The organism is Enterococcus sp. (assembly GCF_032555305.1).
Taxonomy (GTDB): Bacteria; Bacillota; Bacilli; order Lactobacillales; family Enterococcaceae; genus Enterococcus_A.
The window spans coordinates 230,687-274,784 of sequence record NZ_JAWGOQ010000003.1; the positions used below are offsets into that span (position 1 = coordinate 230,687).

Annotated in this window: 39 protein-coding genes and 1 tRNA gene (1 of these 40 only partly in view); 9 read left to right on the plus strand and 31 right to left on the minus strand. The window is 39.5% G+C overall.

The window, feature by feature from the left end:
* On the plus strand, nt 1-125 hold the 3' portion of the coding sequence (locus tag E6139_RS04090) for a response regulator (protein ID WP_316401790.1). Its footprint begins 1,444 nt before the window's first position; only the last 125 of its 1,569 coding nucleotides appear in the window; the start codon falls outside the window, past its left edge; it ends in the stop codon at nt 123-125.
* A 49-nt stretch (nt 126-174) separates the two neighbouring features.
* Here the strand turns inward: E6139_RS04090 and E6139_RS04095 are convergent, their stop codons facing one another.
* From E6139_RS04095 to E6139_RS04135, 9 genes are all read right to left on the minus strand, one after another.
* On the minus strand, nt 175-1,176 hold the full coding sequence (locus E6139_RS04095) for a DUF6933 domain-containing protein (protein WP_316401791.1): 1,002 nt from the start codon (nt 1,174-1,176) through the stop codon (nt 175-177).
* A gap of 376 nt (nt 1,177-1,552) precedes the next feature.
* On the minus strand, nt 1,553-3,409 hold the full coding sequence (locus E6139_RS04100) for an ATP-dependent nuclease (RefSeq protein WP_316401792.1): 1,857 nt from the start codon (nt 3,407-3,409) through the stop codon (nt 1,553-1,555).
* The gene (locus E6139_RS04105; RefSeq protein ID WP_316401793.1) at nt 3,409-4,989 is read right to left on the minus strand and encodes a DUF2130 domain-containing protein; all 1,581 of its coding nucleotides are present in this window, start codon (nt 4,987-4,989) and stop codon (nt 3,409-3,411) included. Before E6139_RS04105 ends, E6139_RS04100 begins: the two co-directional genes overlap by 1 nt.
* A 194-nt stretch (nt 4,990-5,183) precedes the next feature.
* On the minus strand, nt 5,184-5,450 hold the full coding sequence (locus tag E6139_RS04110) for a type B 50S ribosomal protein L31 (protein ID WP_010744532.1): 267 nt from the start codon (nt 5,448-5,450) through the stop codon (nt 5,184-5,186).
* A 99-nt stretch (nt 5,451-5,549) separates the two neighbouring features.
* Complete coding sequence (gene rho / locus E6139_RS04115) at nt 5,550-6,845, minus strand: transcription termination factor Rho (protein WP_316401794.1); 1,296 nt, start codon at nt 6,843-6,845, stop codon at nt 5,550-5,552.
* Nucleotides 6,845-8,116 (minus strand): UDP-N-acetylglucosamine 1-carboxyvinyltransferase, encoded by a 1,272-nt coding sequence (locus E6139_RS04120; RefSeq protein WP_316401795.1) that lies wholly within the window; start codon nt 8,114-8,116, stop codon nt 6,845-6,847. Before E6139_RS04120 ends, rho begins: the two co-directional genes overlap by 1 nt.
* A 345-nt stretch (nt 8,117-8,461) precedes the next feature.
* A complete protein-coding gene (locus E6139_RS04125) occupies nt 8,462-9,331 on the minus strand; it encodes a class II fructose-bisphosphate aldolase (protein WP_048718717.1) in 870 nt (289 codons plus the stop codon).
* Between the two features lie 181 nt (nt 9,332-9,512).
* Nucleotides 9,513-11,123 (minus strand): CTP synthase, encoded by a 1,611-nt coding sequence (locus E6139_RS04130; protein WP_316401796.1) that lies wholly within the window; start codon nt 11,121-11,123, stop codon nt 9,513-9,515.
* A 187-nt stretch (nt 11,124-11,310) separates the two neighbouring features.
* Nucleotides 11,311-11,760 (minus strand): YueI family protein, encoded by a 450-nt coding sequence (locus tag E6139_RS04135; RefSeq protein WP_316401797.1) that lies wholly within the window; start codon nt 11,758-11,760, stop codon nt 11,311-11,313.
* 284 nt (nt 11,761-12,044) lie between these two features.
* Here E6139_RS04135 and E6139_RS04140 point away from each other — a divergent pair, with 284 nt between their 5' ends.
* A complete protein-coding gene (locus E6139_RS04140) occupies nt 12,045-13,664 on the plus strand; it encodes a SulP family inorganic anion transporter (protein WP_316401798.1) in 1,620 nt (539 codons plus the stop codon).
* A gap of 61 nt (nt 13,665-13,725) precedes the next feature.
* Here the strand turns inward: E6139_RS04140 and eno are convergent, their stop codons facing one another.
* From eno to rpoN, 6 genes are all read right to left on the minus strand, one after another.
* Nucleotides 13,726-15,039 (minus strand): phosphopyruvate hydratase, encoded by a 1,314-nt coding sequence (gene eno, locus E6139_RS04145; protein WP_010744523.1) that lies wholly within the window; start codon nt 15,037-15,039, stop codon nt 13,726-13,728.
* 113 nt (nt 15,040-15,152) lie between these two features.
* A complete protein-coding gene (gene tpiA / locus E6139_RS04150) occupies nt 15,153-15,908 on the minus strand; it encodes a triose-phosphate isomerase (protein WP_010744522.1) in 756 nt (251 codons plus the stop codon).
* A gap of 187 nt (nt 15,909-16,095) precedes the next feature.
* Nucleotides 16,096-17,286: a phosphoglycerate kinase gene (locus E6139_RS04155; protein WP_316401799.1), complete on the minus strand. Its 1,191-nt coding sequence runs from the start codon at nt 17,284-17,286 to the stop codon at nt 16,096-16,098.
* A gap of 156 nt (nt 17,287-17,442) precedes the next feature.
* Nucleotides 17,443-18,444 (minus strand): type I glyceraldehyde-3-phosphate dehydrogenase, encoded by a 1,002-nt coding sequence (gap, locus tag E6139_RS04160; RefSeq protein ID WP_316401800.1) that lies wholly within the window; start codon nt 18,442-18,444, stop codon nt 17,443-17,445.
* Between the two features lie 35 nt (nt 18,445-18,479).
* On the minus strand, nt 18,480-19,523 hold the full coding sequence (locus E6139_RS04165) for a sugar-binding transcriptional regulator (RefSeq protein WP_316401801.1): 1,044 nt from the start codon (nt 19,521-19,523) through the stop codon (nt 18,480-18,482).
* Nucleotides 19,524-19,699: 176 nt separating this feature from the next.
* Complete coding sequence (gene rpoN, locus E6139_RS04170; protein WP_316401802.1) at nt 19,700-21,004, minus strand: RNA polymerase factor sigma-54; 1,305 nt, start codon at nt 21,002-21,004, stop codon at nt 19,700-19,702.
* A gap of 65 nt (nt 21,005-21,069) precedes the next feature.
* Between rpoN and E6139_RS04175 the strand changes: the two genes are divergently transcribed.
* A tRNA-Arg gene (locus tag E6139_RS04175) sits at nt 21,070-21,141 on the plus strand.
* A gap of 198 nt (nt 21,142-21,339) precedes the next feature.
* On the opposite strand, the gene E6139_RS04180 is transcribed toward E6139_RS04175, so the two are convergent.
* The 3 genes from E6139_RS04180 to E6139_RS04190 all read right to left on the minus strand — a co-directional run bounded on the left by E6139_RS04180 (nt 21,340) and on the right by E6139_RS04190 (nt 23,842).
* Entirely contained in the window at nt 21,340-22,599 is a 1,260-nt protein-coding gene (locus E6139_RS04180) for a cytochrome P450 (protein ID WP_316401803.1), read from the minus strand.
* Nucleotides 22,600-22,719: 120 nt separating this feature from the next.
* Nucleotides 22,720-23,334, minus strand: a complete 615-nt coding sequence (gene rpoE / locus E6139_RS04185) for a DNA-directed RNA polymerase subunit delta (RefSeq protein ID WP_316401804.1) — start codon at nt 23,332-23,334, stop codon at nt 22,720-22,722.
* A 73-nt stretch (nt 23,335-23,407) separates the two neighbouring features.
* The gene (locus tag E6139_RS04190; RefSeq protein WP_316401805.1) at nt 23,408-23,842 is read right to left on the minus strand and encodes a DUF1934 domain-containing protein; all 435 of its coding nucleotides are present in this window, start codon (nt 23,840-23,842) and stop codon (nt 23,408-23,410) included.
* A 302-nt stretch (nt 23,843-24,144) separates the two neighbouring features.
* Here E6139_RS04190 and E6139_RS04195 point away from each other — a divergent pair, with 302 nt between their 5' ends.
* A complete protein-coding gene (locus tag E6139_RS04195; RefSeq protein WP_316401806.1) occupies nt 24,145-24,954 on the plus strand; it encodes a lipoate--protein ligase family protein in 810 nt (269 codons plus the stop codon).
* Nucleotides 24,944-26,293, plus strand: a complete 1,350-nt coding sequence (locus E6139_RS04200; RefSeq protein ID WP_316401807.1) for an HD domain-containing protein — start codon at nt 24,944-24,946, stop codon at nt 26,291-26,293. Before E6139_RS04195 ends, E6139_RS04200 begins: the two co-directional genes overlap by 11 nt.
* 17 nt (nt 26,294-26,310) lie before the next feature.
* On the opposite strand, the gene E6139_RS04205 is transcribed toward E6139_RS04200, so the two are convergent.
* Nucleotides 26,311-26,757: an NUDIX hydrolase gene (locus E6139_RS04205; RefSeq protein WP_316401808.1), complete on the minus strand. Its 447-nt coding sequence runs from the start codon at nt 26,755-26,757 to the stop codon at nt 26,311-26,313.
* Nucleotides 26,758-26,894: 137 nt separating this feature from the next.
* On the opposite strand from E6139_RS04205, the gene E6139_RS04210 reads away from it, so the two are divergent.
* A complete protein-coding gene (locus E6139_RS04210; RefSeq protein ID WP_316401810.1) occupies nt 26,895-27,263 on the plus strand; it encodes a VOC family protein in 369 nt (122 codons plus the stop codon).
* A 39-nt stretch (nt 27,264-27,302) separates the two neighbouring features.
* On the opposite strand, the gene E6139_RS04215 is transcribed toward E6139_RS04210, so the two are convergent.
* Nucleotides 27,303-28,259, minus strand: coding sequence for an AraC family transcriptional regulator (locus E6139_RS04215; protein ID WP_316401811.1), 957 nt, complete (start codon nt 28,257-28,259; stop codon nt 27,303-27,305).
* A gap of 165 nt (nt 28,260-28,424) precedes the next feature.
* Between E6139_RS04215 and E6139_RS04220 the strand changes: the two genes are divergently transcribed.
* A complete protein-coding gene (locus E6139_RS04220) occupies nt 28,425-30,428 on the plus strand; it encodes an FAD-dependent oxidoreductase (protein ID WP_316401812.1) in 2,004 nt (667 codons plus the stop codon).
* Between the two features lie 47 nt (nt 30,429-30,475).
* Here E6139_RS04220 and E6139_RS04225 read toward each other — a convergent pair whose 3' ends face one another.
* From E6139_RS04225 to E6139_RS04270, 10 genes are all read right to left on the minus strand, one after another.
* Nucleotides 30,476-31,834, minus strand: a complete 1,359-nt coding sequence (locus E6139_RS04225; RefSeq protein WP_316401813.1) for a TrkH family potassium uptake protein — start codon at nt 31,832-31,834, stop codon at nt 30,476-30,478.
* A 33-nt stretch (nt 31,835-31,867) separates the two neighbouring features.
* Nucleotides 31,868-32,500: a V-type ATP synthase subunit D gene (locus E6139_RS04230; RefSeq protein ID WP_316401814.1), complete on the minus strand. Its 633-nt coding sequence runs from the start codon at nt 32,498-32,500 to the stop codon at nt 31,868-31,870.
* A gap of 4 nt (nt 32,501-32,504) precedes the next feature.
* On the minus strand, nt 32,505-33,881 hold the full coding sequence (locus E6139_RS04235; protein ID WP_316401815.1) for a V-type ATP synthase subunit B: 1,377 nt from the start codon (nt 33,879-33,881) through the stop codon (nt 32,505-32,507).
* A complete protein-coding gene (locus E6139_RS04240; RefSeq protein ID WP_316401816.1) occupies nt 33,874-35,655 on the minus strand; it encodes a V-type ATP synthase subunit A in 1,782 nt (593 codons plus the stop codon). The genes E6139_RS04235 and E6139_RS04240 overlap by 8 nt, the downstream gene beginning before the upstream one ends.
* 13 nt (nt 35,656-35,668) lie before the next feature.
* Entirely contained in the window at nt 35,669-35,980 is a 312-nt protein-coding gene (locus tag E6139_RS04245; protein ID WP_316401817.1) for a V-type ATP synthase subunit F, read from the minus strand.
* On the minus strand, nt 35,970-36,965 hold the full coding sequence (locus E6139_RS04250; protein WP_316401818.1) for a V-type ATPase subunit: 996 nt from the start codon (nt 36,963-36,965) through the stop codon (nt 35,970-35,972). The genes E6139_RS04245 and E6139_RS04250 overlap by 11 nt, the downstream gene beginning before the upstream one ends.
* A 47-nt stretch (nt 36,966-37,012) precedes the next feature.
* A complete protein-coding gene (locus E6139_RS04255; RefSeq protein WP_316401819.1) occupies nt 37,013-37,606 on the minus strand; it encodes a hypothetical protein in 594 nt (197 codons plus the stop codon).
* Nucleotides 37,607-37,758: 152 nt separating this feature from the next.
* Nucleotides 37,759-38,229 carry a V-type ATP synthase subunit K gene (locus E6139_RS04260; protein WP_316401820.1) on the minus strand — a complete coding sequence of 157 codons (471 nt, stop codon included), beginning with the start codon at nt 38,227-38,229 and terminating at the stop codon, nt 37,759-37,761.
* An 18-nt stretch (nt 38,230-38,247) separates the two neighbouring features.
* The gene (locus E6139_RS04265; protein WP_316401821.1) at nt 38,248-40,209 is read right to left on the minus strand and encodes a V-type ATP synthase subunit I; all 1,962 of its coding nucleotides are present in this window, start codon (nt 40,207-40,209) and stop codon (nt 38,248-38,250) included.
* On the minus strand, nt 40,196-40,519 hold the full coding sequence (locus E6139_RS04270; RefSeq protein WP_316401822.1) for a hypothetical protein: 324 nt from the start codon (nt 40,517-40,519) through the stop codon (nt 40,196-40,198). The genes E6139_RS04265 and E6139_RS04270 overlap by 14 nt, the downstream gene beginning before the upstream one ends.
* 315 nt (nt 40,520-40,834) lie before the next feature.
* On the opposite strand from E6139_RS04270, the gene E6139_RS04275 reads away from it, so the two are divergent.
* Nucleotides 40,835-41,560, plus strand: a complete 726-nt coding sequence (locus E6139_RS04275; RefSeq protein WP_316401823.1) for a gamma-glutamyl-gamma-aminobutyrate hydrolase family protein — start codon at nt 40,835-40,837, stop codon at nt 41,558-41,560.
* 147 nt (nt 41,561-41,707) lie between these two features.
* On the opposite strand, the gene E6139_RS04280 is transcribed toward E6139_RS04275, so the two are convergent.
* Nucleotides 41,708-43,156 carry an alanine/glycine:cation symporter family protein gene (locus E6139_RS04280; RefSeq protein WP_316401824.1) on the minus strand — a complete coding sequence of 483 codons (1,449 nt, stop codon included), beginning with the start codon at nt 43,154-43,156 and terminating at the stop codon, nt 41,708-41,710.
* 714 nt (nt 43,157-43,870) lie between these two features.
* On the opposite strand from E6139_RS04280, the gene E6139_RS04285 reads away from it, so the two are divergent.
* Nucleotides 43,871-44,083 (plus strand): hypothetical protein, encoded by a 213-nt coding sequence (locus E6139_RS04285; RefSeq protein WP_316401828.1) that lies wholly within the window; start codon nt 43,871-43,873, stop codon nt 44,081-44,083.
* Nucleotides 44,084-44,098: the final 15 nt, after the last annotated feature.

The window sequence follows — 44,098 nt, forward strand, 5'->3', positions numbered from 1 at the left end:
CAGATCTGCTGATCACAGCAATCGCCTTTGAGATCGGCTATAATGATCCAAATTATTTCAGCTACCTCTTTAAGAAAAAAGTCGGTATCTCGCCGAAAGCTTTTCGCACGGAGCAAAATAAATAAGCACAAGAAGAATTCGCCTTTCTTCTTGTGCTTATTTCCTAGTCATCAATTAATACCAATCATCCATCATTTCCAGTGTCATAATGCCGTCATCCACGCCCATTTCGATCTGCTCTCGAATCTCCGGCATATCCGCTGCCTTCACTTCGCCTGCTGCAATCAAAAACTGATAGAACTTTTTCATTGATGAACCAGCCTTTTTGACCGCGCTCTCACTGATCCACACATTTTTACGTGCTCCCCAGCTGAAAAAGTCGCTAATGACCTCAAAAGAAGAAACGGCTATATCAAAGCCATAAAAAATCAAATAACCACTAAGATAATCTTCAATATTTGCCAGATGTTTATTGACGGTTTTCTTGGTCTGCTTCTCATGCTGTTCAAGATATTGTTGAAACGCAATTAAAATCAAGCGATTATTCGCTAATGCCGCATCAAATTCCTTATCAGAAAAATCGCCAGTCTTGTAATTGATCAAACTTTTCCAATTTTTCTCGACTACATACTTTTCCTCTGCGTCTTCTTGAGAAACATCGTGGAGCAAAAGCGGATCTTTGAAAACTGCTTGCAATTTATCCGAAGGGCGCTCTTCTTTGAAAAAATAATCCGCCATAGCCAAGCTAAGCTTCACATCAACCAGCGTATCCAAATTAAAGCGTTCATGATATTCCATGGATGCGATCATATTATTGATGATTCCCGTAATCACACGATTATATCCTGCGCCTATTTCGATCTCACCGGCTAAATCGAAATATTCAGTGATTTTCTCCTGAGGAATTCCTGCTGCTTGAAAAACATCTGTAATAGCATTCGGAATAATTTCCTTCAGCTGCTTTTTCGTTTTAGCATCAATGCCAATCAACACAATTGGAAAATACGTCAAGTCATTGACTAGCAATAAAACTTTCTTTCTTTTAACATTAAAGTAATTCGCATGCCAAGAAAAAAATGGATTTTTATCAGAAAAACTTCTTGCCAATTTTTTATCAGCAGCTTGTGGTAACTGATTAAATAATGGCAATGCCTTTTTGGATGGATTGATGATCATTAGAGCACCTCGCTTAAATTGTTTTGTTCATTCTCAAAACTCAGTAATAGTATAGCAAAAATCGTTGATAGATGTATTTTTTGCTAATCAATGATTTTTAGACATAAAAAACGAGTTTCCCATAATAGGAAGCTCGTTAAAGTCGGATTGAACAGAATTTTTATTTTTCCTCTACGTTGGCGTCTTTGAGACCGTATTGTGTATTTCCTGAAAATCTGGTTTTACCTAACTTGATCCAAACCGCTTTAAATCAACATTTTAGATAAAAGTAAAACTTGTTCGAGAAGGTCAAAAGTATTGTCAAAAAATACTCGCCGGTATTCCAAATTGACAGTACATTGTAATAATGTAAGCCTCATTTCGATATAGTCAAATTCTATGATATTGAAAACAATCCATTTATGATTTCTTTCCACTTATCGCTTATATTATTATAGTCATTCTTCCAATTCTCCTGAATAAATTTGTAAGCCTTATACGGCTTATCTTTTGAAGATATGCTATATCCCAAAACATCTTCAATACAATTTTCTAAACTGATTAATCTAGAATCATCATTTAACGCTGTTTTAATAGGTTCGTTCATAACGACAGCACCAGGTGTGTTTAGGTCTAAGTCATGCATGACAAACGGAACAATTCCCATAGCTTTTAAGTATTTCACTAAAGATATAATGCTAGCTTTACCTCTTGCTCTAATAATCTGCCAATTGCACATTACATTTTTTTTCATATCTTCAGGCAATAATGGAATAGTTTCCCTTAAAACTATTTCTTCGGTATCTCCTTCAACAATTAAAACATTTCTTGCAAAAAATATTCTAGCTAAGTAATCATCCATTTTCAGAATAAGTTTAACATAATCTTTCTCGTCATTTTGCAAACTAGTGAAAGCTTCTTGAATGTTAAAAGCTCGATTGTGTATAACATCGCAATAAGCAAGTTCTTCAGTGTTAGTTTCTAGTTCTACTTTTTCTACATACAGATAGTTTAGTAGCTGACCTGTTCTTTTTCCTAAATCTATCATATACGGTGAATGCGTAGAACAAACAATTTGATTATTTCCAGTATTAGCTAGTTCATATATTGTATCCCTCATTTGAGTTGCTGCATTAGGATGTAAATAAATTTCGGGCTCTTCAAAGCAAATAATTAAGGGTCTTTCATAAGAATTTTTTTTCATATCTCTTAGCGCTTTGTATCTGAGAAGAGCAAATACTGTTGACCTAATTACCCCAGTTCCTTGCATTTCAACTGGTGTTGGGATATTACTAATCATTGACACTGAGAATGTTGGTTTAATTGCACTATTTGCATCAGAGAGTTTGGCTTTAGCGTTTAAGCCTACACCAGAAAAAACACCAGATAATGTTTGATTCAAATCAACCATCATTTTCCCAAATTCTGTCTCTGAATTTTCAGGATCTAGCTCATCCGCTAACTTATCAAGTAATATTTGGGCTTGTTTGTAATTCTCAGATTCATTTCTAACATCCGCAAAGAGTTCAACTAATATATTTTGAAATGCTCCTTTTGTTTCCTTGAGATCCTCTGCTCCATCATGAGCCGGAATATAAAGGACCTTAGGCAATCTCGAAATGACAATAGGCGCAATACCTCCTGGATTTTCATCCCAGATTTCCTCAGTCGAATAATCATAAAAATCAAATTGATTTTCAAAAAAGTCTATAAAATCCTGCAACTTTTTTGCAGGCATCGGTTTTGATCTGATTTCATTTTCAAAATCAGTATTGATCAAATAACTTTCTTGAAAACCGGCGTCAATGAAATCATCAATTTTTTTTATATTTTTTATGTCTTCTTTTTTTTTCTTTGTTATAGATTTCATCTCAATTTTTCTTACTAGACCAGGTTTGAATGTCTTTCTGTAGAATATTGAATTGCCAACTGTCTCGTTACCATCAGAGTCTTTATCCTTGTATTTAAAAATTCGCCCTCTAAATCCTCGCCAAGTGAAGGCTTCTGGAGGTAATTCTCTGAACTCAGCCGTCAAAACAACTTCACCACATGAATCAATTCCCGTCTCATGTACAAATTGAAAAAAAGATTCCTCAGAGAGTTTGTTAGTATCGGTTAAAAGGAGTTCAATTGCCTTTAATATTGTACTTTTGCCGGTATTGTTTTCTCCAATAAGAAAACTCGCATTGGAGAAATGAATCTCTGAATCCTTATGTCTTCTGAATCCTTGTATTTTTAGTTTGTGCAATCGCATTAATAATCATCCCTTTCTAGTTGTTCAAATTTCTGTTTCATAGTCGGATTCTTCTTTACAAGCTTTTTTACCGTTAAATCCTCAGCTTTGCTATTTGCAATTCTCAGATTGTTTTCAGAAGATACAAGAGCAGACTTTGTTTTCTCTAAATGCTTGATTGTTTTATCAATTTCTTCAATCGCAGTTTTAAATTTTCTACTGGCTAAATCATAGTTTCTAGAAAAATTTGTTTTAAACAAATTCAAGTCATCTTCAAACTTAGTGATATCGATATTCTGCTCTCGCATCAATGCTACTTCTTGTTTGTATTGTAGAGAATTGAGAGCAGCATTTCTCAATAGAGTGATGATAGGAACAAAGAACTGAGGACGAATTACATACATTTTTTCATATTCATATGAAACATCAACAATTCCAGAATTGTAAAGTTCATTCTCTGATTCCAATAGAGTCACTAGAATTGCATACTCGCACTTCTTCTCCTTCCGATCTTTATCTAATTCTTTAAAGAAGTTCTCGTTTTTCTTCTTAGTTGCAGTTTCATCGCCTTCATTCTTCATTTCAAACATGATTGATATGACTTCATTATTGTTCTCATCAAACTCACGATAGATATAGTCTCCCTTACTACCAGAACTTACGTCATTATCTTTGCTAAATTGTGCATTCTTAAAGGCACTCATTCTCATTTTATTAAATTCTGTTTCACAATGCTGTTCAAGGCTTTCTCCAAGCAACTTGGTAGATTGCTTAGCTTTAAAATCCTTGTAAAAAGCGATTGCTTCATCTTTTTGTTTCAATTCGATTTCATATTTATTCTTAATAGAATTTTTCTCAAGTTCTGTTTCTTTTTCTTGCATTTGTAATTTTGATTTAAGAATGTTGATCTCTTTCTCATTTTCAGAATTGGCTTCTGCCAGTTTTAATTTATTTTCATTTTGAAGCGCATTCATTTTCGAGCTTAATTCTAATAGCTCTTTTTCCTTTTCGGACAGTGCCTGTTTCATTTCGTGTTCTTTTTCTTTAGTTATGGATTGTGATTTTGCTTCAAGCTCCACAATCTTCTTTTCTTGTTCGGTTAATTTTTCTTTCATCACAGACTCGATTTTTGAAATGGCAAGCATTTTTTCTTGTTCATTAGAGTCAATCTTTGCTTGAAGTTCGACCAACTCCTTCTCTTTTTCTACCAAAGCTTGTTTAATTTCATGTTGTTTCTCACTCTCCATTGAATCTGATTTAGCTTTCAATTTCTCAATTTCAGTATCTTTTTGAGTTAGCATTTCCTTCATATTGCCTTCTGCCACGGTTAACGCCAACTTTTTATCCTGTTCACCTGACTGGATTTTGGATTGAAGTTCTGCCAATTCTTTTTCTTTTTTTGAAAGTTCCTTTTCAAAAGAATGCTTTACTTTTTCCTTAGCTAAAGCTAAGTTACTCTCATGTTTTTCCTTTACTTGATTTAACTTCTCTTCAACTTCCTCGCTGAACTCTTTTGTCCTTACCTGATTTAAGATATCAGCATAGCTTGTCTCATCTACAGTAAAAACATTTTTACATTTTGGACACTTTATTTCATGCATTTTCAACCCCTCCTAATTTATAAATAATTATGAAAGTAATTTTATTCATTATATTAAAATTTTATCATGAAACTCACATTCATAAAAGAACAATTGAAATTTTAAAAATGAATTTCCTCAATTATAAAGATTGATCACAAAAAAACGAGCTTCCCATAATAGGAAGCTCGTTAAAGTCTGCTTGAACAGAATTTTTATTTTTCCTCTGCGTTGGCGTCTTTGAGACCGTATTTCTTGTTGAAACGATCGACACGTCCATCTGCTTGAGTGAATTTTTGACGTCCAGTGTAGAATGGATGAGAGTCTGAAGTAACTTCGACACGGATTACAGGGTAAGTGTTTCCGTCTTCCCATTCAACTGTTTCTTGTGAAGTTTTAGTTGAACCTGACAAGAATTTGAAACCTGTAGTTGAGTCCATAAACACAACTGGATGATATTCTGGATGAATTCCTTGTTTCATAGTTTTTTTCGCTCCTTTGCCCTGAATCATTTGCTGGTTCAGAGTTATTTTTGCAATTTGCAACATGAATATACTATCATGAATGATTCGACAATGCAATTATCTTTTCAGATTTCTTCGTGGTGTTTTCCCACCGAATGAAACATCCTTGAAAGCTTTGAAAACACCATCGTTATTCTTCGTCTTTTTCAGGAAGTTCACGAATTGTGAGGTATATTCCAACGAATCTCCAGTCATATTATTACGAAGCTTGAAAATTTCTTCCAGACGAGATGGAGCCATCAATAATTCTTCTTTACGCGTACCAGATTTCTTAATGTCTATTGCAGGGAAAATCCGGCGTTCAGACAATTCACGCGACAATTGTAATTCCAAGTTCCCTGTTCCTTTGAACTCTTCATAGATTACATCATCCATCCGACTGCCTGTATCGACTAATGCTGTCGCTAAAATCGTCAAGCTGCCGCCTTCTTCGATATTCCGAGCCGCACCAAAGAATTTCTTCGGTTTGTATAATGCAGCTGGATCAATCCCGCCGCTCAATGTTCGACCACTTGGCGGAACAACTAAATTATAGGCGCGAGCCAACCGGGTGATACTGTCCATTAGGATCACGACATCACGCTTGTCCTCGACTAGACGCATCGCCCGTTCCAAGACCAATTCAGATACACGTGTATGATTTTGTGGTTGTTGATCAAACGTTGAATAGACCACATCGCCCTTCACGCTGCGTTCCAAATCTGTCACTTCTTCAGGGCGTTCGTCGATCAGTAAGACAATCAATTCAACATCAGGATAATTATCAGTAATGCCATTGGCAACTTCTTTAAGGATTGTTGTTTTTCCGGCTTTTGGCGGAGCTACGATCAGACCGCGCTGGCCAAAACCGATAGGTGAGAAGATATCGATCATTCGGGTAGATAAACGACCAGGTGTTGTTTCTAAGACTAATTGTTTCTCAGGGTAAAGAGCAGTCAATGCTGGGAAATGCGGACGTTCTTTGGCTTCTTCTGGATCCTTGCCATTGACGCTTTCCACATGCATCAAGCCATAATAACGCTCTGATTCTTTTGGTGGGCGAGCTTTTCCTGCTACTTTATCACCGTTTCGTAAGCCAAAACGACGAATCTGTGAGGAAGAAATATAGATATCCTCGGCACTTGATCCATAATTGATTGGCCGTAAAAAGCCGTAGCCGTCTTGCCCGACGATATCCAAGACTCCTTCCATGTAAAAGAAGCCTTGTTTCTCTGCCTGCGCCCGAATCACAGCCAATGATAATTCTTTTTTGTTCATCTGGCCGTAATAAGGAATTTTAAAATCCTTTGCATAGGTATAGATTTCTTTCAGCGTCTTGTTTTCAAGTTCCGCCATTGTTAAATAATCGCTCATTATTCCGCCTCTTCCTCGTCGATCATTTCGATAGTAGCACCAAGAGCCGTCAGTTTCTCAATAATATGATCGTATCCACGTAAAATGTATTCCACGTTAAAAATAGTTGTTTTTCCTTCAGCCATCAATCCAGCGATAACTAAACAAGCCCCAGCGCGTAAATCAGAAGCCACTACTTCTGCACCGTGTAATTTGTTCGAGCCATTTAATATGATTAGGTTGCCTTCCACGCGGGCATCAGCGCCCATGCGGACTAATTCAGGAATATGATTCACTCGTTTTGAATAGATCGTATCAATAATTTCAGCCGTTCCTTGGGCTTTTAATAATAACGGTGTGATCGGTTGCTGCAAATCTGTCGCAAAGCCTGGATATGGTGATGTAGTAACATCCACTGTCTTCAAGTTCTTAGACGGCAGCACTTCAATACTGTCCTCTGAGATATTCATTTCCACACCGATTTCTTCCAATTTCGCAATAAAACTTTCAATATGTTCATAGATTACGTTATGAACGGTCACGCCTTCGCCCATCGCAGCTGCTAGAGCCAAATAAGTCCCCGCTTCGATTCTATCAGGGATGATCGAGTGGACACAGCCATGTAACTCTTCCACACCTTCGATCCGAATCTCATCGGTACCAGCCCCACGGATCTTCGCTCCCATATTGTTTAGCAAGGTTGCAACGTCAATAATTTCTGGTTCACGGGCAGCATTTTCAATAATCGTTTTGCCCTTAGCCTTAACAGCAGCGAACATCACGTTAATAGTCGCACCAATAGAAACCACATCCATAAAGATGCGATCCCCCTTTAATCCGTCTTCATCTGTTCGTAAATAAATCACGCCATGCTCATTTGAAACTTCTGCACCTAAACTCTCAAATCCCTTGATGTGTAAGTCAATTGGACGAGGGCCTAAGAAACATCCGCCGGGTAAGCCAACAACTGCTTCACCAAATTTTCCTAATAAAGATCCCATGAAATAGTAAGAAGCACGTAATGAATTGATTTTACCGCTTGGCATTGGGATCGATACGACTTTACTTGGATCAATCACCATGCGATTATCTTCAAAAGACACTTTTGCTCCCATGATCTCTAGAATCTCAATCAATGAATGCACGTCTTGAATGTCTGGAACACCTTCTAAAGTAACTGGCGAATCCGCCATGATAGCTGCTGGAATTAATGCGACTGCACTATTTTTCGCGCCGCTGATTGTAATATTACCTGATAATGGCTTTCCGCCATGAATTTCGATTTTTCTCATTTATTTTCACCTAATTAATTATTTTGAAGTTTATAGACCATTATCCATTCTAGCATATTATTGCCTGCATAAAAAGGAAGCTTTCTCAAATCTCACAAGAAAATAAGCAGGTTTTTCACGTTCAAATTGGATTTCATTATCTGGCCGCTAATTTTGGTCTAGAACTTTCTTACTTAGCTGAAAATATTAGTATTTTTAAAATTTTTGAAACTAGAATTTCTGAATAGATCCAATATAAATCATTTTTTTCATGTTATTCATTGAAAAGATAATTTCGTAATTATTCTATATTTTTATGCGCAAAAAAAGTCTCGAAGCGAATGCTCCGAGACTATGAGAAACAAATTAAGCTTTGTTTGCTGAACCGAACCAGTCGATATGTTCTTCAGCATCTTTAACGATTGCAGCAACACCTGGTGCCAACAATTTACGAGGGTCAAAGCCTTTTCCTTCTTTATCTTTGCCAGCTTCGATGTATTCACGAGTTGCTTTAGCAAATGATAATTGGAATTCAGTGTTAACGTTGACTTTAGAAACACCCATAGAAATTGCTTTTTGGATTTGTTCTTGAGGAATACCTGATCCACCGTGTAATACTAGAGGAACATCAGAACCTACAGCATCAGCGATAGCTTGTAAGTGGTCAAATGCAAGACCTTTCCAGTTTTCAGGGTATACGCCGTGAATGTTACCGATACCGCATGCTAAGTAATCGATACCTGTAGCAACCATTTGTACACATTCGTCGATGTCGGCTAATTCGCCAGCACCGATGATTCCGTCTTCTTCACCACCGATTGAACCAACTTCACACTCAACAGAGATACCTTTAGCATGAGCTTTTTCAACAACGTCTTTAGCCAATTTCAAGTTTTCTTCAAATGGAAGATGAGAACCATCAAACATGATTGAAGTATAGCCAACTTCGATACATTCTAAAGCAGCTTCGTAGTCACCATGGTCTAAGTGGATCGCAACTGGTACTGTGATACCCATTGAGTCAACCAAATCAGTGATGATATCTTTAGCAACTTTGTATCCGCCCATGTATTTTGCAGCGCCCATTGAAGTTTGGATAAGAACTGGTGCTTTTTTAGCTTCCGCAGCTTTTAGAATAGCTTGAGTCCATTCTAAGTTGTTTGTGTTGAATCCACCAACTGCATATCCGCCTTTACGTGCAGCTTTTAAGAATTCTGCTCCTGATACTACTGGCATAAAAAATTCCTCCTAAGGTTTTTTACTATTTGGTTAAGCCGTGCTTAACTAACGTGTTAATTCTATCAAAGTTTTTCCATCTTTGCTACTCCAAACCTTCCGATAAAACCTTTACATTTCAAGTTTTTTGCTTTTTTTGTAAAAAAAACTGAAAGGCGTCTATGCCTTTCAGTCAAAACTACTATTTTGCTTCTTTACTTTCCAATGATGCGCCAACGAAGGCTTTGATCAATGGTTGAGGACGATTTGGACGAGAGATCAATTCTGGGTGGAATTGACAGCCCACGAAAAATTTGTTTTCCGGAATCTCAACGATCTCAACTAAACGATTGTCAGGAGATACGCCAGAGAATACCAATCCTTTATCTTCAAACAACTGACGGTATTGGTTATTGAACTCATAACGATGACGATGACGTTCTTGGATCACATCGCCATTTCCATATGCAGCGGCTGTCTTGCTGCCTTTTTTCAACTTACATGGATATAGACCAAGACGCAATGTTCCGCCTAAGTTTTCAACATTCTCTTGATCTGCCATCAAGTCGATAATGTTGTTTGCTGTATCTGGAACAGTTTCTGCTGAATTCGCATCTTCAAGACCAGCCACGTTGCGAGCAAATTCCACACAGGCCATTTGCATTCCAAGGCAGATACCTAAGAATGGCACGTCATTTTCACGGGCATAGCGAATCGCTTCGATTTTCCCTTCTATTCCGCGATCGCCGAATCCACCAGGTACTAAGATACCATCAGCATCGCCTAACACTTCTGCGACATTTTCACGGGTAACATCTTGTGATTGAATCCAAGCAATCTCGATATCTGAATCAAAAGCAAAACCAGAATGCTTCAATGCTTCTACCACAGAGATATAAGCATCAGGTAATTCCACATATTTCCCAACTAATGCGATTTTAACCTTCTTCTTAAGATTCAGGACTTTTTCTTCCAATGCACGCCATTCTGTCATGTCCGCTACTGGAGCATCAATTTTTAGATGATCACAAACGATTTGATCCATGCCTTGCGCTTGTAACGCTAACGGAATGGAATAAAGTGTTTCTACGTCACGAGATTCGATAACTGCTTCTGGAGCCACGTCACAGAATTGCGCTAGTTTATTTTTTGTACTTTGAGAAACAGGCTGTTCTGTGCGAACGACTAAGATATTCGGTTGAATCCCTAAACCACGCAACTCTTTCACACTATGCTGTGTTGGCTTCGTCTTCATTTCGCCAGCAGCCTTCAAGAATGGTATCAACGTCGTGTGGATATACATCACGTTGTCTGCACCGACCTCTGCTTTCATTTGACGCAAAGCTTCTAGGAATGGTAATGATTCAATATCACCAACCGTACCGCCAACTTCAGTGATGATCACGTCTGAATCCGTCATCTTAGCAGCACGCATAATCTTTGATTTAATCTCATTTGTGATATGCGGGATAACTTGGACGGTCGCTCCTAAGTATTCACCCTTACGTTCTTTTCGAATAACCTCTGAATAGATTTTTCCTGTCGTTACGTTGGAGTATTGATTCAAGTTGATGTCGATAAAACGTTCATAGTGACCCAAGTCTAAATCCGTTTCAGCACCATCATCTGTCACAAAAACTTCTCCGTGTTGATAAGGACTCATCGTACCTGGATCGACATTGATATATGGATCGAATTTTTGAATAGTTACTTTCAATCCCCGATTTTTAAGCAAACGACCTAATGATGCTGCCACGATCCCCTTGCCAATTGATGAAACTACGCCGCCAGTTACAAAAATATACTTTGTCATAAATGAAAAAACTCCTTCATACTAATTTGCAGGAAACGTCTAGAAAAAACAAAGAAAGCTCCCTATCCGATTGAATAGGGAGCTTTGAATTCACTAAACACTGACCCTTACTAAAAGGGTGCCCAAGCAGTATAATACCGACACTTTGGAAAAATGTCAACTGTAATTATTAGTTGCTTACTTTTCTTTAATCAAATAATCTGCCAAAAAAGCTTTTCTTTTCCTTTGGCGCCTCTTGATCTGCATTTTTTTCTTGTGAGTACTTTTCTTCAATATCGATGATCTCTTCATTTACTGCATGATCAGTTACCAACAGCAAACCAATACTATCCTCTGAATCAATCGTTGCGTCATTTACAATGGTAAAATCAACAGAATTTTTTGACGCCAAGGCAATGAAATCTCTTTGGGCTTGTTCATCAACTGAACCATTGATCAGCAATTTCCCTTCAGGATATTTTTGAATTTCTGTTAGCAAGTGTTCCCGGTCCTGTCGATTTCTCATTTCGCGCATAGTCATACTTACAAAGCAACGTTCGCGGAATGTTCCTAAATACTTGCGCTGTTCATCCGGATTGATTCGTGCTGCACCAAATCGTCCCTTATCTAAATGTTGCTGTAATTCATCTTTTGCCAAAAAAATTCACTTCCTCATCAGATACTTTTAACCAAGTATATCAAAAGAGTGCTCAAAATGCTCAACTCTGATCATCCAGTAAAAAATTTATTAAAAATTCCAACTGAGCAGATCAATTCAAGTAACGATGAAAGAAATGAATAATTTTCAGAAACGCATAATAAAACTATTGTAATTTTATTCCCGCTCTTTTATAGTTAAAGTTGGTTTTAAAAAATGATAAATTTTTTTATAAAAGCCCGTTTTTACGGGCTTTTGTCGTATTTTCTAAAAAGGAGTGCTTTATGATCAAGCGTTATAAGAATTTGTTACAACAGGAATTTATGCATTACTCTAAAGAAAAACTGCAAAAGGATCTGCTGGCCGGGTTGACAGTCGCGGCTGTCGCTTTGCCTTTAGCATTAGCTTTTGGAGTCTCTAGCGGAGCGGATGCTGCCGCTGGAATGATTACAGCTATTATTGCGGGTGTCGTTATCGGAAGCCTTTCAGGCGGGTTCTACCAAATTTCTGGACCAACTGGAGCAATGGCTGCGATCTTAACTGGAATTATCGCAACACAGGGTCTGGCAGGTGTTCTAGTTGCGACATTTATCGCAGGGATTTTCTTACTGATCGCCGGACTTTTCAAACTTGGGAATCTCACCTCATTCATTCCGGCGCCAGTTATTACCGGTTTTACTTCCGGTATTGCTATCATTATTGCTTTAGGACAAATCGATAATTTTTTTGGAACCACCTCAGTTGGCGAAAATGCTTTAGCAAAACTGCTTAGTTATCGATCCGGCTTCACCCCGAACTTACCCACTCTTTTATTAGGACTGGCTGTTTTACTACTTTTGATTTTCTATCCTAAAAAGTGGAGTCAAATTTTACCAGCTTCACTAGTTGCTATTATTTTGGCGACATTTGTCACAATTATTTTCAAACTGCCTGTTGCTAAAGTTGGGAAAATTCCTACTTCATTAGTAACAAGCGAACGACTCCAGTTAGCAACACTTAACCTTTCTTTAGTAAAGCAATTATTGCTGCCTGCGATTAGTATTGCCATGCTAGGAATGATTGAGAGTTTGCTTTGCGGGGCTTCTGCTGGACGAATGACTGGAAAAGACCTTGATAGTAATCAGGAATTAATCGCACAGGGGATCGGTAATATAATCTTGCCGTTCTTTGGTGGAATCCCGGCAACAGCCGCGATCGCTCGAACAAGCGTAGCGATTAAGTCCGGTGCACAAACTCGATTAGCTGGCATCTTCCATGCGCTCTTCCTATTTTTATCGATGATCCTATTTGCACCGATCATGTCCCAAATTCCGATGGCTGCACTTGCCAGCGTTCTTCTGGTTACTAGTTGGCGAATGCACGAATGGAAAACAATCAAAACAATGATCCGACAGAAAAAAAGAACAGCGATCCTACTGTTCTTCGTTACCATGCTTAGTACGATCATTTTTGATTTAAGCATTGCCATCGTGATCGGCGTCATATGCGGCTGCATCTTCTTCATTGCCAAAAGTTCGAAAATTTCTATTATTACAGAAGAGATTGATTGGCAGCGGATGGAACTGCCTCGTTCTGCTGCTGGTGCTGAATGGGCAGTCATCTATATTACCGGCCCATTATTCTTTATGTCAGCTAACCAACTAAAAAAAGAACTAGATAAAGTCGTTGATAAAGAAGGACTCATCTTTTCACTTCGAGGAGTACCAAGCATTGATGTAACAGCATTAGATACTTTTGCAGATTATTTTTCTATCGCGGCGCTAAATGAACAAAAACTCGTTTTTACTTCTATGCAGCCTGATGTAGAAAAGCAATTTCAACAGCTATGGGACAATCAAGTTCATTGTCCGATTCAACATCCAACAGTTGCCCATGCGTTACACGCCCTGCATCAGGGATACTAAATCCTTTCCATATAAAAAGAGAGCTGTGAGGAAAAATCCTCACAGCTCTCTTTTTTGTTAATTATTTACCGATGAATGGGTTGTTTTTTAAGTTGTAGAAAGATTTAATTCCTTTGTATTCTGCAACATCACCCAATTGGTCTTCGATACGTAATAATTGATTGTATTTAGCAATACGGTCAGTACGTGAAAGAGAACCAGTTTTGATTTGACCAGCGTTAGTTGCAACAGCGATATCAGAGATTGTAGAATCTTCTGTTTCACCAGAACGGTGAGATACAACTGCAGTGTAGCCAGCTTCTTTAGCCATTTCGATAGCGTTGAATGTTTCTGTTAAAGTACCGATTTGGTTAACTTTGATAAGGATAGAGTTAGCAACACCTAAATCAATAGCTTTCGCTAATTTTTCAGTGTTTGTAACGAACAAGTCGTCACCAACTAATTGAACTTTATCGCCTAAAGCTTCAGTTAATTTCTTAGTACCTTCCCAGTCATTTTCGTCTAGGCCATCTTCGATTGAGATGATTGGGTATTTAGCAACCAATTCTTCGTAGAATGCGATCATTTCTTCAGTTGTTTTTTCGCCTTCGCCTGAATCAGCTAAAACGTAAACACCTTTTTCTTTATCGTAGAATTCTGAAGAAGCAGCATCCATAGCAAGAACGATGTCTTTACCAGGTACATAGCCAGCTTTTTCGATAGCTTCGATAATTACTTCGAAACCTTCTTCGTTAGAACCAAGGTTAGGAGCGAATCCACCTTCGTCACCAACTGAAGTAGCAAGACCTTTAGCTTTTAAGATTGAAGCCAAAGCGTGGAATACTTCTGCACCATAACGTAAAGCTTCTTTGAATGTAGGAGCGCCAACAGGCATGATCATAAATTCTTGGAAGTCAATAGAGTTATCAGCATGTGATCCACCATTGATGATATTCATCATAGGAGTAGGCAAAACTTTTGTATTGAATCCGCCAAGGTAGTTGTACAATGGGATTTCTAAGAAGTCAGCAGCTGCACGAGCAACGGCGATAGAAACACCAAGAATAGCGTTCGCACCTAATTTACCTTTGTTAGGAGTGCCATCTAATTCGATCATAGCAGCATCAATAGCAGCTTGGTCACGTACGTCGTAGCCGATGATTGCTTCAGCGATAATGTTGTTTACATTATCAACTGCTTTAGTAACACCTTTACCGCCGTAACGAGCTTTGTCGCCATCACGTAATTCAACGGCTTCGTATTCACCAGTTGAAGCACCTGAAGGAACCATACCGCGGCCGAATGCGCCGTCTTCTGTATAAACTTCTACTTCGATTGTTGGGTTACCACGTGAGTCTAGGACTTCGCGTGCGTAAACGTCTGAGATAATTGACATGTTTTGTCTCTCCTTTAAAATTTGTTTTTATTAAAGGGCTAAAAACCCTTATAACCAATATTAGTGAAAATCGTCGGCAGTTGCAAACAAAAGCCGTAATTTTCTATAAAAAATTATTTTGCGCCTTCTAATAAAGCTAAGAATGAGTCAGCCTTCAAGCTAGCTCCGCCGACTAAAGCGCCGTCAACGTTTTCTTTTGCCATGTATTCAGCAATGTTTTCTGGTTTCACAGAACCGCCGTATTGGATACGAACAGCTTCAGAAACTTCTTTACCATAAATACCTTCAACTGTTGAACGAACAACGCCGCAGATTTCGTCAGCGATTTGTGCGTCAGCAGATTTACCAGTACCGATAGCCCAGATTGGTTCATAAGCAATAACCATGCTTGAAACTTGTTCAGCAGAAAGATCAGCTAAACCAGCTTTGATTTGTCCTTCGATCCATTCAGCTGTTTTGCCAGCTTCATATGTTTCTAAAGACTCACCACAGCAAAGGATTGGCAACATGCCGTTAGCGAAGATTGCTTTGGCTTTTTTGTTAATTTCTTCGTCTGTTTCATGGAAATATTCACGGCGTTCTGAATGGCCGATGATTACATAGTCCACACCAAGATCAGCTAAAGCAGCAGGTGAAGTTTCACCAGTGAATGCTCCAGCATTTTCCCAGTAGCAGTTTTGAGCAGAGATTTTTAAGTCAGTGCCTTTTGCTGCTTCAACTAATTCTTGTAAGAATAAAGCAGGTGATCCAATCACTGAATCTACTTTATCGTTAGCAGGAATATTGTTTTTTACTGCTTCAGCAAAATCTTTTGCTTCAGATGCAGTTAAGTTCATTTTCCAGTTACCAGCAATAATTGGTTTACGCATTTAGAAAACTCCTTTTTCGTATTAAGGTGTTAATTTTTTTCAAAAATTAATTTGATTCTCAAGCCGTATACCATCCAACTAAACAGATCAACACTGTTCAATAAAGTTCCATCATGTAAATTCTTAACACATTGTGAAACTGCAAAAAGTTGGACCGGCATCCTTTTTCGTATTAGGGTGTTAATTTTTATTTATCGTTGATTGCTGCTAGTCCAGGTAATTCTTTACCTTCTAGTAATTCAAGACTTGCGCCGCCACCAGTTGAGATGTGAGTGAATTTGTCAGCAAAGCCAAGTTGTTCAGCTGCCGCTGCAGAATCCCCACCACCGATGATTGTTGTAGCATCTTTCAAGTTCGCGATTGCTTCACAAACACCGATTGTTCCGCGAGCGAAGTTGCTCATTTCGAACACACCCATAGGTCCGTTCCATACAACTGTTTTCGCGCCTTCTAATGTTTGAGCGAACAAAGCGATTGATTCTGGTCCAATGTCAAGACCCATTTGTCCAGCTGGAACATCACCAGTATGTTCTTCAGTAGGAACGTCGTTTGAGAATTCAGCCGCTGTAATTGAGTCAACTGGTAAAACTAACTTGTCGCCAGCTGCTTCGATCAATTCTTTTGCTAAGTCAACTTTGTCAGCTTCTACTAATGAGTTGCCGATTTCCATGCCTTTAGCTTTGTAGAAGGTATACGTCATTCCGCCGCCAATCAAGATCTTGTCAGCTTTAGGAATCAAGTTTTTGATTACGCCGATTTTGTCAGAAACTTTCGCGCCGCCTAAGATCGCGATCATAGGGCGTTTAGGTTCTTCAACAGCTTCGCCGATGAATTTGATTTCTTTTTCCATTAAGAATCCAGCAACAGTTGGAATTCCAGTAGAAGCGATACCTACGTTAGAAGCGTGCGCACGGTGAGCAGTACCAAATGCATCATTGACGAATACATCGCCTAATGAAGCCCAGTATTTACCAAGTTCAGCGTCATTGCCGCTTTCTTTTTTGCCATCGATATCTTCATAACGAGTATTTTCAAAGACAACTACGTCGCCGTCTTTCATGTCTGCGATTGCAGCTTCTAATTCAGAACCGCGAGTCTCAGGTACGAACGTTACGTTTTTACCTAATAATTCGCTTAAACGTTCAGCTACAGGTTTTAATGATTTGCCTGCTTTGTCTTCTTCTGTTTTCACACGACCTAGGTGAGAGAACAAAATAGCTTTGCCGCCTTGTTCTAAAATGTAGTTGATTGTTGGTAACGCCGCTTTGATACGAGTGTCATCAGTAATCACGCCATCTTTAACAGGAACGTTGAAGTCCACACGAACTAAAACTTTCTTGTCTTTCAAGTCAAGATCTTTAACTGTCATTTTTGCCATGAAAGAAAACCTCCAAATTGTTTTTTTAAATCTTTTCTATTATACAACTCTTTTTAGGAAAAGAGCTAACGATAGACATAAGCTTACTAAAAAAACGGAGAAGCGCGTTGCTTCCCCGCCTTGTTTCAGACAATGTGTTTTCGTTTAAAATAAATCTTAAAGTTTAGCGAAGTATTCTAAAGTACGAACTAATTGAGCAGTGTATGACATTTCGTTATCATACCAAGCAACAGTTTTAACTAATTGTTGTTCGCCAACTGTCATTACTTTAGTTTGAGTTTCGTCAAATAATGAACCGTAAGTCATACCTACGATATCTGAAGAAACGATTTCGTCAGTGTTGTAACCGAATGATTCGTTAGATGCTGCTTTCATCGCTGCATTTACTTCATCAACAGTAACTTTTTTGTTAAGAACAGTAACTAATTCAGTTAATGAACCAGTTGCAACAGGAACACGTTGAGCAGCTCCGTCTAATTTACCGTTCAAGTCAGGAATAACTAAACCGATAGCTTTAGCAGCACCAGTTGAGTTAGGCACGATGTTTGCTGCAGCAGCACGCGCACGACGGAAGTCGCCTTTAGGGTGAGGTCCATCAAGAGTCATTTGGTCACCAGTGTAAGCGTGGATAGTTGTCATTAAGCCTTCAACAACGCCAAATTCGTCATTCAAAGTTTTAGCCATAGGAGCTAGACAGTTAGTAGTACATGAAGCACCAGAGATAACTGTTTCGTCACCAGTTAAAGTTTCGTGGTTAGTGTTGTAAACGATTGTTGGAACATCGTTACCACCAGGAGCTGAGATAACAACACGTTTAGCACCAGCTGTTAAATGTTTTTCAGCAGCAGATTTTGAAGTGAAGAATCCAGTACATTCTAATACGATATCTACTCCTAGTTCTCCCCAAGGTAATTCTTCAGGGTTGCGGTTAGCAAGAACTTTAACTTCTTTGCCGTTCACGTTGAATGAACCTTCGTGAACTTCAACAGTTCCGTTAAAGCGACCTTGAGTTGTATCATATTTTAACAAGTGAGCCAACATTTTAGCGTCTGTTAAGTCGTTGATAGCTACAACTTCCAATCCTTCTACATCTTGGATACGGCGGAATGCTAAGCGTCCGATACGTCCAAATCCGTTAATTCCAACTTTTACTGTCATTTAAGATTTCCTCCTTATGGAATCAAAAAATATATTTATTTTAAAGGGGATGTCCCTTTTAAAATCTCATTTGCGGCGGCTTCATCGGTGATGAGCCACGTTTGTTTTGGAGCATTTTTCATATACGCTGTAATGGCTTTGACTTTGCTTTTACCACCAGCGACTGCTAGAATCGTCGGCATCTTCTGAATATCCTCTAAGGATAATCCGATTCGCGGTACCTTATGAACGATCTCTCCATTCTCGTCAAAAAAGTACCCAAAAGATTCTGCAACAGCATTTTTTTGTTTCAGACGAATGATCTCATCTTCTGACATTTTTCGCCTTGCTGCCATGTGTACGGCTCGACCAATACTGTGAACAACACAATTGGCTTCTTTGATCATCGCCAGGACGGTTCTAATCGAAGGTTCTTTCAGCAGTGTATGGTACGCTTCCTCACTTAACTGTTCCGGCACATATAATGCACGATGTTCGCCGTGGGCATTTGCTGCCATCAAGGCGCTCACTGAATTAGCTTGAATCGATACGGCTTCACCGATACCGCCCCTAGCTGGAACAAAAAGATTATGGCGTTTTGCTGTTTCCAATGGACTGACATGTCTGGCAACTTCTGCCATTGTCGTACCGCCCATCACTGCAATAATGTTTCGGCCATCTGGTAATTGACGCTGCAAAGCCTCATCAACTAACTCGCCAAATTCACCGATTACTTTTTCCTGCTCATCACTGTTTCCAGAAACGATCAAGCAACGTTCGATTTTGAAAATTGAAGCGAGCTGCTTTTCTAACTGATCCATGCCGGTAAACTGTTCCATCAAAAGTTCCAGATGCTGCAACAGTCCCTCGCCCTTTTCAGTTAATAACATACCGCTCTTCGTTGCATCAATCAAACGCTGATCTCTAAGATAATCTGTCTCACCACGTAAAACTCGTTCGGTAAGACCCAATGAATCAGCTAAGTTTCTTCGACCGATCGGCTGCATCCAAAAAATATTCTGCATGATACGATATCTTTTTTTTACAACCTCTAACACATCAGGGGCGATTGCTTCAAGTACTCTTAGTTCACTTAACAAAGGAATTCCTCCGTTGGACTTAAGTAGTCCCTCATAGACTTTTAGCGACCCATGAATATTAAAAAAAATGCAAGAAAGTCAAATCAATCATTTGATATTTGCTAATTTCTTACATGACAAAGTGTAACAGTTTTGTCCCATCTGCGCAAGGAAAAAGCCAAGTTTTTTTACTTGGCTTAATCAAAACGTTTTCTTTTCGATGAGCTGGGAATATTTAAAGCATCACGGTACTTTGCGACCGTTCTTCGAGAAATTTTTTGCTCTTTTTCAGCTAACAGTTCAACGATTTTTTGATCAGATAATGGTTTGCGTTTATCTTCTTTTTCAACTAAAGACGTGATAAGTTGTTTAACTTCATCGGCTGAGGTATCTTCGTCGTTAACTTTATTGACAAAAAAACTGCGTAATTCAAAGACACCAAAATCCGTCTCAATATATTTTCCATTAACTGCACGGCTGATCGTTGATTCATGGACGTCCAATTGTTTCGCCACGTCTTTCAGCATCAATGGCTTCAAAGCACCTTGTTTTTCTTCAAAAAAATGTACTTGCTGCTGTACGATAATCTTACCGACTTCTAGAATTGTATCTTTTCGCTGCCCTAGGGTTTTGTTTAACCACTCGAACTGCTGCAGCTTTTCTTTCAAATAAACTTTTGTTTCCTCATCAGCCTGCTGCTTCAAACGATTAAAATAATTCTCCTGGAAGTTTAGTCTCAGTTGACCCCTTTTATTCGACAGTACAACTAATTCTCCTTCTCTTCTAACTAATGTCAAATCTGGAATAATGAAATTCGAGTCTTGTCCGCCAAAGCTTGCGCCTGGGAATGGATTCAAGGTTCGAATATAATCCAAAATCTGTTGAACCTGAGCTAGACTGATTTGATATTCCTTCGCGATCTGTTCAAATTTTCTTTTGGCAATCGCGTCGAAAGACTCTTCTAATAGAAGATAAGCTAATTCTGGGGCATAATCATCTTGTTCTGTCTGCAGCATCAAACACTCCTGCAGGTTTCTCGCACCTACCCCTGGCGGATCCAACTGCTGCAAAAGCGTCAAAGCATCCAGATATTGAATATCTGTCGCCTTCAGCTCTTCTTTGATCTCTTCTTCATCGACTCTTAAATAACCATTTACATCGACATACTCTACTAAGACAAGCATAATCTCACGAATGAACGTATCTCGATAGTTTAAGTGAATTTGATTGATTAGATGTTCAAACAACGAAACAGGATGATCAGCAATCTGAATGAATGACTCTTCTTTGGCCGCTCCGCTATTGTGCATCTGCATCAAGTCGCTTTGAATTTTTGGAGCCACTACATCAAATAGCGGATTCTCTAAAGAGACCGTTTCAACGTAGTCCTTCAACTCCTCAGTATTGAATTGTAATATTTGAATCGCCTGCTGCAACTCCTGAGTCATCGCCAGTTTTTGAGTTTGCTGCTGCTTTTGCGAATAACCTTGCTGAAACTTCATATACTTTCCCCTTGTTTTTTTAAAATAATATGCTAAACTAATATTCGTGCTTATGACCAATACACGCGCCCTTAGTGTAGTGGATATCACGTAAGATTCCGGTTCTTGAGACGGGGGTTCGATTCCCTCAGGGCGCATTATTTCGACACTTCTCAATTTGAGGAGTGTTTTTTCTTTAAGCGAACTAAAAAAATCGAACTCCATAACAGCTATTATACTTTTTTAGCTGGCACTTATCAATTTTGATTCAGTCAAAGGAGATTAGCAGCTATCAATAAAAGAAAAAAAACGCTCCTAACAGGAACAAATCCTGATAAAAGCGGTTCTCAATCTGATTAATTCTTAATTAATATTGCCTTGCTCTTCGGATAGGTTGGAAATTGATTCATTGGAATTGTCCAATCCTGTTCTGGCACAGAAAACTGATACTTATTCACCAGCTGATCTGAAAAGACCCTTAAAGTATGCAAAGTGATCCATTCTCCTGCACAGCGATGCATTGCTTCAAATTTTCCGCCGCCTTGAGCAATCATTTCATACTCTTCATCGTAAGAAATATGCTTTTCTTTTCCTAAATAACGAGAAATTCGGAATACTTCCGGTGTTTCGATCATGCGTTCATCATGATTTGTTCCATACAGGTCAAGAACAACCCAGCTATCTTTAGGAATCAAATAACCATCAACTTCAACATCTTGTTTCGCGAAAGCCGGCAACATCGGAAAGAAAGGATAATAACGACGCATTTCTTGTATGAAAGAATCTTGCAATTGATCGAATTCAGCATGGAGCCGTTGATAAATATCGGGACAGCTAAACAAAGTATGGCCCATTAACGCAATCCAAACAGTCAAAGCAACAGTTGGACGAATCACATTTAACAATTCAACAGCGGCTACTTCAATCGGTAATAATTCTCCCTGATCATCTGTAGCATTAGCAAAAGCATATAGGGCAACGTCCTTTTTTCCAGCCACTGGGTTTGTACGTGCCTTTTCAATCAATGATTGTGCCCATTTTTCTGATTTTTTTCGATTTTCAATGCCTTTGATATGAGTTGTCGGATTGGTTACAGCAGAGCTGATCATTGAGATTTGGTATTCCGCTAATTGCTCAACTTCCTTCTTGTCAATTTTTGATAAATCAATTCCCGACCACTCACAAATTGAACGAAATAAAACATCCTTTGCGACATCGAACAGTTCAAATTCTCCCTGCTGTTGATCCATCTTCTGGGTTAGATTCTTGTCCAAAATCCGATGATACGCTTCCATTCGCTCTGGTGTCATCAAATTCATAAAAATAGTTTTTCTATGCTCATGAGCATTCCCATCCAAGGTTTGAACCCCATCTTCTCCAAACAACGTTTTTAAAACAAGCTTCGGCATCGCGCCTTCTCTTTTAAAATTTCGTGGATCATAAAATTTCTTAGCCGCTTCTTTTCCATAAATCGCGATGACTTCCTTCTTTAGCAATCGGGCCTTTACGACTGGTGCATCTGCTTCTTTGCGTAATTCTGTGAGCAGTAGATAGCCTTCGTCCAGACGTTCACTCACATCTGTTAATTTGATTTTGATTTCAGGTACTTTTTCCATGACGATCACCTTTCTGTGTTTCTTTTCTAAATTCATACTATCGCGTTACTCAGAAAAGAATCAACGAAAGCGCTTGTGAAAATCTAAAGGAAAATAAAAAAAAGAATAGATCAAATTGATCTACTCTTCATCTTCTTCATCATCGTCTTCAAATTCATCATCGTCATCATCGATCACGCTGAGATCATCTTCGATACCGCCAGGAACAACTTCTTCGTCATCCTCATTTGCATCCGCTCCGATTTCTTGTAGATCAGAGTTATATGCTGCGATTTCATCATCATCATCGTCATCATCGTCGTCGATTTCATCTTCGTCATCGTCGACTAACAAATCAGTGTCTTCAGGGTCATCATCGTTGTAGTCGATCGCGTCTTCATCATCGTTGATAAAGGCATTGACCTTCTTACGTTTCTTACGACGAGGCTTGTCTTCTTCATCGTCATCTTCTAAGCCATGGTTGACTTCTTCATCAATCGAATCGATCGCGTACCATGAACGTAATCCCCAGCGATTATCGCCTAGAGAAATAAAACTTCCATCAATATTCAAATCGGTATAAAATTGTGCTAATGCATCACGAATCTCACTGTCTGATTTGCCAAGATAGTTTTGGATTTGATTGACTAGATCTGAAAAATCCATTACATCTGCGCGTTCTTCCAGAATTGCGTGTGCCACTTCAATCATTGATAATTCATCTTTGTTCAAACCATCAAAAATACTAAGTTCCAAGTATGACACGTCCTTTCAAAGTCTACTCCTTATCATACAAAATCAAAAGGTAAAAAGCAAACCTTTCTTATGCTTAGGTAGTAAATTCTAAAACTAGATGATAGTCTCCCACTTTTTCCTCTTTCATCAGAAGAGCATAGTCAATTGTAATGATGCCTGAAAATGGGCGATCCTTTAAACTGACATGAAGATTTTTCGCATAAGTCGTAATCATAAAAATACCATATGGAGTCTTATAACTCGTCTCTAACTTTTCGCGATAAGCAAAACGCAGACGCATCCGTGATTCACCGGAACGAATCAGTTGAACTTGAGAATCTGGCGTTACTTTGACCGTGACCGGGGTTTCTTGTCCATCCGGTTGAACTTCTTTGTAGCGAATGTACAATGTGTCTCCCATTTTCACAACTTGACCGGGAAGATCAAAGACGAACTCCTCTGTCTCGTCGTTCTGAGTGACCTTCGTTTGTACTTTAATTTTTGCGGGAATACCTTCATTGATATTCACAGAGCTTCCACTCCTTCTTAGTTTAATGTACTTGTCCTGTTGCTCTGCTGAACCTTTAAGTGTCAGGTAGACATGTCTCTTCCAGAAATCATCACTAGATTAGATGACAAATTCATTTTCAGTTTACTACCTACAAAGAAAGACTGGCAAAGCCAGAAGCAGAGCTGACAATCTTCCACTATTTATTTTTGTCGCTTTTACTTTTTTTGTCAACTACTTCTGCTTTTTGAGCTACATGATTACTTACTTTCCGTATTTTTGTTTATAATAGTAGGGAATACACGGAACGAGAGGAAGATTAGATGAAAGAAGCATTGCTTTTTGATCAAGAGATGCTCCCAAAAAACGACTTATTCAATCCTTTTGCCTTGACGGATGTGCTGACAGAGTTTAGCGGTGATCAGAATCAGCCGATCATCCATTTTTGGCAATTGCCTAAAACCTTGATCTTGGGAATGAAGGATAGTCGTGTCACCTATTTTAAGGAAGCCCTAAGAACTGTTCATAAGAAAGAATATGAGCTTCTTTTACGTAATGCTGGCGGCTTAGGTGTGATCAGTGATGAAGGAGTATTAAACGTATCGTTGATCCTTCCCAAAGAAACGATCTCTTCATTATCAATCGATGATGGTTATCAAGCAATGGTAGACTGGATAGAGCAAACTAGCTTTGGCAAGTTAGGTATCGATGTTGGCGAAGTCGCCGATTCTTACTGTCCAGGGAAATACGATCTCTCAATAAATGGGAAAAAAATCGCCGGTATTGCCCAGCGACGAGTCAAAGAAGGTGTGGCGATCATGATGTATCTTAGTGTCAACGGCGATCAAACGCTTCGTGGAGAGGTTACTCGTTCCTACTATGAAGAAGGTTTGAAGGATCAGTTTGGCGTCAACTATCCTCCAGTTAATCCTGCTAGTATGACAACACTAGATGATATTGCATCATTTAATGTTTCAGTCGATTCTGTTAAACAGGAGTTATTACTGGCGATGTCTCATCGTGCCCAAACAGATGCTTTAGCAAGTTTCTATCAATTAGAAGAATATCAGCGTCGCATTCAAAATATGCAGCAGCGCAACGCGATAATTCAGGAGGTACTAAATGACTTATAAATATCAAATGCTCCCACTGGAAAAAGTTTTTCGCGATCCAGTCCATAACTATATCCACGTCCAACATCAGGTCATTTTAGATTTGATCAACTCAAAAGAAGTTCAACGTTTGCGGCGAATCAAACAACTCGGCACAACCTCTTATACTTTTCATGGTGCAGAACACAGCCGTTTTTCTCATTCGTTAGGCGTCTACGATATTACTCGGCGAATTTGCGATATTTTTCAACGAAACTACTCTCAGGAAAAGTACGGTAAAGACGGATGGGATGACTCCTATCGCCTGGTCGCCTTGTGTGCGGCATTGCTTCACGATGTTGGTCATGGTCCCTATTCCCATACCTTCGAACACATTTTTCATACAGATCATGAAGCCTTGACCGTTGCGATCATTACATCCCCGGAAACTGAGGTATTTCAGATCTTAAACAATGTCGAAGAAGGCTTCCCAGAAAAAGTTGCTAGCGTTATTACTAAAACCTTTGAGAATCCGCAGGTGGTGCAGATGATCTCCAGTCAGATTGATGCAGATCGGATGGACTATTTGCTGCGTGATGCCTATTATACCGGTACTGAGTATGGTACTTTCGACTTAACAAGAATCTTACGTGTGATCCGTCCTTATGAAGGCGGAATTGCCTTCTCTATGAATGGGATGCACGCTGTGGAAGATTACATTGTCAGTCGTTATCAAATGTATGTCCAAGTTTATTTCCATTCAGTTTCTCGTGGAATGGAAGTTTTACTAGAACATCTTTTAGATCGTGCACACGAATTATATCAAGAAGATGCGGAAATTTTCTCTCTTCATTCACAATTCTTAATACCTTTTTTGAAAGAAGATTTTTCATTAGAGGACTATTTAAAATTGGATGACGGGGTATTGAATACGTACTTTGCCCAATGGATTGATGAGCAGGACCTGATTTTAAGTGACCTAGCCTACCGCTTTTTAAATCGCAAACCGTTAAAATCTATCGCGGTCGATTCTAGTGATAATCCGCTGCTGCTTGAAATGAAAGACTTAGTTGAAAAAGCTGGATTCAATCCACGTTACTACACAGCAATTAATTCCAGTTACGACTTGCCATATGACCTTTATCACCCAGAAAAAGGCAGTCACCGAACACAAATCGAATTAATGCAAAAAGACGGTTCATTAATCGAACTTTCTAAGGCTAGCCAGCTGGTTTCAGCGCTGACTGGACAAGGTCAAGGCGACATCCGCTTCTATTATCCGAAAGAGATGACGCAGTTGGATAGTAGGAATTCAGATTTGTTCGATGATTATTATCAAGCATTTGCCAAACATATTCACAATGGTGCGCTAGTAAAATAAGCAAAAAAACTTTCTGATCACTCAGAAAGTTTTTTCTTTAGCCATTCTTCTACGGCCCACTTATGACTGCCACGTTTCAATAATTCAATCGCCTGTGCTGGCGGTTCCCAGCTGCTATTGTTGCCCTCTTCTAATGGTTCAGAAACTTTTTCCCAACTTTTTGTAGAATAAAAATAGCCCGGATTATAAAAGAAAGTCGCCCGATGACGGGAATAGAAATATTCATCTGCTTGTCCTAAATACTCTGACAAAATAACTTTAAAGCCTAACTCTTCCAGCATTTCACGCTCTATCGCCTCTTCTTTTGTTTCATTTCCTTCGATTTCTCCGCCAGGTAAAAAGTATGCACCATTAGGAGCTTGGACTAGCGCAATTTTTTCCTCATCATTCATTAAAATTGCGTAAGCTGCATAACGTGCTTGATAGTTTTTTTCGGCTTCCTTTTCGCCAAACACTGGGATCATTGGTGTCCTCCTGCATAATGTATTTACTAGCTAGTTTACATTAAAAAAAACTCATAAACAACTGCTGAGCATAAATGCTGGCAAATTGATGTTTTATGGTATTATGAATTTAATAATCAATAGGAGGTTACTTACTTATGAAAATGGCACATACTTGTGTTCGTGTGAAAGATTTAGAGGCATCAGTCAAATTCTATCAAGAAGCATTCGGTTTTGAAGAATCTCGCCGTCGCGATTTTCCGGACTCAAAATTCACTTTGGTTTATCTAACTTTACCAGGTGATGAGTACGAATTGGAATTGACTTATAATTATGATCATGCAGCTTATGATTTAGGTGACGGTTACGGTCATATTGCAATTAGTTCAGATAATCTTGAAAAACTTCATGAGGAACAAAAAAACAAAGGATTCAACGTGACTGACTTGAAGGGTTTGCCAGGAACAGATCCTTCATATTATTTCATTACTGATCCAGATGGTTATAAAATTGAAGTGATTCGCTAAAAAAAGCAACGAGCCAACTCCTCTTGGAGTCGGCTCGTTTTATTGTTTTAGTGGACATGAAATCCGTTTGACACTTTCGCTGCATAAGCTATCTCGATACTCTTTTATATAGACTGATGGTGTTCGGTCAAATTTTTCTTTAAACTTTCGACAAAAATATGAGGTGTCGCAAAACGCCCATTTCAAAGCTACCTCTGTAATCGACAATTGAGAACTGAGCAGATCCTGAGCCGCATGCCGCAATCGTTCATTGACAAGATATTTGCTAAATGTCAGACCCTGTTCACAAAACAATTTCTGGATCGTTCGTGGCGACAGGTTAAAGTGATTCGCTACCGAAGATAAATTTAGTTCCTCGTTTGATAGATGATGTGTAAGATAATCTTGTATTTGAGCAAACAGTAAAGTATTTTGCTGATTTGGCAGCTGGTTCTCGCTTTGGATCAACCATTGGCACAGTATGTCTAAATAATTATCCATCACAATCACTCGTTCATCCTGGGATAGCCCGATCAATTGATCTTCAAGTAAAAAGGTGTACTCAATAACCACTTTCCCTAATCCCTGCCGACAATCCAGCCTAAAACAAAAATCAGTCATTTTAGGAATTTTCGATGCCAGTACATCATGGGGAAGCAGTAGATTGATTCCTTCAACGCGGGACAATCTTCGATAACCGCCTTTTCCTGATAAATCAAAAAATAAGCATTCTTCTTTGTCCAGCAGCGTACTCTGTCCATTATAAGAATGCCGTTCCCGACCCGATCGAATAAAACGCAATCCAAAATACTTTTGATGACGATGCTCATTGGTAAAATAGCCTGTCGATGCTTCATGGTCACTAAATGTCATAACTAAATCATTAATTACATGAATTCTAGAATAATGCATAGCGATTTTTTCTTCTGAAGAGAGCGAATAACTAAATTTCACCTGATCCAAGCTTTCGATATATGCTTGCGGATCAGTGAATTCTAATGATAAATCCTTTCCCATTAATAGGCCTCCAAATCATTCGTAAAAACAACAAAGAGTCTGCGTAATTATTCAATTCAGCAACAAAGAAATTTCTTAAAATAGATTTGTAAGCACTAAACACTGCCCTTTTGTGATTAGTGTAACAAATAAAGGTAGGCTTATCAATTAATGGAGGGTGAAAAGATGAAGCAAAAGTACAAACCGTTATTTGAACCATTTAACATTGGTAATGTCGAGATCAAGAACAAATTCTGCATGGCGCCCATGGGAACCTTAGCTCAGACCGACGAAACTAACAGTTACACCCCAGATGCCGTTGACTACTTCGAAGAAAGAGCACGTGGCGGTGTCGGCTTGATTATCACTGGAGCAAATTGGGTGGAAAGTGCGATTGAAAAACACAACGACGCTTTCTTCCCTAGTCCTGTAACAAACGAAAGTGTCTATGAAAAAATGGGCAAGGAGATTACTGACAAGGTTCATCCTTATGGCACTAAAATTTTTATGCAGCTCACCGCTGGATTAGGACGAAGTGCGTTACCAACAGCTTTAAAGGACACAGATTATGTCGCACCATCCAAAGTGATGAATCGCTGGATCGATGTCGAGTGTCGTGCTTTAACTACTGAGGAAGTTGAAGCAATTGTTGATGGATTTGCCGAATCAGCTCACATTGCACAGAAGGTCGGCTTCGACGGGGTTGAAATCCACGCGATGCATGAAGGCTATTTATTAGACTGCTTTACCATGACTTTGTTCAATCAACGAGACGACAAATACGGCGGAGATCTGAGAGGTCGGTTGACTTTTCCAATTGAGATCGTACAAGCCATCAAAAAACGTTGTGGTGAAGATTTCCCAGTTATCTTGCGCTTTAGTATCAAGAGCTATATCAAACAACTGCGACAAGGGGCGGTTCCCGGAGAAGAATTTTCAGAATTAGGTCGTGATGTCGAAGAATCCTTAGAAGCAGCGAAAATCTTGCAAGAAGCTGGTTATGATGGCTTCGATGCAGATGCTGGAACCTACGATGCTTGGTATTGGGCACATCCGCCAATGTATTTTGAAAAAGGAATGTACCTGCCGCTTTCTCAACAATTGAAAAAAGTAACCAATGTCCCTGTGATCGTCGCTGGCCGAATGGAAAATCCTGACATGGCCGTTGAAGCCCTACAAAATGGAAAGATCGATGCTGTCGGAATCGGGCGTCAGCTACTAACAGATCCTGAATACGTGAATAAGGTCATGCTTGATGACCTAGTAGATATTCGACCATGCTTAGGCTGTCACGATGGCTGTTTTGGGCGTTTGTTAGAAGGCGGCCGCGGTTCCTGTGCGGTAAATCCACAATGTGGTCGAGAAAACTTTGTTCGTATTGAACCAGCAATGACTAAGAAAAATATTTTGATCGTCGGTGGCGGTCCTGCAGGTTTAGAGGCAGCAAGAGTTAGCGCACTTCGCGGTCACAAGGTCACGCTTTTTGAAGCTAAAGATAGTGTAGGCGGTTCATTAATGGTCGGTGGGATTCCAGCCTTTAAACACGATGACCTTGATCTAGTTGAATGGTACAAGCATCAGATGGAGAAATTAAATGTCGATGTCCGTCTGAATGAAGCAGCTACCAAAGAAAAAATTCGCGAAATGAACCCTGACGCTATCTTTGTAGCTGAAGGTTCAACTCCGATTCAATTAGAACTTCCCGGCAGCGAAAACAAACCAGTCAACCTAGCAGATGAAGTCTTAAAAAATCAAGTCGCACTCGGTGAAACCTGTACGATTATCGGTGGTGGTTTAGTTGGCTGTGAATTAGCACTACATTTAGCATTGCAGGGGAAAAAAGTCTCAGTAGTAGAAGCTCTGCCAGATATTCTTAGATCCGGCAGTCCGCTCCCTCCTATGAATGAATGGATGTTAAGAGATTTGCTAGCCTTCCATAATGTTGAGATCATGACAAATGCGCATGCAAAAGAAGTTACTTCAGAAGGTCTTAAAATTACGGTGGCTGATAAGGAACAGTCAATAGCTGCTGACAATATTATTGTTGCTGTCGGTTACCGATCAAAAGGGGATTTATTTGAAGAATTGCGCTACGAATCGCCTTATGTATATCGCTTAGGTGATGGCGCTAAGGTGCGAAATATTCGAGCAGCGATTTGGGATGGATTTGAAGTCGCTCGAACAATTTAAGAATTCAAAAGAGTCATCCATTGAAAAATTTCAATGGATGACTCTTTTTATCCGATCATGACACTTTCTTCTGGAAGCTTATATTTTCCACCTTCTCGTTTAGTTAAACGCATCGTCAAAGAGAAACCAACTGTCAAGATACCTACCCTGCCGATATACATCAAGCCAATGATCAAAAGTTTTCCCATAAAGCTCAAGCTAGGTGTCAATCCCATCGTCAGACCAACGGTGCCAAAGGCCGAAAATGTTTCAAACAAAAGATACTCAATTCCACGAGAACGCGGCAATATCTCAGTAACAGACATCAACATCGTTACAGCGATACACAAGCTCAAAGTAATGAAGAAAAGAGTCAATGCACGAGATACAACAGAAGGCCGGATTGTTCGGTGAAAGACTTCTGCATGTTCTCTTCCCTTCAGCATAGAGATTGTTTGAACCAACAAAACCCCAAAAGTTGTTGTTTTCAGTCCGCCTGCTGTTGAACCAGGTGTACCTCCAATAAACATTAAAACGATAGTGAAAAGAATTCCTGCTTGACTGACACTACCATAATCAACGGAAAAATAGCCTGCTGTTCGGGCTGTCACTGACATGAAAAGCATGTTGGCAAAACGGGAGATTGGAGAGGAATCTCCGACAATATAACGACCGCCAGATTCCGAAACATAGAACACCAGTGTTCCGATGATCAACAAACTGAGTGAGATAGTTAACGCCAGCTTACTATGCAAACTAAGCTTTTTCGTTTTACGGAAGTTCATCAGATCCTGCCAAACGATAAAACCCAACCCTCCAGCAACGATCAAGCCAGAAATCACCAGTAGCACATACGCATTATTTTGGAAGCCTACCAGACTATCGCCAAACAAGTCAAAACCAGCATTACAAAAAGCAGAAATGGAATGAAAAAACGAATACCAAAGACCCTTAGTAACACCGTAAGCTGGAACAAAATCAACAGCCAGCAAAATCGCTCCAAGCAGCTGGAATCCCATCGCAAATCGAAAAATATATAGCATCAATCGCATGACGCCTGATAAGCTGTCTAAATTTAGAGACTCTTGTAAAATAATTCGAGTGACTAACCCGACTTTTCTCTTCATGATCGCCATAAAGATGAAGGGCATCATCATGAATCCCAGTCCCCCGACTTCAATCAAACTTATGATGATTAATTGACCTCCAAAGTTCCAGTGCTCGCTAGTCGTTAGCGTCGTTAAGCCGGTTACACAAGTAGCAGATGTTGCCGTGAATAACGCGTCAATAAACGGCGTTCCTTGTCCCGATTTTGTAAATATTGGCATAGTTAGTAGTATACTTCCAAATAATATGATTGCGCCAAATCCTAAAGCGATAAATTGAATAGGATAAATTTTAAAAGGCCAGCGTTTTTCTTTAATCATAGATTCCTACCTTCAAAAAAAGGCACTACTTTCTCAAGTAGTACCCATATTTTTAACTTTGATCATGCGCGTGACTTCTGCCCGTTCATTTTCTTCCAATTTCATTTTAATAAAGTAAATCGTTTCTTCCAACTGCGGAATCGTCATATACTCTAGAGCATTCACCCGTCGGCGCGTTTTCTCAATTTCCTTTGCCATTAGCTGACAGGTTTTTTCAATCTCAGTTAGCTCCAGCAGTTTTGGTAAAACTGCTGTGAACTTCTGAATACTCTGATCCAAATCGTCATTAGAATTCAGAAAACCGTATTCTAACGGACCATCAGATAATTCCGACTTATGTTGAAAGTTCATGATCGGCACTTTAACACTCATGACATCTTTTTCAATCACATCAAGCGTTACTCGTTCTTTCGGAACCGCCAATAATTCTTCGATGTATTTATCATTCAGGAGCGCATCCGCTACCGAAAAATTCTTCATCGCTTGCTCCAGTTCCTCTTCGACTTCGGCCCGCATCACATTGTTCTTTTTGACCAATAAAATGAAACGCCGCATCAGTTCATCTTGCTTGTCCTTCAACAGCTTGTGACCACGGCTAGCTGTTGTCAGTTGTTTTTTTAATCGGGTAAGTTCCATTCGTGTTGGATTAACATTTAATTTCACCATAGGATTAATCTCCTTTTGTTAAATATTCGTCCAACATATCGTCCTTGATCCGTTTCAATTCAGTTCTTGGCAGCATTGCAAGCAATTCCCAACCGAGATCCAAGGTTTCTTGGATCGAACGATTTTCATAAAAACCTTGATTGACGTATTCCTCTTCGAATCGTTCCGCGAATTTTGCGTAGATTTTGTCAACATCGGATAATGCTGAATCGCCTAATATCACGGCTAACTCTTTGGCCTGCTTCCCTTGAGCATATGCCGCAAAGAGCTGGTTCATTGTCGGCGCATGGTCCTTACGTGTCTTACCTTCCCCTGTTCCTTTATCTTTCAAACGTGATAATGACGGCAAAACATCGATTGGCGGTTGAATCCCATTCTTATCTAGTTCCCGTGATAAAATGATCTGACCTTCTGTGATGTAGCCAGTCAAATCGGGAATCGGATGAGTCTTGTCATCTTCCGGCATTGTTAGAATCGGAATCTGAGTTACAGAACCTTTCAATCCACGAATTCGCCCAGCACGTTCATAAAGTGTCGCTAAGTTGGTATAAAGATAACCCGGAAATCCACGGCGTCCTGGAACTTCGCGACGCGCCGCAGAAATTTCTCGCAAAGCCTCACAATAGTTCGTCATATCCGTCATGATAACCAGTACGTGCATCCCTTTTTCGTAAGCTAAATATTCAGCCGCGGTCAAAGCCATCCGTGGTGTCGCGATTCGCTCAATGGCTGGATCATTGGCCAGATTCATAAAGACGACTGATCGATCGATAGCACCTGTCTGACGGAAGTCCTCCATGAAGAATTCTGCTTCTTCAAAAGTAATCCCAATACCGGCAAATACCACCGCGAAATCGTCTTCCGTATTCAGTACAGTAGCTTGACGAGCGATTTGGGCTGCCAACTCTTTATGGGGCAAACCAAAGCCTGAAAATACTGGTAACTTTTGTCCACGAACCAATGTATTCAAATGATCGATTGCTGAGATTCCTGTCTGAATAAATTCATCCGGATAATCTCGGGAAACAGGATTGATTACTTCCCCGTTAATATCGACATTTTTCTCTGCTAAAATTTCCGGTCCGCCATCTTTAGGTCGACCCAATCCATCAAACACACGGCCAACCATATCTTCCGAAACACCCAATTCTAAGGGGTGACCTAAGAAGCGCGCGGTCGATTCCTTCAGATTGATACCGCTGGTTCCTTCAAAAATTTGCACAAGGGCTTTGTCTTCGTGGATCTCCAGCACCTGTCCTCTGCGCAATTCACCATTTTTCAAACGGATTTCAAGCAGCTCTTCATACTTGATCCCTTCTACCTTGTCGATTGCCATCAAAGGTCCGACCACTTCATTAATCGTTTTATATTCCTTAATCATTGGTCATTCCTCCTTCTGCAACAATCGCTTGAATTTCTTTAACAATATCTAGATTAATTTGATCTAACTTTTCTAATTCCGTTTCAGCAATATATTTACTTCGTGCAATTCGATCCCGCAAAGCAACTGTACCATCCATAATCTCTTTTAGATAGGTACCTAATTCCAGCGCACGTTGACTCTCTTTGTCAAAGGTCAATATATTTTGCATCATCTTATACTGCTTTTCTCTTGAAGTAAAAGTATCTACATCATCAAAGGCATTTTGCTGCAGATAATCTTCTCGCAAAGATTTAGCAACTTCTAGCGTCAGACGATCTTTTTCTGAAAGAGAATCGATCCCAACTAAACGAACAATCTCATTCAGTTCAGATTCCTTTTGCAGCATCCGCATGCCATCACCAACCATTTGCGACCAATTGGCCTGCAAGTCGTTGTCTAAATACTTCCCAACTTCAGAGGAATATAATGAATAACTTTCCATCCAGTCAATGGCTGGGAAATGACGTTGTTGAGCTAATGTTGCGCTCAGTCCCCAGAATACTTTTACGACCCGCAGTGTATTTTGCGTTACGGGTTCTGAAGTATCACCACCTGATGGAGATACGGCACTGATAGCTGTGATTGACCCTTCACGTCCATCGCTGCCTAAAGCAATTACTCGACCAGCACGCTCATAATATTCAGCAAGACGGCTTCCTAGATAAGCAGGATATCCTTCATCACCAGGCATTTCTTCCAAACGTCCACTCATTTCACGCAGAGATTCCGCCCAGCGCGAAGTAGAATCCGCCATGATCGCGATGTTGTATCCCATATCACGGAAATATTCTGCGATCGTGATCCCAGTATAGATTGATGCCTCACGAGCTGCCACTGGCATGTTTGACGTATTGGCTATCAAAATCGTCCGTTCCATCAAAGATTCGCCAGTAGTAGGATCGACCAGTTCCGGAAATTCATTTAAAACATCTGTCATTTCATTACCACGTTCGCCGCAACCAACATAAACTACGATATCTACATCGGCCCACTTAGCTATTTGGTGCTGAACGACGGTTTTTCCAGCTCCAAAAGGTCCCGGTACCGCTGCAGCTCCACCTTTAACCACTGGGAAAAAGGTGTCGATCACTCGTTGCCCAGTAATCATTGGCGCTTCTGGATTCAGTTTTTCTGATACTGGACGCCCGCGACGTACCGGCCATTTTTGCAGCATCGAAAATTCTCGTAACCCATTTTCTGTTTCGATCACATATACAGTGTCATCAATCGTAAATTCACCCGATGAGATTTTTTTTAAGGTTCCTTTAACGCCGTTTGGCACCATAATCTTGTGTGTAATAATCTTCGTCTCATTAACTATTCCAACAATGTCGCCGGCAGACACAGACGCCCCTTCTTCAAGAGTCGCCTCAAACCACCATTTTTTTGTATGGTCCAACGCAGGAATCTGTACTCCGCGGCTAAGAAAATTACTATTAGTTTGATCCTTAAACGTGTCTAACGGACGTTGGATTCCATCAAACATTTGAGAAACAATTCCCGGCCCTAATTCAACCGAAAGCGCCTCTCCTGTCGTCTTAACGGGTTCCCCTGGTCCAATGCCCGCGGTTTCTTCATATACCTGGATGGATGCAACATCGTCCCGCATTTCAATAATTTCGCCGATAACCCCTAGGTCACCCACATAACAAATATCTTGAATGGCGGCTTGCTCCATATGTTCGGCCAATACTAATGGACCAGAAACTTTTATTATTCTACCTTCTCGCAAGTCATTAGCTCCTTTATAAAATATTCTGTCCGACTGCTCGTTCGACCTGTCCTTGAATCATGGACTTGCCGATTCCTAATGTTCCTTCGTGATTAGGAATCAATACAATCGCCGGAATCATCTTTTCTTCATAACGTTTGATCGTGTCAGGAACAAGCTGGGCAAATTCTTCGGTAATATAGATGATGCCATAGTCATTATTTGCCATTTCATCAATTTGCTGCCTAATAATTTGCTTATCCTTCGTCGTTCGTGTATCAAAGTCAAAGAGTCTGAATGGTAAGACCGAATCTTTATCGCCGATCGCACCGATTTTATGTGCCATATGTCTCACGCATCCTTTCTCTGATTTGCTCTTCAGTCAAACCGACCCGCTTCCCAGTGATGATCAGCCTAAGATTCTTGGCTTCAATCGACTTAGCATTTAATAAAGCCAGCACTGGCAATGGTCCAAAGGCTTGGGTCTGTGCCGTTTCATAAAAGCCTGTTAAATAATCATCACAAAGTCTTTCTAACTGGCTTAAATCAATCGTATTCTCTTTAATGATTGGCTCAATTACTTCGCCATAAGACGTCGATCGTAAATAGTTGGTAAATTGTTCTAAGTCTCCTTCGACACAATCTAACAACTCTTTTTTCAAGATACTTCCATGACTGGACAATGCTGTAGACATGAAATTACGACTTCGCTTTTGCTTTATGCCACGTGCTATCATTAGTATATTTGTAAAATCAATGAAGCTGATCACTTCTTTCGATAACTCTGGCTCGTCAATCTTGTCCGCTACTTTTCGTTGACAGTACAGATACTTCCGATCCAGAATAATATCGATCCCCTGTAAGCTGTTTGATTCTTCGAAGTGCTCACGAACTTCCTGAATACTTTCAAGCAAAACATCTGGTAATCCACTCGCTTGACCTGTTCGAATCGCCGTTTTGATTTGATCTAGCGAATAAAAACCATCAGAAATGTATAGATCATCAAAATTCTGATCCAGCAATTCAGCCTTGATCAACGCTTTAAGGTTATGAAAAGTATAACGCATGGTATATATCCAAATTACTTTCGGATCAGGGACAATTTTCACTAATTCCGACAATAAATCTTCTTGCGCACGTCCTAAAGCTTCTTCAAAACTCTCAGAAAAACTATCTGACAAATAATCGCCGTAAATCGTTCCCCTAAACAGCGCTTCGACCTCTGCTGAGTCTTCAGCTTTTAGCATTCGCGTAATCAGTTCTGGGGTCAACAACTCCAATTCTTTCAAACGAACCAGCGGATTCAATTCATGATACGTAGATTGTTTCATTCAATGCCTCCTAATTCGTACTATTTACAAATAAAACTTGTATTTCTCTAGCTGTTCGATTCAAAAAGCTCTTGAGCAAATTGGAAACTTTCTCGTTGTTGGATTTCCCTCACCAGACTCTGATAAAGAAAGTTATACTGCACTCCTTCTCTGTCCAGAATAAATCCAGCTTGATCACCAACAGAAGTTTTTCCCAATACTAAATGATACGGTAGGATATTATTTTGCTCACTTAACCATTCTTCCGTGAAAAGAGTCTGTGACTTTTCTCCTGGAATAAAAACTAATTCACCCTGTAATTGCAATTTATTCAAAGCATTATGGGCAAATTTTTGTTGATCCTCCAACGACCAATCTTCCATTTTAATAACTGCTTCGGCAAAGACCCGTTCTAAAATTGCCTGTTTCTGATTTAAAATCATTTGTTTTTGAGCAACTTGTTGCCGATTCGTAGCCTGTTTGTAGCTATTCTCTAGACTCTGTATATTCTTCTCCAAACGTTTTTGATGATCAGTCTTAATCTCTGTCAATTCCGCTTGAAACTCTTGATCAATTCTTGCCGTTTCTTTTTCCTTCAGCTGTCGCAGTTCCAGATCGGCTTGTTGATTCAATTGCTCAACTATCTTTTCGATTGCTTCCATCAAAAATCTCCTTATTCGTACTAAGGTATTTACTTTTTCTTACGGAAAAAATAAATTTGATCCTCTTGCCATATGTCACTCTTCTGAATCCTCATAGCAATATCTTTTTAAGTGTATATTTTAGTCATCTGCTAAAAGAGAATCTGAAATCCTTACACTTGTCCGACTAGCAAGAATGAGATAACGAATCCTAAGATCGCGTACGTTTCAACCATGGCAGCATAAATAATTCCTTTGGTCGAATGCTCTGGTTTCTTAGCTAAAATTTGAATACCAGCAGCTGCTACGCGCCCTTGGGCGATACCTGAAAATAATCCCGTAAAGGCAATTGGCAGTGCAGCTCCTAAGTAGCCAAAACCTTGAACTAGTGTTAAATCAGACGATAAATTGGTGAAGATCAAGAAAGCAATAACGAAACCGTACAAACCTTGTGTACCTGGTAATAGCTGTAAGATTAATGCCTGACCAAATTTTTCTGGTTGGCTAGTAGTCAGAGCTGCCGCTGCTTCACCAGTCATCCCCACACCTTTTGATGACCCGATTCCAGAAAAAATCGTTGCTGTTGCCATTCCTAAAATTGCAAAAACCATACCACCGCTGTTGTTAATCAAATACTCCATCATTGTTTAAAATTCCTCCAATTATTTTTCTTGTTCTATATTCACATATTTTTCTTCTGTTTTTAATGGACGAAATGCACGTCCGCCACCTTCGTAAAATTTACCGAAGAATTCTACATACTGTAAGCGGGCACCATGAACATAGGCCGACAGTAAAGATAGAAAGATATTTAATCCATGTAAAGCTACCATCAACAAGATTCCGACACTGAAACGCGCCACTGGCGGCATGTAGCCTACTAACATATTAAATGCTGCAGCGATGCTTCCACCAGAAATTCCTAAAGCCATCAATCGTGTATAACTAACTAGGTCACCAATGTAACTAGTGATGCCATAAAGATTGTAAGCCCCTTTTGCTAATCCTTTGATTTTTGATTTCGATTGTAGCATTGGTGTAATGATAATCAATAACGCACCCAAAACAGCCAAACCCACTCCAATAAAAAATAGTGGCTGACTATTCAAGAGCATTTTTCCTAGACCGCCAATGATTGCCCCGATCATGATCCCTTGCCAGGCAAAGCCGTCTGAGACAGCTCCTAAATAGTTTTTGGCTTTGATATTTTCTTTTGCTGCAAGCCCTAACCCGATAAAAATCTGAATTACACCAAAAATGATTGATAAGATCAATATACTAATAACATCATCACTAGTAGAAAGAATCGGTTTATAACCTAACGAAAAACCAAAGAATGAATTATAGATTAGCCCCCATAGAATAGTAGGAACCGCTAAAATCTGGAAGAACCGCATAAAGCGTTCCATTCCACGCGGCAGAACTGTTCGTAGAGCAATCGTGGTCGCTACCAACATCAATGTGCCATATCCTGCATCTGCCACCATCATCCCAAAAAATACAAAATAAAATGGCATGAACCACGGCGTCGGATCGACCTCATGGTATTTAGGCATACTGTACATTTCTGTCAACATTTCGAAAGGTTTAACTACTGCGTTGTTTTTCAATTTAGTCGGAATTTCTTCATCAATTTCGACCATCGTTGGCTCCTCAATCTCTAAATAGAGATTATCTTTACCAATCAAATCTTTTACAAAAGCCTCAAATTCTTTGAATGCTTCTGTTTCCAGCCAACCTTGGATTAAAAATACTTTGTCATCTTTAATGAACCGGTCATGAATCAGCCAGCGATTTTTTTTTGCTAATAAAACCTCTTCCGCCGTCTCCAAGCTTTCAATGGACACTTTTTTCTGTCCTATCAGTCGTGCTAAACGCTTTTGTTCTTCAACTAATTCAAGCATTTCACGCTGAATCGATGCCAACTCATTTTTAGGTAGCTGTTTTCGATTATAGGTAAAAGCAATTATACTGAACTGACGAGCAAGTTCTAGAACGCTTGTCTGTTCCTTTTGTAAAAATAGTAGTGCAAAATTGAAGCTTTGATCGTCACTATAGATGATTTCATAATGGATCTGTTCATCTTCCACTTGCTGTTTGAACGAATCCCAAACGCTTGCATCTGCTGTACCCAAAAAACAGCGTGTTGAACGTAGAGAATACTCTTTCGGCAAAAAATCTAACGCTTGCCATTTTTGTAAAAGGCTTTCTTGCTCTTGCAGTTTTCGCTGCCTTTCGTTTGCTTCTGTAAAACGTTGTTCTAATCCTTGAATACTTTCTAATTCCAACTTTAAAACAGACTCATCGAAATTTTCTTCAAGCGTTCTTAGCGTTGCCTGCTGACGTTTAAGATGAAGTCCCTTTTCACGACTACTCCCATGATGCTCAACAAATCGGACGGCATGATTTATCTGTTCCAGTTGGTTGTCAAGCCGTGTCAATGCATCTTGACTAGGTAACGGTTCTACCTCGTTAAAATACTCATCTACCCACTCATTACTGACCGTTTGCTGAAAGAGGTCCCGAATTTCGACTCCTTGAAATCCCTGAATTGCAGATAGAATTTGCTCACTGTATTCTTGTTGCGCAATCAAAGTCAGTTTACTCATTTTACTGACTGCCATATTCTGCGATCACCCTTTCGATTATTTTTTGAACCGTTTCTTCTTTCTTTGAATCATAATTTTCTTCCATTGTTTTGATTGCTTCTTCGGCATTTCTACTAAGGTTACGTTCTTCAACTTCCATTTCATTCGCTAAAACCTGTTCTCTCTCCGTCAAAGCTTTTGAAAAATCTGATCTCAATTTTTCACGTTTGTCTTGTAGTGATTGTTTCTTGTTTGTTTCATAATCTGAAAGTTCTGCCAGCAGTTGTTCCTTTTTTCTTTCGTTTTGTTCCTCTGCAGATTTTATTTTTTCTAAAGCTTCTAACACACAAACCCTCCTTTTAGATACAAAAAAAGAGCGCAAAACTCTCAGGGTTGCTCTTCTCACCCCTTGAAGAACACGATCCTTGAAGCTTACGCCCAACCATTTTGTATTTATTCAATGAATACAGTATATCAAAAAAAGGAATATTCGTAACTATTTTTTGGCAAAAAGGTCAAAAATCTCATATGTTTAGTTGAGTTATTCAATCCTATTTATAGTAGTTTTTTGTACAATAAGAATGAGAAAAAACTTAATAATCGAAATACTTGCTTTTTAAGTTTTGACTATGTTATTAAAAGATATAAGGAGTGATCAACTTTGAAAAAAAATATTATTGGCATCGCAGCAAATCAGCATTATCAAAAGAATCAAGATTTTTTTGATCAACCATTTACTTACAGTCCCCAAGGCTTTACTGATGGCGTTCATCAAGCTGGCGGCATCCCTGTACTATTACCTATTAGTGATCCAGAACTAGCCAGTGATTATATTGCAGCAATCGACAAACTATTGTTAGCTGGCGGGCAAGATGTTACTCCTTTTCTTTATGGAGAAGAGCCGCATCCAAAATTGGGTCCAACAAGTATTGAAAGAGATTCCTTTGAAATGGCTTTGATCAAAGAAGCAATTAAACAAAACAAACCAATTTTTACAGTTTGCCGCGGCACTCAGCTCTTGAATGTTACATTAGGTGGAACACTGTATCAAGATTTATCTCAATACCCTGATTGGGAAGTAAAACATGACATGTTCCCTACAGTGCCGGACTTTGGGCTGCATTCTATTATCGTCAAGGAAGATTCAGCTTTAGCGCCTTTATTTGGTCAACGCGCAAAGGTCAACTCATATCACCACCAAGCGATTAAAGACTTGGCTGAAAGTCTTATTCCTATTGCTTGGTCTGCTGATGGTATTGTCGAGGCCGTAGAAAGCCGTGATCGAAATACCAAAATCATCGGTGTTCAGTGGCATCCAGAATTGACGCATCAAAAAGATCCTCAGGAACAAAGCCTATTTGATTATTTTGTTCAAGACTTTGAATGATTCACTTTTGATCCACTCATACTACTGGCACAAGTCATTAATAAGAGTGAAAACTGCATTTATTATTTTCAATAAAAAGGTTTATAGCATCAATCAGCCAAAAAATAAAAATCGTAGTAGTGGTATGAACCACTACTACGATTTTTTTTAATCATCTTCCAAGCTTGACTCTGTTATTGATATAGAAGAAAACTCATCAATCTCATTTCGATCCAGTCGTTCAAAGTATGACTTCGTTTCTTTGATAACAACAGGACTCAAGAGAATTAAAGCAATAATGTTGGGAAAGGCCATTAATCCGTTAAAAATGTCAGCGATCGTCCAAACAGCAGAAACTGTTAAATAGGGGCCAATAAATACGGCGAAAATATAAACCCAACGAAATACTGCTGAAAACTTCGTATTCCCACCTGTTAAATAGCTCAAACAACGTTCTGAATAATAATTCCAGCCTAAAATAGTAGTAAAAGCAAAAAATGCTAAACAAATCATTAATAAAAGTGATGCAATTGTCTCTGAAAGCGGCAGTGCCGCTGCAAAGGCATGGATTGTTACTGCCGAACCGTCTAGCCCCGTTTTCCAGGCACCGGTCAAAATGATTGCCATTCCTGTCATATTACAAACAACGATTGTATCGATAAATGTACCAGTCATTGAAACCAACCCTTGACGGACTGGTTCTTTTGATTGTGCTGCTGCCGCTGCAATTGGCGCACTTCCTAGACCCGATTCATTCGAGAAGATTCCCCGAGCGATCCCCTTTTGCATTGCAATCATCATTGCCCCAAGAGCTCCGCCAGATACAGCCCTCAGACCAAAAGCACTTTGGAAAATTTCAACGATAACAGCAGGTATCTCAGTAATATTCAACACAATCATGAATAAGCATAGCCCAACATAGATAACGATCATTAAAGGTACGATAACCTCAGATACGCGAGCAATTCGTTGGACGCCTCCGACTAAAACAATCGCTACAAGCACAGTGACCACTATACCAGTAATAATGACTGCCCACGAATACTCATTTCCAAATAGCGTGATTGTATTCAATTTATTCGGATCGAAAAAAGTTTCCGCTGCAGAAGTGATACCGTTGATCTGTGCGATCGTACCAATTCCGATCAAACCCGCAATTGCTCCGAAAAAGGCAAACATCTTAGCCAACCATTTCCACTTAGAGCCTAGCCCATTTTCAATATAATAGAATGGTCCGCCTAATGCTTTTCCATGGTCATCAAAGGTTCGATATTTAACGGCCAACAAGCCTTCAGCATACTTTGTTGCCATTCCCAATAGGCCAGCCAACTCTAACCAAAATAATGCCCCTGGTCCACCAGCAACAATTGCCGTTGCGACACCCACAATGTTACCTGTCCCAATCGTTGCAGACAATGCCGTACACAATGCTTGAAAACTCGTAACATCTCCTTGTCCGCCCTCTTCATTTTTCACCATATACTTCAGTGCCAATGGCAAGCGGCGGATTTGAATCGCCCGACAACCGACTGTCAAAATGATACCAATACCCAAAATTAATATGATCATTGGGGCTCCCCAGATCAAAGAATTAATTTTTACTAAAAACTCTTCCATCAAAACCCTCCCTTTTTCTTGCTATTTTATCATAAAACCAGTTCACGAACTATTCTAAATAAAAAAATCGCTAATTTTGTACAAATATAGTCGAAAATATCTGAAAGCTACTTCACGCTTAAAATTTGACAAAAAATATCGCGATCAGTGTGAGAATCAATTGCTGGTCACTAATAACTTGACCATCTGTAATTGTTAAGTCAACTCCTTCTATATTTTGATAGATTAGAAACTCTTTGCAACACTAATAACTATAGCCCAGCTGATAAGTCAATTCCTAGTTACCAGCTTTTTCCATGTCATCATTTTTCACGAAACTTCTAATTATAAACCCAACAGAAAACGATTTCAAATCGCAATTTTGCACTTACCCCCCTCAAATTAACCGATTTTGGGCCAAAAACGGCTTTTTTCGCTCAAAATGTGCAAAATTGAGGGGGTATCTGCAATTTTGCGATTCGCACTTTTTTGAAAAATCCACTATCTTTTAGTCACCGGCCGGTACTAAAAATTTATTGGAGGAATTCAAATGATTCAACACATCGGAAACAAACTACAAGTGGAGATTGACGCAGGTGGAGAAAAAGTGAAGAAAAAGTTCTGGAGCTTGGCGACATCATGAAGGAACTATCGGTAGAAGGCAGTGAGCTGTACGGCGTAATTCTTACCAGTCAATCACGTTACACCAAATAGAAGGGAGAAAAATAAATGTCCATGTTAAAAATCGTCGCAACTTTTAAAAACAGCTTTGGCAAGAATCAAATGTGGAGCTTCAATGATCCGGATACTACGAAGACAGGCACCGAAATCAAAGGATTATTAGAACGCATGACGAACGTGAAGCTTTGTCAGAAAGACGGCGCGGAACTCTTCCACACCGTGGAAACCGCTAAGTACGTCGAAACAATTGAGACCATTATTTTCTAAATTAAACACTTTGAG

Excerpts from the sequence above, each read along its gene's own strand:
- E6139_RS04265 (WP_316401821.1), bottom strand. The coding sequence starts at position 40,209 with ATGGCAGTCAGTAAAATGAGTAAACTGACTTTGATTGCGCAACAAGAA.
- E6139_RS04110 (WP_010744532.1), bottom strand. The coding sequence starts at position 5,450 with ATGAAACAAGGAATTCATCCAGAATATCATCCAGTTGTGTTTATGGAC.
- E6139_RS04140 (WP_316401798.1), top strand. The coding sequence starts at position 12,045 with ATGATCAAGCGTTATAAGAATTTGTTACAACAGGAATTTATGCATTAC.
- E6139_RS04105 (WP_316401793.1), bottom strand. The coding sequence starts at position 4,989 with ATGCATGAAATAAAGTGTCCAAAATGTAAAAATGTTTTTACTGTAGAT.
- gap (WP_316401800.1), bottom strand. The coding sequence starts at position 18,444 with ATGACAGTAAAAGTTGGAATTAACGGATTTGGACGTATCGGACGCTTA.
- E6139_RS04215 (WP_316401811.1), bottom strand. The coding sequence starts at position 28,259 with ATGGGAAAGGATTTATCATTAGAATTCACTGATCCGCAAGCATATATC.
- E6139_RS04205 (WP_316401808.1), bottom strand. The coding sequence starts at position 26,757 with ATGATCCCAGTGTTTGGCGAAAAGGAAGCCGAAAAAAACTATCAAGCA.
- E6139_RS04225 (WP_316401813.1), bottom strand. The coding sequence starts at position 31,834 with ATGATTAAAGAAAAACGCTGGCCTTTTAAAATTTATCCTATTCAATTT.
- E6139_RS04180 (WP_316401803.1), bottom strand. The coding sequence starts at position 22,599 with ATGGAAAAAGTACCTGAAATCAAAATCAAATTAACAGATGTGAGTGAA.
- E6139_RS04095 (WP_316401791.1), bottom strand. The coding sequence starts at position 1,176 with ATGATCATCAATCCATCCAAAAAGGCATTGCCATTATTTAATCAGTTA.
- E6139_RS04100 (WP_316401792.1), bottom strand. The coding sequence starts at position 3,409 with ATGCGATTGCACAAACTAAAAATACAAGGATTCAGAAGACATAAGGAT.
- E6139_RS04120 (WP_316401795.1), bottom strand. The coding sequence starts at position 8,116 with ATGAGAAAAATCGAAATTCATGGCGGAAAGCCATTATCAGGTAATATT.
- E6139_RS04130 (WP_316401796.1), bottom strand. The coding sequence starts at position 11,123 with ATGACAAAGTATATTTTTGTAACTGGCGGCGTAGTTTCATCAATTGGC.
- E6139_RS04200 (WP_316401807.1), top strand. The coding sequence starts at position 24,944 with ATGACTTATAAATATCAAATGCTCCCACTGGAAAAAGTTTTTCGCGAT.
- E6139_RS04255 (WP_316401819.1), bottom strand. The coding sequence starts at position 37,606 with ATGGAAGCAATCGAAAAGATAGTTGAGCAATTGAATCAACAAGCCGAT.
- E6139_RS04195 (WP_316401806.1), top strand. The coding sequence starts at position 24,145 with ATGAAAGAAGCATTGCTTTTTGATCAAGAGATGCTCCCAAAAAACGAC.
- tpiA (WP_010744522.1), bottom strand. The coding sequence starts at position 15,908 with ATGCGTAAACCAATTATTGCTGGTAACTGGAAAATGAACTTAACTGCA.
- E6139_RS04250 (WP_316401818.1), bottom strand. The coding sequence starts at position 36,965 with ATGAAACAATCTACGTATCATGAATTGAATCCGCTGGTTCGTTTGAAA.
- E6139_RS04230 (WP_316401814.1), bottom strand. The coding sequence starts at position 32,500 with ATGGTGAAATTAAATGTTAATCCAACACGAATGGAACTTACCCGATTA.
- E6139_RS04260 (WP_316401820.1), bottom strand. The coding sequence starts at position 38,229 with ATGATGGAGTATTTGATTAACAACAGCGGTGGTATGGTTTTTGCAATT.
- E6139_RS04235 (WP_316401815.1), bottom strand. The coding sequence starts at position 33,881 with ATGATTAAGGAATATAAAACGATTAATGAAGTGGTCGGACCTTTGATG.
- E6139_RS04245 (WP_316401817.1), bottom strand. The coding sequence starts at position 35,980 with ATGGCACATAAAATCGGTGCGATCGGCGATAAAGATTCGGTCTTACCA.
- E6139_RS04210 (WP_316401810.1), top strand. The coding sequence starts at position 26,895 with ATGAAAATGGCACATACTTGTGTTCGTGTGAAAGATTTAGAGGCATCA.
- eno (WP_010744523.1), bottom strand. The coding sequence starts at position 15,039 with ATGTCAATTATCTCAGACGTTTACGCACGCGAAGTCCTAGACTCACGT.
- rpoN (WP_316401802.1), bottom strand. The coding sequence starts at position 21,004 with ATGAAGTTTCAGCAAGGTTATTCGCAAAAGCAGCAGCAAACTCAAAAA.
- rho (WP_316401794.1), bottom strand. The coding sequence starts at position 6,845 with ATGAGCGATTATTTAACAATGGCGGAACTTGAAAACAAGACGCTGAAA.
- E6139_RS04280 (WP_316401824.1), bottom strand. The coding sequence starts at position 43,156 with ATGGAAGAGTTTTTAGTAAAAATTAATTCTTTGATCTGGGGAGCCCCA.
- E6139_RS04155 (WP_316401799.1), bottom strand. The coding sequence starts at position 17,286 with ATGGCAAAAATGACAGTTAAAGATCTTGACTTGAAAGACAAGAAAGTT.
- E6139_RS04220 (WP_316401812.1), top strand. The coding sequence starts at position 28,425 with ATGAAGCAAAAGTACAAACCGTTATTTGAACCATTTAACATTGGTAAT.
- E6139_RS04125 (WP_048718717.1), bottom strand. The coding sequence starts at position 9,331 with ATGCCAGTAGTATCAGGAGCAGAATTCTTAAAAGCTGCACGTAAAGGC.
- E6139_RS04285 (WP_316401828.1), top strand. The coding sequence starts at position 43,871 with ATGTTAAAAATCGTCGCAACTTTTAAAAACAGCTTTGGCAAGAATCAA.